This window comes from Niallia sp. HCP3S3_B10, assembly GCF_052064465.1.
In the GTDB taxonomy this organism is placed as follows: domain Bacteria; phylum Bacillota; class Bacilli; order Bacillales; family Cytobacillaceae; genus Niallia; species Niallia hominis.
This window is the reverse complement of the sequence record NZ_JBQHVO010000005.1, coordinates 57,672-115,342: the sequence shown is the minus strand read 5'-3', so window position 1 is coordinate 115,342 and position 57,671 is coordinate 57,672. Positions and strand designations below refer to the sequence as shown.

The following is a 57,671-nucleotide window of genomic DNA, read 5'->3' as shown; positions in this document are numbered from 1 at the left end:
TGTATCAGAAAAGATTTCCGTTAATACTTGCTGAAAGGGAAGCTGGGGGAGAGAAGGACATTACTCTATATGATAAAGAGGCTGAAATAGAAAGGATGGTGGAGAAGGAGGTCTTGCGAGCAAGTGTGGAGGAGTATATTGCAGATAAGATGATTTATTCAGCCATTCTTAGTTTGACCACTTCACAACGAGACATTCTAACCTATGCATATCTATATAAATTAACGGATACAGAAATTGCTCGAACAATTGGTACATCGCAACAATATGTTTCAAAAACACGAAAAGTAGCTTTACAACGAATTCTTTCATTTATGAACGGAAGGAGGAAGGTGGATGGAATTGATAGATATGACTCAATGGATGACAATGATCAGTAACTTTGGTTTTCCCTTAACATTATCATTATTTGTTCTGCTTCGATTAGACAAAAAAATAGATCAGCTTCTGAAGGAATGGAACGAAATGAAACCAAATCAACGAAAGGAAAATGGCAAATGACAGATATGTATACAATCGTAAAAAGAGCAAAAGTAGATCCTGAAATGTTAATGGAATTAATTAAGCTGTTTGAGCCAAAGGTCAATAAACTAATGAATAGGACAAATCCGAATGACAGGACGGATCTCTCACAAGAACTGAAAATCATGCTAATAGAGTCTGCTTATCAATATGATTTAGAAAGTATTCCGGGATTTTGGGAATTTAAAGATAAGTATACAAGCTAATAGTGGCTATTTAACAGAAAAAATCCGAGTCCAATCTATAATCAACTTGGATAGAAAGGCTCGGATTTTTTAGAAAGATTACACTTTCCGTTTCAATAAACTATTTGTAATGGCATAAAGATGCTGTTTATAATCTCCATCAGGTAATTTATTAAGTTGTTTGATTGCTTTTTCAGTATATTTTTTAGCAAGGAGTTCTGCTTTTTCTACCCCTTTATATTTAGAAATAAGTTCAGAAATCTGTTGCATATCCTCATCAGTCAACGCGTCTTTTTTATCTAAAATAGGAATCAGTTCTTTAGGATTCGCTTGAATTGCATAAATGAGCGGCAAATTATAATGACCTTGTTTAATATCTGCCAACACAGGCTTGCCTAATGTTAAGCTATCTCCTTTATAATCTAGAATATCATCCATAATTTGAAAGGCCATGCCGATATAATGTCCCATATTCCAAGCGTTCATAGCGAGTGGTCGGCTAGCTTCACTTTCTATAGCACCGGAATAGCAGCTTACAGCAAAAAGCTGGGCAGTTTTTCCAGAGATTCTTGTTAAGTAATTTTTAACCGTCACTTTAGATTGATATCGAGCATTTAATTGATCTAATTCTCCGCTTAAAATTTTTTCCATGCTACGAGCATTAAATTCTAAATGAGATAGAGACGTTGCGTGTTTAGATAAGATCGTAAAACAAACGCAGAATAGATAATCACCTGCATAGATGGCAAACTTATTTCCATTATGAGCATGGATTGTGGGAATATTATGCCGTGTAGGTGATTCATCAATAACGTCATCATGGATTAATGTAGCCATATGCAATGTTTCCAATGCAGCTGCAACTGCTATCGCGCGGTTTTTGTCTTTAGAAGGACCTACTTGTGAACAAAGCAGGGAGTAAGCAGGTCTAAGTAATTTGCCACCTGAATAGATTAAATCTTTAATCGTTTTTTCTACTACTTTGTCACGAACACGAATATTGCTTTCAATTAATTGAAGTACTTTTGACAAATCATTCTTTAATTCCGGATACGTATCCCACATTTGATGTACACGCATACTCTAACCTCTTTCATTACTAGATTCGTTTATTTCCGATAAATCTCTATAATATTGTAGTTTTTCTACATGTGTGATTAGATAGTTGGCAAGTATTCCTATGGCTATTCCTGATAAGATGCCGATAAAGGATAAAATAGGCAAATATAAAAATACAGTCCATGTTTGTGCAACAAAGCTTGCAACAGCTAATTGACCAATATTATGGAGAATAGCCCCGGTGGTACTTACTCCTATTAAGCTAATTCGTTTGGTGCCAAGCTGCTTTACACTCCACATGCCAATAAAGCTTAACAGAGCCCCGCTTGCACTATACATAAAGGTAGAAAGCGTTCCTCCTAATAGTGTCGCTAAGCAAAGGCGAATCGCAATTACTTTAAATGCATCTCTTGTAGGAAGTGTGTAAAGAGCTAAGCATGTAATAATATTTGCTAATCCAAGCTTTGCTCCAGGTGCAAAGGCAAATGGAAATGGAATAGCCCGTTCTAGTAAGCTTATTATTACAGCTTGTGACGCAAGCAGTGCTATATATACAAGGCGTTGATTTTTCGTCATATTCTCAACTTCCATTCTTGCGGATGTTATTTTTCCTATAAATAAGTTGATTGTAGGTTAAATAAATACTGATACCTATTAATCAGTATAGGACAAAAAAGAATAGAGTGAATTTTGATCTTCCTCTTCATTCAAAGGAATAAACCCTATAGTCAAATAAAGAGCTTGGAGCAAAAAGCAACCAACTAATTTCAAAGCTTAGCTTTTAGACATGATCAAGGAATAAATTCAATTAGCTTCTTTTTTCTCCTTTACTGATTCAGGAGGATTGCTAGAAACATGGAAAATAATGCATTCTCTATGTTTCTAGCATATTATTTCATTACTTATAATCCTTATAAATCGCTCGTTCTTTTCCGTACCACCAGTCACCTAATTTTCTTTGAAGGAACGGAATAACCCAATAATCTAATCCAAATGTACGACCAGATCCGTTCATCAAGGCGATTGATGCTGGCAATGCCCAAACTTTATCCCATCCAAGCATTGCAGTTAGTGTAAACATTACTAAGAAAGCAGCACTCGCAGCATTTGCTAACCATGTGAATAAACCAGCTAGAATTGCTAATCCAATTGCTAATTCAATAAAGATCATCATTTTTTGCATAAATAGTGCAACTTCTGGTGTTGGCAGCATGATTTTCATAATCCATTCAAACCAGAATGGCATTTTGCTTAAAATCGGTGTCGCAAAGTCAGTAGAAGTAGCGGCTTCACTCGCACCGCTTGTTGCAGTTTGTAGCCATTCAAACGGCATTTTTACACTAGTAGCTGTTAGCCAAGAATCTTCTCCTAGACCATTGAATAGGTTTGGAACCTTAGACCAGCTAGAGATAGAATCTTTCCATGTAGATTCACCCCAAAGTTTTGCACAAGCTTCTATTATCCAGAAACCTGCAACAAAGACACGTAAAGGTAAACTCCAAAGAACATTTCCATAGCGTGTTAAGAAGTCACGGAATATATTACGTTTATCTTTTGTATGGAAAAACTCATGCATCACATATTGGTACATATAATAGCCGCTTCCGATGCCAAAGAAATAATATAGATTAACCATATGTTTCATGAAGTTTGCAAACCAGCCACTTAAATGCATACCACTTAAATTCGCAACACCGTATCTAGCTCCGATTGATACCATTACCCCGTGGTATTTCCCTTTATATGCTTCTTTTTCGCCGCCGCTAATCTCTGCAATGATATTCTTTGCAGCTGTTAGAGCAGTTTGTTCAGCAGCTTCAACAATTTGAGGAGTAGGCTTTCCAGGCTCTTCTTCAAAATATGCTAAGTCACCAACTACATATACATCTTTATAATCTTCTGATTCCATATGAGCATTTACTTTTAAACGTCCTGCTCTTCCTGCAGACATACCATAATCTTTTGTATCAGAATTTGCGCGAACCCCTGCAGTCCAAATAAGCGTATAGGTTGGAAGCTCTTCGCCGGATTTTAAAACAATAGCATCTTCTTTTACTTCAACGATTGGAGAGCTTTTTAGGATCTTAACGCCTTGTTTCACCATATAGCTTTCTGCTTTATCAGCATCTCTGCGCTCAAGCATATTTAATATAGTAGGAGCAGCTTCGACCACATATAAAGTAATATCTTCTGCGTCTAATTTATAGTCTTTCGCCAATCTCTCTTTCCATTCAATAAGTTCCCCAACCATTTCAATTCCTGTGAACCCAGAACCACAGACAGTAAAGGTTAGCATTGCTTTTCTAGTAGCTTCGTCATGAACGTTAGCTGCTTTACGAACGATTTTCTCAATATGCTCTCTTAATCTAACAGCATCTTCCCAAGACCAAAGGGTAAATCCGTTTTCTTGTACTCCAGGTGTGCCAAAATCATTTGGTTCGCCACCCATTCCCAAGATTAAATAATCGAAGGAAAATTGTCCGTGTTCTGTCGTTACTAATTTACTTTGATAATCAACATGTTTAACATTGTCTGTAACTAATTTCACCTTTGTGCGATTAAATAAACGACGTAAATCAAATTGAATAGCATCTGGTTCTACTCTGTGTGCAGCAACCTCATGTAATTCAGTCATCATTGTATGATAGGAATGTCTATCTATAAGTGTAATGGAAACTGAATCATCTTTTTTATACTTTTTAGCAAGCTTTTTTGCGGCATGAACGCCTGCATAACCTGCTCCGATTATGACAATATTTTTTTTGTCCATTCTTCCTATTCACTCCCTTAATTGGTTAATTTCTTTCTTGTGAAGTTTTGAACAATACTAATATAACAATGTGGTTTTTATCTGTCTATGGACTTCATAGAATGTATACATTTAAAAATTACGGTTGTTCACATTTTTGCAACAATTACGAATGAATGATTTTTGTCATAAATTCTCCATATTTTAAAAGGTCACTGATAAACACTATTACGACAATGATTAATCCGGAAATGAGCTGTTTTACAGGGTTTTGTACACTAAAAAGTCGATAGACAGTAAGAGAATGCAATGATAAAATGACGATGTTATAAATGTGAAAAAGTTCACATTGTGAAATAAATGGCGGCTTTTAGGTAATCAACAAAAAATAGTAAATAACTATAATGTGATATTCATAGAAGGGAATGGGTTTAATGAAAAAATTAAAAAAGGCGGCGATTTTGTTACTTTCCCTCTTTTTATTAGTAGGCTGTGGCAAGCAAAAGGATACAGACACAGGGGTAACGAGTACCCCCTATAAAAAAACGGAATTCTTAATGGGAACAGTAGTAACCATTAAAATCTTTGATAAAGATAAAGAAGAAGTATTGAACCAAGTATTCGATCGAATAGAGCTGCTTGCAAGTCAAATTACAGTCAATGAAGAAGGATCGATTATTGACGAAATCAATGAAAATGCTGGTTTAAAACCAGTACAGGTACCAGATGATATCTATCGTTTGGTGAAAGCAGGAAAAGATTATAGTGGATACTCAGGAGGCGATTTTGATATCACAATTGGTCCCCTTACTAATTTGTGGCATATCGGATTTCCAGATGAAAAAAAGCCGACTCAAGCAGAGATAGATGAAATCCTCCCTTTTATTAATTATAGAAAGATAGAATTAAATGAAGAGAAGCAAACCGTCTATTTGCCAGAACAAGGAATGATGTTGGACTTAGGAGGAATTGCAAAAGGGTTTATTACAGACGAAGTTGTGAAGGTATTAGAGGATAATGGGGTGAAATCTGCCATTATCGATTTAGGCGGAAACATTTATGTAAAAGGAAAGAATGCATCAGGAAAGCCTTGGGAAGTTGGTGTTCAGGATCCATTTTCAGACAGAGGAGAAATGGTAGGGAAAATGGAAGAAACGGATACATCCATTGTAACATCAGGAATATATGAACGTTATTTGGAAGTTGATGGTGTCAAATATCATCATATTCTTAGCCCTAAAACAGGTTATTCTGTAAATAATGATGTTGCGGGAATAACCATTGTTTCTGATAAGTCGTTTGATGGGGATGGATATTCGACAACGATATTTATAAAAGGAGTAGATGAAGGATTAAAAGCAGTAGAACAAATGGATGGAATGGAAGCTATTTTTGTAACAAAAGATAAGAAGGTTTACTTAACATCGGGACTAAAAGATAAATTTACTTTAACGAATGATAAATTTGAAATAGCGAACTAATAAGGAAGAGGGAGGCGTAAGGCATGTCGATTCGTTCATTTTTAAAGTTAGTAGAAATCCAAACAAAAATAGCTAGTGTTTTTCCGTTTTTCATCGGGATATTATTTGTATTATACCGATACGATGCATTTCATTTGAAAAATACGCTTATATTCTTTAGCTCTATGCTCATCTTTGATTTAACAACAACAGCAATAAATAACTATATGGATTATCGAAAAGCGAAAAGTGATGAATATAGGAAAGAAAAAAACGTGATTGGGCAGGAAGGGATAAAAGAAAGCACGGTTATCGCAACGATACTTACGCTCTTTTTAATGGCAACAGGGTTGGGAATCTGGCTTAGTATCGAGACAGACTTACTTGTACTTTTAATTGGATTTATATGCTTTTGCATTGGAATTTTGTATACCTTTGGGCCAATTCCCTTATCAAGAATGCCTTTAGGAGAAGTGTTTTCTGGAGTTACGATGGGGTTTGGTATCGTTTTTCTAACGGTATATGTAAATGCCTTTGATGTTGGAATTGCCGCTTTGACTTGGGAAAAGGAAATGATATTTCTCCAAGTTAACCTGATAAAAATAATAGAAATCATTATTGTGTCTTTACCATGTATGTTTACGATAGCAAACCTTATGCTTGCAAATAATATTTGTGACGTAGAAGAAGATATTAAGAATCATCGCTTTACCTTGCCGTTTTATCTAGGCAAAAAATATTCCTTATGGCTGTATAACGGGCTTTATGTAGGATCTTTTGTTGCTATTTTGATTTCAGTCTTTCTACATTTACTACCAATAATAGCGTTATTAAGCTTAGTTGCTATTTTACCAGTATATAAGCATATGCGGATTTTTAATGAACTCCAAGTTAAATCAAAAACATTTAGTTTAGCTGTGAAAAACTTGATTATTGTTAATGGATTTCTAGTAGTGTCTTTAGCAATGTCTTTCATTATTAGATAAGAAATTTACTGATCACTAAGAGACTTGCACTTTTCTATTTAGGGATAGGGGGGATTAGTTTGGGTGTTGTTTTGGAAGTGGAAGGATTAAGCTTTCGATATGATAAAAAACAGGACAGGAGCAATATATCAGATGTTTCCTTTCAATTAAGAGAAGGGGAATGGACCGCACTTATTGGTCATAATGGAAGTGGTAAATCCACGTTAGCTCATTTGCTTGTTGGATTGCTTCAACCTGATGCAGGACAACTGAAAATAAACGGAACAGTTTTAAGGAAAGAATCAGTATCTTGGGATATCGGCATCGTTTTTCAAAATCCTGAAAATCAGTTCATTGGAACAACGGTAGAGGATGATGTTGCTTTCGGACTGGAAAATATAAATATGCCATATAAACAAATGAGAGAAAGAGTGGATAAGGCATTAGAAGATGTTGGAATGACCGAGTATCGGATGGCAGATCCTTCTCAATTATCAGGTGGTCAAAAACAAAGAGTTGCAATCGCAGGAATGCTTGCATTGCAGCCAAAGGTGCTCATTTTGGATGAAGCTTTTGTTATGTTGGATCCGAGAAGCAGAAAGGAATTAATGGACACAATACGTAAGTTAACAAACAAAGGAATGACAATCCTATCGATTACTCATGATATGGAGGAAGCAGCCCATGCAGATAAAGTTATGGTCATAAAGCAAGGGAAAGTAGCGAAAATAGAAAGTCCTTCCCAGCTATTTTTCACCGATTCATCACTTGAAAAGCCCTTTGCAGAAAAACTAAGAAATGCATTGAAAAATAGAAAGTGTAATGTTCCAGAAAAATATATGACAGAAGCAGAAATGGTGTTATGGATATGCAAATCGAATTAAAGGATGTGTCAGCAAATTATCAGCTCGGACCAATCCGTAAATCCAACGTATTAAATACCGTAAATCTTACAATTGAATCAGGGACTTTTACAGCGCTCATTGGAAGAACTGGTGCTGGGAAATCTAGCTTGTTAAAGATATTAAATGGCTTGCTTCTACCGACAAAAGGCAGTGTACGTATTGGAGAAACAGTCATTAAGCAACCGTATCCTAAAAAGGATATCCGGAACATTCGTAAACAAGTGGGAATGGTCTTTCAATTTCCAGAGTCCCAATTATTTGCTGAAACAGTGGAAAAAGATATTTGCTTCGGGCCCATGAATTTTGGCGTGCCTTTAGAAGAAGCGAAAAAAACTGCTAAAAAGATGATTGAGTTAGTGGGGCTAGAGCCATCCATTTTATCAAAATCCCCGTTTTCCTTATCGGGGGGGCAGAAAAGACGAGTTGCAATTGCAGGGATTTTAGCAATGGAACCTGCTGTGCTTGTTCTAGACGAACCTGGTGCTGGATTAGATCCACAGGGAAAAAAAGAAATTATGTCTCTCATTTCTAGTTGGCATCAACAAGAAGGCTTAACTACCATTTTGGTTACGCATGACATGGAGGATGTAGCTTTATACGCTGATCGTGTTATTTTAATGGATCAAGGAAAAATAATAAAATACGAAAAAACAAAAACGATTTTTACAGATTCAGATTTACTAGAGAGTTGGGGACTTGAATTGCCACAGGCTCGGCGCTATCAAATAAAAATTGAACAGGAAACAGGAATGAAATTACCAAAGATATGCCTAACGTTAGATGAGCTAGCAGATGCTTTGGTTATGGTGGGATTGGTATGAATAAATTAATTTTAGGGAGATATTTTCCTGGAGGATCATGGCTTCATCGGTTAGATGCTCAGGCAAAAATGATTTCAGTCATTTTACTTATAGTGATGCTATTTATAGCAGATAGTTGGCAAGCCTACTTATTTTTATGGCTCATCACATTTTCTATCATGCATTTATCACAAGTTCCATTTCGTACTTATGTACGGGGAGTAAGACCAATGATTTGGCTTATCTTATTCACAGTGGTATTACAAGTGCTATTTACTTCTGGAAGCAACGTATATGTAACTATGGGACCAATTACCATTTCAGAGTACGGCTTAATAAATGGAATTTTTATCTTTAGCCGTTTTGTCATGATGGTATTTTTATCAACGGTCTTAACATTAACAACGAAACCAATCGATTTGACAGATGGGATAAATAAATTATTATCACCATTACGCTTTGTAAAAGTTCCGATTGATGATATAAGCATCATGCTATCTATCTCCTTACGTTTCATTCCTAATTTACTAGATGAAACCCAAAAGGTAATGGATGCCCAAAGAGCAAGAGGTACAGTGTTTGGCGAAGGTTCATTATTTCAGCAAATGAAAACACTAGTGCCAATTTTTCTTCCTTTATTTGTTAGTTCGATAAATAGAGCAGAGGATATGGCTAATATGATGGATGTAAAAGGATATCGATCTGGAATAAAAAGATCTACTTTTCGGAGAATCAACTGGAAAAAACAAGATTCATGGTGTTTATGCAGTGTACTGTTCATTGGAATAGTCACATTATTATTAAATTGATTTTTGATTTTGAGTAAGGATTGTCTGTCAACCGATGTCGGTTGATGGGCAGTCCTATTTTATTTTGGAAAGGGACAGAGTGGGACTTCTGAGCCCGGGGAGTGAGAAAAATAGGAGGAGACGGTAATAGAGAAGCTTTATCTAAGCCCGGGAGCCAGAAAAACAGGAGAAGAAGGTAACAGAGAAGCGCTCTCTGAGTCTGGTAACAAGAAAAACAGGAAGAAAAGGTAACAGAGAGCCGTTCTCTGAGCCCATTAACAAGAAAAACAGGAAGAAAAGGTAACAGAGAGCCGTTCTCTGAGCCCATTAACAAGAAAAACAGGAAGAAAAGGTAACAGAGAAGCGTTCTCTGAGCCCATTAACAAGAAAAACAGGAAGAGAAGGTAACAGAGAAGCGTTCTCTGAGCCCATAAGCAAGAAAAACAGGAAGAGAAGGTAACAGAGAAGCGTTCTCTGAGCCCGTAAACAAGAAAAACAGCAAGGGACCGTAACAGACAGAATTAGCTTCCTCTGCAAAAGACTACCACACAAAATATACAGTCAAATTCCATTAATGGATCACCACCTCATTCCATAAAAATCATCCATGTATATCGAAAAATAACTGGAAATTTACAATCATTTACCATTCTTTAAAATAGATTCAACGATTTATTAACAAAAGAACCATATACTAAATTTGTAAATAGCCCAGATAGATAAAACTTTGAGGTGAAAAAAATGCAGGCTAACAGGAGTATCCATATTTTAAAAGAGATATCAATTGTACAAGCAAATAAACTTACGTCATCAAAAAAAGTTTCCTCTTATCCATTTTTTAAAAGAATGATGGATCTCTTTATAGCAAGTATAGGTATTGTGATTTCACTCCCATTCATTCTATTGTTTGCTATTCTTATTCGAGTAGATTCCCCAGGTTCACCCTTCTATATTCAAAAAAGGGTCGGAAAGAATGGGAAATGCTTTCGTTTAATTAAATTGCGCTCGATGAGAAATGATGCAGAAAAAGATGGCGAAAAATGGGCGGAAGTAAATGATCCAAGAATTACAAAAGTCGGGACCTTTATAAGAAAAACGCGAATTGATGAATTACCCCAACTATTTTCAGTATTAAAAGGCGATATGTCCATAATTGGACCAAGACCAGAAAGACCGTCTTTTACAGCGAAATTTAGTGAAGAGATTGATGGGTTTTCCAATAGGCTTCTTGTGAAACCTGGGTTGACAGGTCTTGCACAAGTGAATGGCGGATATGATATTTCGCCAGAGGAAAAGCTCAAGTACGATCTTCAATATATTAATAATGTGACGTTTACTTTAGAGATGATCATTTTGTTAAAAACAATAAAGGTTGTCTTAACAGGAGAAGGTGCTAGGTAATTGGACTCCATTAAAAGCAAAATTAACAGTGGAGCAAAATGGACTAGTATAGCGACGTTAGTCATTACTCTATTACAGATGGGGCAGTTTGTAATACTAGGTAATGCAATGAGTGCAAGGGAATTTGGCATGATAGGCATGTTGACAACCATCATTATTTTTGCACAGATTTTTGTCGAACTTGGACTAGGGGCAGCTGTTATTCAAAAGCATCATGCAACAAATAGACAGTTGTCCACTTTATTTTGGATCAATATTCTTTTGGGGATTTTAATCTGTATTGTTATGCAGGCTGCTAGTCCTATTATTGCAGATTACTTTCAAACAAACGAGCTAGAGGGAAAAATACGCCTGTTATCTATTGTTTTCTTGATTGCTCCAATCGGCCAGCAATCCCAGTATCTAATGCAGCGCGACTTATCCTTTCAGCTATTAGGAAAAATAGAGACGATAGCAACTATTTTAAGCTTTGGGCTCTTAATTGGTTTGATTGTTTTCACGAAACAAGACCCAATAAATGCGTATGTAATATCGCAGATTTGTCTCTATTCCTTGAAAGGAGTTCTTTTTTTTATTTGTTATCTTCCAAAGTGGAAACCAAGCTTTGTTTTAGATATGAAAGACTGTAAAGAATTCTTTTCTTTTGGGATATATCAGCTTTTATCTCGTCTCGTAAATCGTCTAGGTAGCAATGTAGATATGATTTTAATTGGGAGATTTATTGGAATGGAGGCATTAGGAATATATAGCTTGGTCTATCAAATAGTGACCATTCCTGTTCTTAAATTAAATCCCATCATAACAAGAGTTGCATTTCCAGTGTTTTCGAAAGATAAAAATAATAATCAGACATTAGAAACTGGTTATCTGTACATGACCAAATTATTGGCGCTTGTTTCTTTTCCGCTGCTACTCGGGCTTTATTCTGTTGCAGATATAGTTATTCCTCTATTTTTTGGTAAGCAATGGGGAGAAGCCATTCCAATTTTGCAAATTATGATTATTGTCGGGATCCTAAGAGTCCTTATGAACCCAAATGGCAGCATCATTTTAGCCAAGGGAAAGGCGAATATTTCATTTTATTGGGATTCAGGAGTATTAGTTTGCTACAGTTTAGCATTGCTAGCAGCAGTTCAAAGTGAGCAGCTGGAAATGGTGGCATGGACATATGTAGCTGTAAGCATACTGAATTTTATAGGTGGAAGAATTTTATTAACTAGAATGATTGGCCTTCAACTAAAAAGATATATCAAAGTGTTGCTGTTGCCATTTATTCTTGCAGGAGTAAGTAGTGTGATCGCATTTGTATTGAAAAATCAAATGATTTCGCTCCACAATAATTTGGTTTGGACGCTAATATGGTCTGTGTTGATAAGTGGGATCAGCTACTTCTTGTTATTCCTTGTAACAAAAAAGCTAGAGCTTAGAGGAGAGTATCAATAATCGCAGATAAACCTATAGAAAGAGGGTTACGTATCATGAAGGTATTGTGGATAACCAGTGTTTACCCAAGTGAGGAGAACCCTGGAATTGGAGTGTTTCATGAAACACAGGTAAGAGCACTAACTTCTTTAGGAGTAGAAGTAACGGTTATTAATCCTATTCCCTTAAATACATCCATTATTAGAGTATGGAAGAAAAAGTATCGAAAAAAGAATCTCCCCTATTTAGAAAAGCGGAATGGCGTGAAGGTATACAGACCAGTGTATAGAGCAACTCCGGGTCAACTTCGCTGGTTTCAGCCGGACAAACGGATTGCAAGAAGTATTCTTAACACCTTGAAGAAAGAAAATCTCCATTTCGATTTTATCCATGCTCATTTTGCAATGCCCTCTGGAGGTGCTGCCAGAATAATTGCTGCTGAATGTCAGAAGCCATGGCTTTTAACACTGCATGGAAGTGATGTTCATATTTATCCTTCTTTCAGTCGAAGCGCAGAACGGATTTTTCAAAAAACGGTTAAATCTGCAGATGAAGTAATCGCCGTAGGGAAGCACCTTGCGATAGCAGCAGAGCGAAAAACAGGTAGGGAATGTACCCCGTTGCCAATAGGGATTGATTTAACGACATTCAAGATAACGGACGCCTCGATATGGAAAGCAAAGCGTAAAGGGGAGTTAACATTACCGAAGAGTAAAAAAATCATTCTGTATATTGGACGCCTGGTGAAAGAAAAGGGGATTTTTGAATTAGCAAACGCATTGCCTTTTCTTCCAGCAGAATATGTAGTTGTTTATGTGGGCGATGGACCGGAAAAGAAAAGGCTACAAAGGCAGGAAATGTACAATGAACGATTGTTTTTAGTGGGGCAAATTCCTAATGATAAAGTGCGAGAATATATACTTGCAAGCGATATTTTTATTTTACCGTCCTATTCGGAGGGGGTGCCAACCGTTGTAATAGAGGCGATGGCTTTAAAAATCCCAATTATTTGTACGAATGTAGGTGGGATACCAGATTTATTTGGTAAATATTCTAATCTATTAATCCAACCTAAATCGGTACAAGATATCGTAACAAGAGTAAAAGAGTTAATGGCTAATCCAATTTTCTATGAAGAGGTAATAGAAGAATTATCCAGGCACGTCCATGCAAATTACTCTGTAGTTGATAATGCTAAAAAACTAATAGAGAAATATGAAGGATTAACAAATAAGTCGACAAATTCTACTTATGAAATAAATCACATTTGGGAGGAAGCAAAATGACCAAGGTTCTAGTTACAGGTGGAGCAGGTTTTATTGGATCACATATTGTAGAAGCTCTATTAGAAGAAGGATATGAAGTAGTCGTTATCGATAATTTTTCATCAGGGAAGTTTGATCATATTAAAGATTTGCCTGTTAAAATTTGTCCCTTTGATATAACCGATCCAAGAGTAATCGATGTTATTGTCGACTTACATCCTTCCTTTATTATTCACCAGGCTGCCCAAGTAAGTGTGGCAGAATCGGTTCATGATATATTGCATGATGAAAATGTAAATGTAAAAGGATCTTTGCATGTGATTCAAGCAGCTATTCGTGCCTCTGTGGAGAAAATATTATTTGCTTCCTCTGCAGCTGTATACGGAAACCCTATGGCGCTTCCTGTTACGATAGATCATCCAACCTTACCAGAATCACCTTACGGATTGACTAAATTAACTGTCGAAAAATATCTAAAGCTAGCACATAAATTTTATGGCTTATCCTATGGGATTCTAAGATATAGCAATGTTTTTGGACCAAGGCAGGATGGCAAAGGAGAAGGCGGAGTTATTTCTATTTTTGCTGATCGTATTCTTGAAAATGAGACGCCGATCATTTACGGTTCTGGAGAACAGACTCGAGACTTTATCTTTGTAAAAGATGTAGCATATGCAAATGTACTGGCATTAAAGCAACAAGAAAATGTTTGTTTAAATATTTCCTCAAATAATCGAATTTCTATCAATCAGCTTTGGGAAAAGATGGGGAAAATTAGCGGTTTTTCCTTTAATCCAATATATAAAGCAGAAAGAGCTGGAGATATTTTACATAGCATTCTTTGTAATGAGGAGACAATGGCACAATTGGAATGGATGCCTCGAACCAATTTAGAAAATGGATTGAGAGAAACCCTTTTCTCATCAAAAAAAGTTTTACAAAAGTAAGCGTAGAATAGGGAGGAAGGATTGTAGAAGTTTGGGAAATAATCGTACAGTAAGCAAAACAATAGGATTTACAGTCTTATTTATCGGTTGTCTTACCGTTTTATATGTGACAACGATGTATAAATTAACCTGGATACTTCCTATTGTAAGCATATGGATTTCTATACAATTAGGCGTTTATTTAAAATCAGTCATGACACTTGACCAATTATTCCGAAAGGTTATGTATGCCTTGCTGCTTTCTACCTTTTTGAACCAGTCTGTCATTAGTGTAAATGTCGGTGCCTTTTCTCTTTTTTTGTACAGAATATTGCTATTATTGGCAATTATTTTGTACGTGTGCACTGCTTTATACGATAAAAGGTTGGTGGTGGACTTTACTCGTAGTGGTCTATCATTTATTTGGTTGTTTTTTGGTGGGTGGATACTTTATGGAATGATATCTGTTCTTTGGTCCATCTCCATTATTGCATCCATTAAATATCTGTCCTTATTGATGATGGGGATAGCATTCGTTTATTTAGCAAGTATGACATTTAAAACAAGGCAGCAATTGAAGTTCTTTTTGGCGGGCTGGCTTGGAATGACTGTTTTATTAGTGGGAATAGGTTTTGTAAATTATTTCTTCTCGATTCAATTGCCAAGTTCAGGGTTGTATGGAGCTTCTGTTCATAAACTAACCTACCCTACAGCTGTTTTTTTTAACCAGAATGATTTTGCTGTTTATCTGGGAATTTCCTTTTTCTTCTTCTTAGCTGTTGCAAAAAATGCTAAAAAAACCATGCTGAAAGGATCAACATTTCTTCTAAGTGTAATGGTACTTATTCTTCTATATTTAACGGAATCACGTGCTGCCATGCTTGCGGTAATAGGAGGAGGATTAGTCTATCTATTCTTATTGATACCGAAAAGGTGGAAAAAGTTAATGCTGCTAACTCTTTTTGGATTATTTGTATTAGGGAGTCTCTTGTTTGCAAACAGAGGGATTGCCAAAGTTCATTTACTTATGGACTCAGCAGGAGAATATGGATTCGATGAAGTGCTGCCATCAAACCTGGCAAGAATCAATCTTTTAAGGAACACCTTCTATTATTTACTAGATTCATATGGATTTGGTATCGGAGCGGGAAATATTCCTTATTATTTGGAGCATGAAAGCTACTTTCCAACTGGAAATGTCTATCAAGTGCATAATTGGTTTGCAGAAATTGCTGGGAATTTTGGTTTAGTCATTCTGCTTGGTTATTTATTTGTGTGGATCTATACATTTATAAGATTCTATCGAATCTATCAAAGGAGTAATAGCAGGACAGATAAAATGCTGTTAGAAGCATCCATGATTGGAATGGTCTCTTTCCTCATTTCTAGTATTAGTCCAAGTTCAGTGATGAATTTATATTTCCATTGGGTGTTTCTAGGGTTTATTTTATCTACATTGTCTGTTTATAAAAATAGAAAGCTAGAATCTTAACTTTCATAGCGGAAAGGGAGAGTTCGTGCGTGAAGTTCGGTTTATCACTTATTACAGCTAGATTAAAAAGATATATTTTGTTCTTATTAATACTCAGCATCCTTCTCGGAGCAATTGGATGGTTCGCACCAGCAGGGAAAGAAATTACAGATGTAAAAGCAGAGGCAACGATTTTACTTGGAAATTATGAAAATGAGTATTTGAATAATAGTGAAGTAATCGCGTCCTTATTAAGAAATGAAACGACTTTTAAAGAATATTTACCAGATGTGGAAATCGATAGGGAGCATCTCCTTATTTCTACTGATACACCTAAAAAAATAAGCTTTGCCTTGACTGCATCAAATGAACAAGAAGCATTGAATTCGTTATCAGAATTAGTAACTGCTTTTTTAGAAATGGATCAGCGCTATTATCAAGAAAAGGATGAAATTATTTCAGAAAGCATTAATCAGCTTCAGGAAAAGACCGTTTCAGAAGACTTGGTAGTAGATCAAGAGCGATTTTTATACGAGCTAAAAACGAAACAGTTAACACTTCAGCCAGCGATGCTAGTGAAGGATGTTATGGCAATTAAGGCAGATAACAGAGTAGTTTCTCAACAAGATCGGGCGCTTTTAGGAGTTATGATTGGAATCATGCTCAGTTGTTTATGGATAATCTATCCGGTGTTTATAAAATCTGAAACGGATTTAAAGAGGTGAATGTAGAATGGCTCCATCTGTATCCATTATTATGCCTTCATATAATTGTAAAGAATATATATCTTATAGCATCGAATCAGTCAGAGAACAAACTTACACGGATTGGGAACTATTAATTGTTGATGATTATTCAACGGACGGAACGGTCGATTTATTAAAGGAATGGGAAAAGGGAGATGGACGCATTCGTATTTTTTACCAGACGGTGAATGAAGGAGCTGCTGTTGCCAGAAACATAGCACTAGCTCATGCCCGTGGAAGATACATCGCTTTTTTAGACAGTGATGATAGATGGAAAAAAGACAAGCTTGAAGCACAGTTAGCTTATATGATGGATAACAAATATGCTTTTACCTTTACTGCCTATGAGTGGATTGATCAAAAAGGAGAGTATTTAAATAAATATATTCGTGCTCCTAAGCGAGTTGACTATCAAACGATGCTAAAAAATACAATTGTCGGTTGCCTTACTGTATTAATTGATCGTGACCAAGTGGGAGATTTCCGTATGCCTAATATCCGTACTCGGCAAGACTTGGCAACCTGGCTAATGATTTTAAAAAGAGGATTCCGTGCGTTTGGCTTAAATGAAATACTAGCAGAATACAGGGTGGGAAATGAATCTATCTCCAAAAACAAATGGAAGGCAGCAAAAAATAATTGGCATGTGTATCGCCAAATAGAGCAGTTGAATTTCTTGCAGTCGTCTTGGTATTTTTCTCATTATGCCTATAATGCTATCCGGAAAAGACTGTAAAAGGTAAGGAGATATTAAAATGAGAACAATCCATGTTATTGTGGCGACTGGTATTTGGAATCTAGATCATTTAACATACCGTAGACATCGATTTGCAGAGTTCCTACAAAAACAGCAAGATACAGAGGAAGTAATTTGGCTTTGTCCAGGGCAAAAGCAAATGCCGGAAGTAACGAAATTAGAAAATGGCATTTATCAATGGATAATTGGTGATTTGGGAAATCATAAAATACAACGATTCGCTCGATTTATTCCCTGTTTTTATCAAAAGAAGCTTCGCAGCTTGAGCAACTATTTAGCAGAGAAGAAAGGGCGGTACTTGGTGAAATTATGGTATACTTACCCAGCATTGCCGACCCTCTATAAGATATATGATTGGGATCAGATCGTTTATGATTGTAGTGATCTATGGGCAGAACAGTTAAGTGGAAAATTTTCTATTCTTGCCTATTTAAAACAAAGAGTCATTTTGAAAAGTGAACAAAGAATTGTAGAGAAAGCGAGTTATATTACTTGTACTTCTAGTTTTTTAAAAGAGGAATTAATCAACCGAATGCCTGTCTATCACAACAAAATTTACACGTTTGAAAATGGTGTGGAATATGGGCTTTTTCAAAAACAGGCGAAAAATGTTCCTCTAATAGATAAAGAGCAACTAACGATTGGGTATATTGGAGGAATCAAGCCAAAGCTTGATTTTAATCTTATTCAGCAAATAGCACAAAGAAGGAAGGATTGGCGGATATTATTGGTGGGACCTGATGGCACTAATTCTAGCCAAGAATTTATGCAATTATTGGAGGAGTCAAATGTTCATTGGGCTGGAAGTGTACCGAGAGAGCAGGTTTCGGAATATATGCATACATTAGACATTGGGATAATGCCATATAAGGATACCCAATACAATAAAGCTATTTTTCCATTAAAGCTGTTTGAGTTTCTTGCTGCTGGAAAGCCAGTGATAGGGATGAACCTCCCCTCAACAAAGGAATATGTAGAAGAAGGTGTTTATGAACTTCTGCAGGGTGGGCTGGAAGTGGATACATATATTCAAGCATGTGACAAGATGATGAACATAGCTAGAAATCAAGAGTGGGAAAAAAGAAGAAAGCAAATTGCTAAGACAAAAGATTGGGAGACGATTTTCCAAGAAATTATTCATATAAATAAAGATAGAGAGAGTCTGGGTCAAAACAAAATAACTAATCTTTAAAGACGAACAATTTCTAATGTAGTCTTAAATAAAGCTACTTCCTCATGATGGTTATCTATGTTTTCAAATAAAATTATGCGTAAAAACTAAGTCGTTCCATTGCGCTACAGACGCACGATGCGCCGGGGAGGAATGAGCCTCCTCGCATGCGCTGTGTGGGGTCTAAAGCGTCTCTATTTCCCGCAGGAGTCGAGCGTCCTCCGCTCCATTTCACTTCGTTTTTAAACTTTTTTCCAACTGATAAACACGAATTTTTATGTATATTAAGTATATAAAAGTTCGTGTTTATTTTTAGTTGAAATACTTATGTTCCAGCCTCTTCTTTGTGTTCTATTTTAAAATATTCAATTGATGTTATATCTTACTGTATAAATCCATTTCTTCCATTACATCCAGTAAGGTAATTTGTGTTAATTCCTTTTCCATTGATTTCTGGATAGTAGAAAAAGTCTTCTCTAGTGTAGGATAAATTTTACAGCCGATTGGACAATCGTGATTTGGGTGATCGTGTAGCGCAAACCATTCACTTTTTGATTGAACAGCTAAATAAATGTCCAAAAGAGAGATGTCAGCAGGAGATTTTAATAGAATAGCCCCTGAAATTCCTGCTCTACTCGTTAATATTCCACCTTTTTTCAAAAGACCACACATTCTTCTTATCACTACAGGGTTTGTATTAACACTTTCTGCAATAGAATCAGAGGTTATTTGTTCATAAGGTTTCGAGGCAATTAAAGATAGGATATGGATAGCAACAGATAGTCGACTGTTAGCCATATAGATAGACACCACCGATCAAATTTTTTGTCATTCATCAGGAATACGTTATAATTGTTGCGTTGTAAAAAAAGAATAGTGATTCTTTCAATAAGCGCTTACATTTCGTGGTTAACATTATTATACAATGGATTTTACTACCATATGCAGTTAAATTTCTGCTAAATTGTGAACAAATAGACACAAAAAATATGTTGATAAATAGAAAGAAAATGGTAAACCTGTTTTATAATAAAAACAGCTAAGAAATCGTAGAGAAAACAAGTTTTTAGATATTGTCATTAGTAAATGAGGTGTAGGAATTGTGAAAACAGTTTTAGTCGTTGGTGGTGGAATAACGGGGTTAACTGCCATGTATTATTTACAAAAACAAAACAGGAAAAGAAACTTAGGGCTCCGTTTAGTGCTAGTAGAATCAAATGAATATCTTGGTGGGAAAATTCATACCGTAAAAAAAGATGATTTTATTATGGAAACTGGAGCGGATTCTATTGTCGCGCGGAATAAAAATGTTCTCCCCTATGTAAAGGAACTGAACTTAGAAGAGGAACTTGTTTTTAATGCAACAGGAACATCCTATATTCATACTCAAAATAAGTTGTTAGAAATTCCTAAGGATTCTATATTCGGCATTCCGATGACGCTAGAAGCACTTTTTACAAGTGAGCTTCTATCTACGCGAGGGAAGATAGAGGCTTTAAAGGATCTTTTTCGAACAAATATATGCTTTACGAAAGAATCGTCTATTGGTGAGTTTTTAGAGTATTATCTCGGAAAAGAAATTGTGGAAAAACAGATTGCACCAGTTCTTGCAGGTGTATATTCAGGTAATATTTATTCGTTAACAATGGGATCTACCTTACCTTATCTATTGGATTATAAAGAAAAGTATGGGAGCATTATCCGTGGCCTTGGAAGGAATAAAGAAACATTTCAGTCTGCTGCGGATAAGAAATTTATCTCTTTTAAAAAAGGGTTATCTACTATTATTAATCGATTGGAAGAAGTACTAACAGATGTAACGATTTTAAAGGGAATTGCAGTTACTGGCATGAAAAAAATAGATGATCAATATGAAATTAAGTTATCAAATGGGGAACAGCAAATAGTGGATACTGTAGTGTTATCGACACCTCAAGATATAACGCAAAGAATTTTGAACAAGGAAGAGTTAAACACGATATTCGGCAAATTAAAGAATTCATCGAATATTACCTTGTATTTATCCTATGATATACCAGATGAAGAGCTGCCTAAAGACGGAACGGGATTTATTGTTGCAGAAGATAGTGATATTGTTTGTAATGCATGTACGTGGACAAGCAGAAAGTGGAAACATACATCAAAGAATAATCAGCTATTATTGCGGCTTTTTTATAAAAAAACGAATCCGGCCTTTGCACGATTGAATAGTCTGACAGAAGAAGAGCTGATAAAAGAGGCAAAAAAGGATATTGAGAAGAGTTTAGGAATTACCTCGAATCCAAAAAGCTATGAAGTGACAAAGTGGGATAATGCGATGCCGGTTTACTCTTTAGATCATAAGCAAGCGGTAGAAGCACTTACTCAAAACTTAGCTGACTTATATCCAAATGTGTATCTTGCAGGATGTTCATACTTCGGGGTAGGGATTGCTGCATGTATGGCAAATGGGGAAGAAATAGCGGTGAAATTATTAAATTCAATAGAATAGCCAAAAAAAGCAGAGCTGTTTCACGATGGAAAGGTTCTGTTTTTTTCTGTGTAACCTATAAATCTGGTGGTTATTATACTTTCATTAATAGCAAAATAGAGTTTTTTTTGTTCTTATCTAGTATCAACTTTTAACAAGAATTATAATAGAATGAAAGAATATAAAGAATTGAGGGCCCAAAATGAAAATGAGACAGATGATCACGGTACTACAGGAGTAAATTTAATGGATCATACAGTAATGATATATATTGTTTTCATAACAATGTCTGGTGCATTGCATGTCATATTAGGAATTATTGCCTATATGAATAGACATGCGTTTGAGGGAATGAGGACCTTTTTATGGTTTTCATGTTTTATAGCTATTTATGCATTTGGATATGCATTAAGTCTTGCGAGTACAACGATAGAAGGAATGAAGTTTTGGACAGCCATTCAGTATTTAGGGATGCCGTTTTCAGCACCTGCTACCTTAATTCTTGTTTTGCAGTATATTGGCTATGATCGACATTTGAATAAAAAGACGTATTTTTTCTATTATTTAATACCGGCGATATCCTTTTTACTACTTGCGACAAATGATTTTCACCATTTATTCTACCAATCTGTCTATTTAGAATATCGCAATGCAACTCCTATTATGCAAATCACAATAGGGCAATGGTATTTAATACATGGAGCATACACATTCGGTACGCTTGCGATTGCTTTTGTATTACTAGCAATCTATTGGTTTAGAAAGAAATCTAGACAAACGAAACAAGTGATCATTCTGTTAATAGGAGTCTTTGTTCCGATTGCTGCTGCTTTTTCGTATTTAATAGGAATTACTCCTGGTGGTCTTGATCCTGTTCCAGTTGCCATGCTATTTTCTAGTTCTCTTTATTTATACTCCATCATATCCACAAAGTTTTTATTGGTTCCGCCCATCGAAAAGGATTATATATTTGAAAGCATGGGAGATGCTGTTCTTGTATTAGATCAAACCTATCACATTAAAGATTTTAATAAGGCAGCCTTTCCTATATTTTCACATGTAAAAATAGGGGAGCATATAGCAGCTGTATTAGGAGTGGATAATCAAATCCTTCCCTTATTGAAAAATGTCCATACAGAATCAATAATACTGGAAGTAGAGATGAGTAATAATTCTATAAAAGAATATTATCAAGCAAAGATATCCCCAATAAAAAGAGGGGAGTCGACGATTGTTGGCACTACTATTATTTTTACTAATATTACCGAGCAAAAAATGGAACAGATGAATTTAACGAAACTGGCATACACGGATGGATTAACGCAAATATATAATCGGGCGTATGTTCTATCTATAGCTGAAAAGATGTTTGCCTCACATGAAAAGATGGCTGTTGTTTTGTTTGATATTGACCATTTTAAGAAAATAAATGATACATATGGTCATTTTGGAGGAGATGAAGGGCTGAAGCATGTTGCATCTTTAAGTAGAAATGTTATACCAGAAAGTGGCGTATTCGGCAGATACGGTGGAGAAGAGTTTATTCTCTTTTTATTTGGGAAAGAAGCAGAAGCAGCCAGTACCATTTCTAGTAAGTTGAGAAGATTAATTGCAGAAACTCCCTTCCATTATGATGATATAGTGATTAATATTACTGCAAGCTTTGGTGTTGCGTTAAAGGAAAATTGTACAGCACTTCCCCTTTTGATTAAGGAAGCAGATGAAGCACTATATGCTTCCAAAAAAGAAGGGAGAAATACTGTTTGTGTCGCAATGGATGGAGAATATATTAAATTATCTTCTGAGATAATTGCAGGAAAATACGGATAATAGAAGGTTTAGGGCACATATTTCTACTTGTAGGACGTGTGTTTAATATAAAATTACTACTTATGTCATCTTTTCTTACGTTATTTGTTAAAATATTTAGAAAATACTTAAAAATATATTGCGTAAAAAAGGGTGGTGTATTACAATTTTTTATATAATCTAAATCTATCTTTTATAGTCAGAAAAGATTCTAACTATTTTGTGAAATGATAGGAAGAAAAGTATGTTAGTAGTCTTTTGCCAATCAAGGCAACCGCGCTTTTCTTAAGACATATGCATTGCTTCGAATGTTTATGATTTTCTCATAGATATCTCATGCAATATCCAGATGTTTGTAGGAGGAGTATCACATGTATCATGCTAATACCGTTTATATTATTGGAGAAAGTAAAACATCCTCTAATAATGCAATTATGCAGCAATACAATGGTTTTTTTATCGCATTGGTTGTGGATAGAGTTTCGCATACAATTGTGGATGCTGAATGTTCTTCAACTATTAATATTACCTCTTCCTTTATTAAGTCTATCGTTGTTGGAAAATCGATGTTAGATACAGACACTGTCTTAAAGGAAGTAGAAAGTCGTTATTTTGGATCTTCTCAAAAGGCAGTTATGGTTGCTTTTAAGAATGCCCATATTAAATATAAACAACTATTAAAAGAATTGGTATAAAACTGCTTTTTCTGTTATACGCAGAGGAAATCCAGTTGATAGAGACTTTATTTCTCTATTGGCTGGATTTTTTATTTTGTACGAATAAAGAGGGCTAATAAGAAAATAGGGGAGGTTTTTCTATTGGGGAAAATTTATATGTCTGTTGATATGGAAGGAATAACAGGATTAATTGATCACACACAGGTTGATTCAACTAAGTTAAATTACGAAAGAAGCCGGATTCTAATGACGGATGAGGCGAACTATGTTGTAACAAGCTTGTTTGACCAGGGCGTAGAAGAAGTAGTTGTGAATGATAGTCATAGTAAAATGAATAATTTATTGGTAGAAAGATTTCATCCGAAAACAAAGATAATAACAGGAGATGTCAAGCCGTACTCAATGGTACAGGGCCTTGATGCTACATATGATGGGGCAATCTTTGTTGGCTATCATGCACGAGCTTCCGTTCCTGGTGTTATGACACATAGCATGATCTTTGGAGTTCGTAATATGTACATAGATGATGTGGTAGTTGGCGAATTAGGGTTTAATGCCTATGTCGCAGGGTATTATGGAGTCCCCATTCTTCTTGTTGCAGGGGATGATCAAGCTGCAAAAGAAGCAGAGAAGCTTATTCCCAATGTAACAACAGCAATTGTGAAAAATAGTATTTCAAGATCAGCAGCTTTGAGCTTAACACCGGCTCAGGCAGGAGAATTATTGAAGGAAAAGACAAAGGAAGCACTAGAAAGAAAACATTTAATAAAGCCGCTAGTACCACCAACAAGTCCTTTACTCCGAATTGAGTTTGCTAATTATGGACAAGCAGAATGGGCCCATCTAATGCCAGGAACCGAAATAGAACCAGGTACTACAATAGTTCGGTTTCAAGCAAAAAGCATTTTAGAAGCTTATCAAGCCATGCTAGTTATGACTGAACTTGCGATGAGAACAACATTTTGTTAGGTGGTGAGGAGTGATGAAATCTTATTATATAAAGCGGTTTGTCTCGATGCTCGTAACTCTATGGGTTATTATTACGATTACTTTCTTCTTAATGCATTTCACACCAGGTTCTCCATTTAATGATGAAAGAACGACAAATGAGGCTATTCAGAAAAACTTAGAGGAGCAATATCATCTAGATAAACCTCTAATTGTCCAATATGGAATGTATTTAAAACAAATCGCTACCTTTGATTTTGGCATTTCGATAAAAAAATCATCTCAAACAGTGAATGAAATGATTGGAAGAGGATTTCCTGTTTCCTTTGAGCTCGGTATGGTTGCCTTAGTAGTTGCTGTCATTTCGGGGATAACACTTGGGGTAATTGCTTCCCTTAAACATAACGGGGTCATTGACTATATAGCGATGACAATAGCAGTAATAGGCATATCCATTCCTAACTTTGTTTTAGCAACCATGCTTATTCAACAGTTTGCTGTAAATTGGAAGATACTCCCGACAGCAACTTGGTCAAGCTGGAAGCATATGATTTTACCGACGATTGCACTTGCGACAAGTCCAACTGCCATTATTGCGCGATTAACAAGAACAAGCATGCTAGAGGTGTTAACACAGGATTATATAAAAACGGCAAAGGCGAAGGGGCTATCTCCATTCAAAATCATTGTAAAACACGCACTGCGCAATGCTCTTTTGCCAGTTGTGACATTATTAGGTGCTTTAGCAGCTAGTATTTTAACAGGAACATTCGTGATTGAAAAAATATTTGCGATACCTGGTATGGGAAAATACTTTGTAGATAGTATCAATAACCGTGATTACCCTGTCATTATGGGAACTACTATTTTTTACAGTACCATTTTGATTATCATGCTATTCCTCGTTGATTTAGCATATGGCATATTGGATCCTCGAATAAAACTTCAGAAGAAGGAGGGATAGCAATGGGTTTACCTCAGGAAACATTGTACGAAGAGAAGGAAGATATTGCTCTTGACGAATGGTTTGTGCCAATAGAGAAAAAGAAAGGAGAAGCAGAAGCGGTTGTTCGACCAAGTCTATCCTATTGGCAGGAAGCATGGCGAAATCTTGGGAAGAATAAATTAGCGTTGGGAGCATTAATTTTCTTAATTCTACTAATTATCATGGCTATTATAGGACCGATTCTTTCTCCCCATTCGATCTCAGAGCAAAAACTAATTAATCAAAATCAGCCACCATCTTCTGAATATTGGTTTGGGACAGATAGTTTAGGCAGAGATGTGTTTTCTAGAACTTGGTATGGAGCAAGAATATCGATATTTGTTGGGATTGCTGCTGCTGTCATTGATTTTTTGATAGGGGTAGCTTATGGAGGTCTATCGGGGTACAAGGGTGGCAGGGTAGATCATATCTTGATGAGAATAGTAGAAGTATTATATGGACTACCTTATCTATTAATTGTTATTTTAATGTCTGTAGTGATGGGGCCAGGATTAGGTTCCATTATTATCGCACTATCTATTACAGGATGGGTTGGGATGGCGCGTATCGTAAGAGGGCAAGTTCTGCAAATAAAAAACTATGAGTTTATCTTAGCATCGAAAACGTTTGGAGCAAAAACTTACAGAATAATTAGAAAAAACTTACTTCCCAATACTATGGGGCCAATTATTGTTCAGATGACTTTAACCGTTCCTTCCGCGATATTTGCGGAAGCATTCTTAAGCTTTTTAGGGCTTGGTATTCAAGCTCCTTTAACAAGTTGGGGGGTAATGGCAGATGAAGGACTATCTGCTATTTTAACAGGTCATTGGTGGAGACTATTTTTCCCAACATTATTTATTTCACTTACGATGTTTGCTTTTAATGTGTTGGGTGATGGACTCCAGGATGCATTAGATCCAAAGTTAAGGGGTGGGAAATAATGGGGAGTCTGTTAGAAGTTAATAATTTACATGTTTCTTTCGCTTCATATGGAGGAGAGGTACAAGCTGTCAGAGGAGTGAATTTTTCATTAAAAAAAGGGGAAACATTAGCAATTGTCGGCGAATCTGGTTGTGGAAAAAGTGTAACTTCCCAAACGATTATGCGATTAATCCCCAGTCCGCCGGGAAAAATCAAGGATGGTTCTATTTTATATAAAGGGAAAGATTTAACAAAGTTGAGAGAGGAAGAAATGAGAGGAATTCGAGGTTCTTCTATCTCCATGATCTTTCAAGATCCAATGACTGCCTTAAATCCTACGTTAACAATTGGTGATCAGATTATGGAAGGGATTAAGCAGCATAAGCAAATCTCAAAAGTGGAAGCAAAGAGTAAAGCTATTGAAATGCTTGAATTAGTTGGAATCCCTAATCCAGAAATGCGATTAAAACAATATCCCCATCAATTTAGTGGAGGGATGAGACAGAGAATTGTTATCGCGATGGCATTGATTTGCGAGCCAGAGATTTTGATTGCAGATGAGCCGACAACTGCTTTAGATGTAACCATTCAAGCGCAGATTTTGGACCTATTTAGAGAGATTCAGCAAAAAAGAGATGTATCGATCATTTTAATTACACATGATTTAGGCGTAGTTGCACAAGTAGCTGACCGTGTGGCAGTTATGTATGCTGGAAAAATAGTGGAGATGGGTAATAGACGAGACATTTTCTATTCTCCCCAGCATCCTTATACAAGAGGTCTATTAAACTCTGTACCTAGATTGGACCAAGAAGGAGAACTAGTACCGATAGACGGAACACCACCAGACTTATTTTCACCGCCAGAAGGATGTTCTTTTACTGCTAGATGCCCCTATGCTATGGAAGTTTGCAAGCGGGTGTATCCATTAGAAAGTAATTTGAACAATCACCATCAAATCAACTGCTGGCTCCAGGATGAGCGAGCAAAACGCATATTGCACACAATCTAATGATGTAAAAAGAAACTGTTTTTTAGCAGTGTAAGTTTATGCTATTTTTTGACTTTAAGGAAAAGTCATTTTATAGATTGCTAGATGAAAACGATGTGGGGGGAATACGATGAAAAAGATATGGATAAGTTTTTTGGCTATGGTTGTAATTTTTTCTCTTGCTGCATGTACAGCAAATAGTGATGCAGGGAAGGAAGAGTCATCTGGGGAGACGAAAGAAAAGATATTATATTTAAATAATGGACAAGAGCCTAGTTCTTTCGATCCGCCGATTGGTTTTGATAGTGTTTCCTGGACAGCTTTAAATAATTTAATGGAGGGCTTAACCCGATTGGATAACAACCATGAGCCTCAAGCTGCCATTGCTGAAAATTGGGATGTATCAGAAGATGGGAAAGTATATACTTTCCACTTAAGGGAGAATGCAAATTGGTCTAATGGAGATCCGGTTACTGCTGGGGATTTTGAATTTGCATGGAAGCGATTGTTAAATCCAGATACGAAATCGCCAGCTGCCTTTCTTGGTTATTTCATTGAGGGAGGAGAAGCATATGCAAACGGAGAGGGCTCAGCGGATGATGTAAAAGTTAAAGCGATTGATGAAAAGACGTTTGAGGTTATGTTAACAAGCCCACAGGCCTATTTCTTAAATGTCATCACCAATCCTGCCTTTTTCCCGATTAATGAAAAGGTAGCAACGGAGAATCCAGAATGGTTTTCAGAGGCAGATTCATTTGTAGGAAATGGTCCGTTTAAATTAACAAGATGGGAGCATGACAGCTATTTTGAAATGGAGAAAAACGAAACGTATTGGGATGCTGATACGGTTAAACTTAATAAAATACATTGGGCAATGGTAGATGATTCTAATACTGAATATCAAATGTTCCAAAATGGAGAATTGGATACTTCTGATGTTCCAGCAGAATTAAGTGAGCAATTATTTAATGAAGGAAAAGTAAAAGTAGAAGACCAGGCAGGAACATACTTCTATCGATTTAATGTAACAAAAGAACCTTTCACAAATAAAAATATCCGTAAAGCCTTTGCTTTAGCAGTTGATCAACAGCAAATTGTCGATTATGTAACAAAAAATCAGGAGAAACCTGCATATGGTTTTGTTTCTTATGGATACTTGGACAATAACGGAAATGATTTTCGTGAAACGAGTGGAGATTTAATAAAAACAGATGTAGAAGAAGCAAAGAAATTACTTGAACAAGGAATGAAGGAAGAAGGCTATAAAACATTACCAGAAGTGACGCTCACCTATAGCACAAATGATACACATAAGGCAATAGCGGAAGCTCTACAAGCAATGTTTAAGGATAATCTTGGGGTAGATGTAAAGCTTGCAAATATGGAATCAAGTGTCTTTACTCAAGAACAAACAGCATTGAAGCTGCAATTATCCAGAAGTTCCTTCCTAGCAGACTATGGTGATCCAATTAACTTTTTGGAAAACTTCCAAACAGGTTTAGCAATGAATAGAACGGGTTGGTCAAATGCTGAATATGATCAATTAATTAAAGATGCTAAGAGTGAATCTGATGAAGCAACACGTTATGAATTAATGTATAAAGCAGAAAAGTTATTGCTTGATGAGGCACCAATTTTCCCAATTCATTTCTATAACTATGTGTATTTACAAAATGATAGTGTGACGGGAATTGTTCGTCATCCAGTTGGATATCTTGAGTTAAAATGGGCAGATAAAAAATAAATGGAGGGGAGAAGGGATGAACGGAAGGCATCCCTTTTTTCCTTAAAGCATTCAAAAAACGAAACGAGAAAGGGATTAAAAAAGTGATAAAGCCGGAACGTTTAAAAAAAGGAGATACTGTTGCAGTAATCGCCCCAGCAAGTCCGCCATCGCCCAACTTTTTAAGGGAAGGTATTAGCTATCTGGAAGAGGAATTAGGTTTAAAAGTTAAAGTTGGACAACATGTTTACGACCATTACGGTTATTTAGCAGGAGAAGATGAATTTAGATTAATAGATTTAGAAAATGCATTTTTAGATAAAGAAGTAAAAGGAATTTTCTGTGCATGTGGAGGATATGGAACAGCAAGGTTGGCAAGTAAGATTAACTATTCAATAATTTCTCAAAATCCAAAAATATTTTGGGGTTATAGTGATATAACTTTTTTGCATACAGCTATCTCTAATAGCACTGGATTGGTTACTTTTCATGGTCCAATGCTTTCTTCTGATATTGGGAAGGAAGACTGTCATCCTTTATCGAAAGACCTATTCCAACAATTATTTGAACCAAAGGAAATGCTATATACCGAAGAATACTCACCGCTAGAGGTTTTAGTGGAAGGGAAGGCATCTGGAAGGATAACAGGAGGAAATCTTTCCCTTATCACAAGTTCAATTGGTACTCCTTTTGAAATAAATACAAAATCGAATATCTTATTGATAGAAGATATAAATGAAGAACCGCGCTCTGTAGATCGGATGCTTAATCAATTACTGCAAGCTGGGAAGCTAACCGATGCTGCCGGAATCGTTATCGGTGACTTCCATCAATGTCATTCTAAAAGAGATAAATCACTTGCATTAGAAGAAGTGATGGATCACTACATTCAAAAAGCTGGGAAACCAGCGATGAAGGGATTTAAAATAGGACATTGCTCTCCTCAAGTGTCAATCCCGCTAGGTGTGAATGCGGAAATAAACACGAATGAGAAAGTATTAATGATTGATAGTGGGGTGGAATAACGATAGAAGGAGATTGAAAGTTTTAGAACGAGTCAATAATTAATTAACACCATAAAACTAGAATTTTTTTAATAAGGATGGTACATAGTGAAGATAACAAGAATTGAAACATTCCGTGTCGCAGTTCCGTTAATCAAGCCTTTTAAGACTGCATTACGAACCGTAACTATTGCAGATTCTGTATATGTAAAAATTACATGTGAAAACGGAATTGTTGGTTGGGGAGAAGCACCACCGACTTTAGTGATAACTGGAGACAGCCTGAAAAGCATTGAAGCGTCTATTCATGAAGTGTTCAAACCATATTTATTGAGTAAAAGTGTTTTGCAACTCGAATTATTACTTCAAGGAATCCATCAAATACTTGTAGGAAATGTAAGTGCAAAAGCAGCAATTGATATGGCGCTTTATGATTGTTTTTCTCAATATTGTAAACTGCCGCTTTATCAATTATTAGGCGGATATAATAATACATTGGAAACAGATTATACAGTAAGTGTTAATGATCCGATTGAAATGGGAGAAGACGCAGCAAGCTATGTTAAGCAAGGGTTTACTGTATTAAAGATTAAAGTTGGAAAAGATGAAATTCAAACGGATATTAATAGAATGATAGAAATTAGACGAAGAGTAGGGAAGGAAATTAAATTAAGATTGGATGCTAATCAAGGCTGGAGCCCGAAAGAAGCAGTTACAGCAATACGAAAAATGGAGGATTTAGGACTAAACATCGAATTAGTTGAGCAGCCGGTTAAAGCAGCGGATATACAAGGGCTGAAGAAAGTAACCGATTCAGTAGATACTTTAATTATGGCTGATGAAGCTGTATTTACTCCGAATCAAGCCTTTGAGGTGCTAAAAACACGTAGTGCTGATTTGATTAATATTAAATTAATGAAATCGGGAGGGATCTACCGAGCTCAGATTATTAACCATCTGGCTGAAGTCTCTGGAGTAGAATGTATGGTCGGAAGTATGATTGAAACGAAATTAGGAATTACGGCAGCTGCACATTTTGCAGCAAGTAAAAAGAATATAACTCGTTATGATTTTGATGCACCACTGATGTTGGCTGAGGATATAGTGGGTGGAGGTATTCAATATAACGGAAGAAGCATCACTCTATCTGATCAATTTGGCTTAGGAATAAATCATATTCTTGGACAAGAAAAGGAGAATGTGGGATGAGTAAATATGATGTGAAAATAGTGGATGTTCCTGTTGCTACCCTTTGGACAAGTGAAGACTCGGCAAGGGAAATTGATTGTATGGCAATTGATAATCCATGTGATATGAAGAACTGGATAGATAGCCTTGATTATGAAAAAGGACTGGAGCTTTGTACCGGGAACTTAGTACAATCACAAGTATTGTATGGCCAAGAGGTATATGTCTTGGCAGAAAAAGAGGACTGGATGTTTGTTGCATTGCCCAATCAAGCGACTAAAAAAAATCAGCTAGGTTATCCGGGGTGGATACCGAAAAAACAATTAGTAGAAAAAGGGATTTACTCTTTACAAAGTGGACCGATTGCAGTTATTGAAGCATCTACAACAGATTTATGTGATGTCAATAAAGATGCTGTATTGCAATTAGCCTTCCAAACGAGGCTTCCACTAAAAAATCAAGAAGGGGAATGGGTACAAGTGACTACACCTACTGGAGAAGGGTGGATTAAAGCGGAGGATGTATCCAGTTATTCCTCCTCTCAAGATGTCCGTAAAGGAACGGGGAAGGATATAGTAAAGCAAGGAGAACGATTTTTGGGTCTTGATTATTTATGGGGTGGCATGAGTTCTTATGGTTATGATTGCTCAGGTTTCAGTTACTCCATGTGTTTAGCAAATGGTTATGTGATACCAAGAGATGCAAGTGAGCAGGCAGAGGCAGGGAAAAATGTTCCTTTAGATGAAATAGAGCCAGGAGATTTATTATTTTTTGCTTACGAGGAAGGGAAAGGAAAGATTCACCATGTAGGTATCTATTATGGAGAAAATAAATTGCTTCATTCTCCTAAGACAGGAAAAACAATCGAAATTATTCCTTTAAAAAATACAAACTATGAAAAAGAATTATGTATAGCAAGAAGATATTGGGAATAAGGAGAGAATGATATGGCACAGCAAGTTCTATTGAAGGTAGATAATCTATCAAAATATTTTGAATTAGAAAAAAATACGACATTACAAGCTGTATCAAATGTCTCCTTTCAAATTAAAAAAGGAGAAACATTTGGCATTGTTGGTGAATCAGGCTGTGGAAAATCGACATTGGGTAGGACGATTATTGGACTGTATAAAGCTTCAAATGGACAGATTCTGTATAATGATACCAATATGGAGAACATTTCTGAAAAGGATACTTTTTCGTTTCGTCGCAAAATGCAAATGATTTTTCAGGACCCTTATGCTTCGTTAAATCCTCGTTCTACTGTGCGAGAGATTTTGGCAGAACCTTTGGAAATTCATGGAGTGTATCATACAAAGGAAGAAAAAAATGCAAGGATAGATGAGTTATTGGAAAGTGTTGGTCTAAATAGAGAACATGGTAATCGATTTCCACATGAATTTAGTGGGGGGCAAAGACAAAGAATTGGCATAGCAAGAGCTTTGGCGTTAGAGCCTGAATTTATTATTGCTGACGAGCCGATTTCTGCATTAGATGTTTCTGTTCAAGCTCAAGTAGTAAATCTATTAAAACGATTACAAAGAGAAAAACAATTAACCTATCTATTTATAGCCCATGATTTATCGATGGTAAAGCAAATTAGTGATCGAATTGGCGTCATGTATTTAGGGAATTTAGTAGAATTAACAGATAGTAAAGAGTTGTATTCGAATCCACTTCATCCATATACACAGGCGCTCCTTTCTGCTATTCCGATTCCAGATCCTGATATAGAAGACAAAAGGGAACGAATCATCTTAAAAGGGGAGATACCAAGTCCGGTAAACCCACCAAGTGGTTGTGTTTTTCGAACGCGCTGTCCTCATGCAATGGATATTTGTGCCAATGATAAGCCAACTTGGCAGCAACGAGAAAATGGTCATTTTGTAGCATGTCATCTTTATTAGGAGATAGCAGAATGGATATAGAGAGATTAAGCAAAAGTATAAACAAAATTGCACAGGAGCATAGGGGACAAGGTCATTTAGGGATAGCTATTGAGTGGAAGGGACAATTTTTTTTTCTAAACGAAAGGGATGTCTTTCCAAGTGCTAGTCTAATTAAATTACCAATTATGATAGAAGGATTTATGCAAAGCCTAAGTGGAACCTTAGAGTTGGACGAGTTAATAAGAGTTGATAATATTCGGAAAGCAGGAGGAGCGGGTATCGTTCAATACATCTCCCCACAAAGCTATTTATCAATCGGTGATTTACTTACTTCGATGATTATTGTTTCAGATAATATGGCAACCAACTATTTGATTGAACGACTTGGACTGGAAAGTATTAATAGCAGATGCCAACAGCTTGGAATGTCCAATACAGTTCTTCAACGAAAAATGATGGATCAACAAGCAAGAGAAAGAAAATTGGATAACTATACTTCCCCTCTAGACATTATTCGGTGTTTAAAGGCTATTCAGAACGATAAGAATCAAAGTGCTAAGAGAATCCTAAGCAATCAGCAACTTCTTGATAAACTGCCCTATTATCTTGGAGAGAATCGCTCTATTAGGATTGCCAATAAAACAGGAGAGTTAGATAAGGTCGAACACGATTGTGCTATTATCGAGTACGAGGATGAAATTATCTATGTTGCGGTTTTAACAGATCAATTACCAACTAATCAAAAAGGAAAAGAGATCATCCAATTAATTGGGGCCAGTATTTTTGAATGTATATCCGACAAAAAAGTCTGAACTTGTTAAGCAGGCTTTTTTGTATGAATGAAATCATCTAAAGCTACAAGAAATAAATCTTGTTAAATTTGTTTAAATAGTCTTGAATGAAAGCTTTGTTCAAATTATAATAAATAATGAAAATCATTATCATTTAGTATTTCATTTATATGTAGGGAATAAAGAAATGAATAAATGAGAAAATAAGAAAAGTGTAAATAGAGGATTATTTTAACAGCTGTTTAATTCTACAGAAAAAATATAATAGATAAATTTATGAGAGAAATAAAGGAGGGGAGAATAAGTGGATATACTATCAACAGACAAACTTAAAATTGGATACGAAGACAAAATTATCGTCCATGATTTAAATTTACGTGTCCAAGAGGGAAAAATCACTACTATTATTGGACCAAATGGTTGCGGAAAATCAACGATATTAAAAACACTTGCGCGGATCCATAAGGCAAAAGCAGGATATGTTTATCTTGATGGAGAAATGATTCACAAAATACCAACAAAAAAAATTGCGCAAAGAATGGCAGTTCTTCCTCAATCTCCAGAAGCTCCTAATGGATTAACGATATTTGATTTAGTATCCTATGGGCGATCACCTCATCAAAGAGGCTTTGGACGCTTAGGGGAGAAAGACAAAGAAGTAATAAATTGGGCGTTGGATGTCACTGGGTTAACGGAATTGAAAAACCAGGAAGTCGATACGTTATCAGGTGGACAGCGACAAAGAGCATGGATTGCCATGGCGATTGCACAGGAAACAAATCTTCTTCTCCTAGATGAACCAACAACCTATTTGGATATGGCTCATCAATTGGAAGTTTTGAAATTATTAAAGAAATTAAATGAAGAAGAAAATCGAACGATTGTGATGGTTATTCATGACCTTAATCACGCAGCAAGATTTTCGGATCATATGGTTGCAATGAGAAATGGTCAATTAATGAAAGAAGGAACGGCAGAAGAAGTAATGACAGAAGAGGTATTAAGAGAAGTTTTTCAAATAGATGCTGTCGTAGTAAAAGATCCGAGAACCAATAAACCAGCATGCCTTTCCTATGATTTATTGCATCAAAAGGAAAAAGAATTAGTAATGGCGGCTAAGTAATCAATAAAAAGAGATTGCTTAGCTTTTTTTGTATTTTTCAACCTGTTAAATGCTGTTTTACCATCCAGCATGAATAAGCAAACTGGTCTTCCCCCTTTTATTAGCATGAAGAGAAGGGGAGTTTCATATAATGGGATTGAGTATGATTTCACATAAATTTGCTTAATAGCGTCGTACCATTTTATAATTTTGGTATACTATTAGAATAGTGTAGTCAGAAATACGTACAGAAGGTTGAGATTAATGGATAAAAACATATTAATTAAAAAATTTCTAGAAATATTGCCTAATGAAAGTGTAATGATTGATGAGGCGTTAAATAAATATACGTATACGAAAATTGGTGGGAAGGCTGATTTCTTGCTTTTTCCTCTTACGTACGAGCAATTACAGTCTGGGTATAAATTGGCATTAAGCGAAAATATGCCAATCACTATTTTAGGAAATGGTTCAAATGTGCTAATTAGAGATGGCGGAATTCGTGGAGTTGTATTTAATTTAACAAAGCTTGATGCTATTTCCCTTGATGGTAATAAAGTGATTGCTCAAAGTGGTGCTCCAATTATTGAGACATCTAGATTTGCCCTAGAGCATTCTTTAACAGGACTCGAGTTTGCTTGTGGCATTCCAGGTTCTGTAGGAGGAGCGTTGTATATGAACGCTGGTGCTTATGGGGGGGAAGTTTCTGACGTATTGGAAGCCGCAAAAGTTTTAACTAGAACTGGGGATATTCGCACAGTAACAAAAGCAGAATTAGAGCTTGGCTACCGTACAAGTAGTATTGGAAAAAATGGCTGGGTAGCATTAGAGGGAACTTTTTCCCTTGGAAAAGGAACATATGCAGATATCAAAGCAAAAATGGATGAACTTACTTTCTTAAGAGAGTCAAAACAACCATTAGAATATCCTTCATGTGGAAGTGTGTTTAAAAGACCGCCTAACCACTTTGCGGGAAAGCTTATTCAAGACAGCGGACTTCAAGGAACGAAAATTGGCGGTGCGCAAGTATCTACAAAACATGCTGGTTTTATTGTAAACGTAGAAGATGCAACAGCAAATGACTATCTATCTTTAATAAAGCATGTGCAAAAGACGGTAAAAGAAAATTTTAACGTAGACCTTGAAACAGAAGTAAGAATCATCGGGGAAGAATAGAAAATCTACCCGTAAAAAAGGTTATTGTTATAGGATGAGGCTGGGACAAAAGTATTTCAACTAATAATAAACACGAACTTTTGTATAGTTAGTATACATAAAAGTTCGTGTTTTTCAATTTGAAAAAAAGTTTAAAAACGAAGTGGAATGGAGCGGAGGACGCTTGACTCCTGCGGGAAATAGAGACGCTTAAGGCCCCGCAGCGCATGCGAGAAGGCTCAGCTTCCTCCCCCGGCGCATCGTGCGTCTGTAGCGCAATGGAACTACTTAGTTTTTACACTTAACTATATTTAAAAACATAGATAACCATCATGAGAAAGTAGCTTTATTTAAGAGCTAAATTAGATATTGTTCGTCTTTAAAGATTGGTTATTTAGTTTTGTCCAGCCTCTTTCTATATAAAGCTAGCATCTTAAAAAGATTAATGTTTAGCACTTATGTAATAATCGTCGCGCGAATAGCCCCATAAATAAAAAGAGAAAATAGCCAACCATTGCTCCAAAGATATTTAGAATGAAATCATCTATATCTGCAGCTCTATCTACAGTAAAGAAAAATTGAATAGTCTCAATAGAAAGGGAGCAGAGAATAGCAAGTCCTAGTATAACGAATGCTCTAAATCGCTTTTTATACAAAAAAGGAAGTAGAAGACCAAATGGGATAAATAAAAGGATGTTTCCGAGCGTATATAGCATCCAAAAAAAAGGCGGTTTATATTTGTATTGATATAGAATTTGAACATAAGGAATTAGATTCATTTTTCCGTCATTTAGACTAGGTGGAGTAAAGTGAAAAGGCTCCAATGTTACATAGATAACTGTCAGCATATATACGAAAAATAGATTAATTGGAAATTCTTTTGAAAGTAGTACCGCTTTTCGCTGATTGTTTTGTTGGATTCGAAAATATATCCATAAGGGAACGATAAGAATAAGTAGAAAAGGAAAATTTAATAGCAGTGAAACTCCCCTCATCGACCAAAGTGTAAGGAATAGAAGGAGAATAAGGAGAAAAAAGATTCCGTTTTTTAATACATGCACAGATAATCGAAGTCCTTTCTTTATTTGTTCTTCTAAAAAGTATATGATACTTGTTCAAAAATAGAATATAAAGCGAATTACTTTACTCTTATTACAGAAATACGCATACTAGGAGTGAATAGATAGTTGTCTATATACTAATGAAGGAGATGAATCTTTTTGAGTAGTAAAGTTCAAATAGGTCAAACGGCTATGCATGTTACGAAGCTGGGATATGGTGCGAACTCTGTCGGTGGTCATAATTTATTTCCGAATTTAAATGATAAAACAGGAAAAAATGTAGTAAGAAATGCATTAGATGCTGGAATTGATTTTCTTGATACTGCTTATGTATACGGATTAGGAAGATCAGAGGAATTAATTGGAGAGGTGCTAAAGGAAAGAGGTAACCGCCAAGATATCGTCATTGCAAGCAAGGCTGCTCATAAATTAGTGGATGGCAAAATACAACTTGATAATAGTAGAGAGTTTTTACGGAAATCTGTAGAAGACAGTCTAAAGCGACTGCAAACAGATTATATTGATTTATTCTATGTTCATTTTCCAGATGATGTCACTCCAATGGCTGAAGTTGCAGGGACGTTACAAGAGTTAAAGGATGAAGGGAAGATCCTTGCAGTTGGAGCTTCTAATTTGGATGCTGAACAACTAAAGGCATTTAATCAGGATGGCTATTTAGAAGTATTCCAAGCAGAATATTCATTATTTAAAAGACAAGCAGAGGAAATGTACTTACCGTATTGTGTTGAACATAACATTAGCTTTGTTCCATATTTTCCTTTAGCTTCTGGTCTATTGACTGGAAAGTATTCAAAGGATTCCACAATTAGTGATGGCAGACAAAATAATCCTCTATTTCAAGGAGAGGCATTTATTCAAAATGTTGAAAAAGTCGACAAATTAAAGCAAATGGCTGAAGAAAAAGGCTTTGATGCAACACATTTTGCATTAGCATGGCTATTAGAACAGCCTGCAGTTGATGTGATTATTCCAGGAGCGAAATCAACTAGTCAGCTTAAGAATAATCTGAGAACCTTAGAAGTGGCGTTAACAGAAGAAGAAGTGAAACAAATTAGTGAAATATTTGCTTAGGAGAACGGATAGGATAGACGGAGATTAACTGTCCATTAATATCCGAAATGGTTCTACTAATTCTCAGTGGGAGCAAGGAAACACACTAAAGTGATGATTCACTTTATTAAATAGAGAATAATGAAATCAATAAAAAGCAATGAAGGGATAATAGGAACTTCATTGCTTTTGTTTATCTATAGAGCTTTATTTACAGCCGTATTTAATGAAATTACTAACAGAAAAATTATTTTTATATAATATTAAGTTGGCTGAGAATGGATTAAGAAGGACAGGAGAATTAGAATACATAAGGTTATTATGTGAGAACTTCTAACATTGTCCGTTAGAAAAAACCTAATTTAACAATGTTTTTGTTTTTTGGTAAAAAGGATTGTCGATATCGATTTCTATTTATAATCTCAAGAAGAAATTATACCAATTTTGCTTTTATAGTGTTACAATAAGTAAAAGTTTAAATATACAGATTTTTCGCTTTAATCGGATAATTGGAGGGGTAGAAGTGACACAATTGAGAAGTAATATGATAAAGAAGGGATTCGATCGTGCGCCACATCGAAGCTTACTGCGAGCTGCTGGGGTAAAAGAGGAGGATTTTGATAAACCATTTATTGCTGTAGTCAATTCATATATTGATATTGTTCCAGGACATGTTCATTTACAGGAATTTGGAAAGATTGTAAAGGATGCAATAAGAGAAGCAGGCGGCGTTCCATTTGAAATGAATACAATTGGTGTGGATGATGGAATTGCGATGGGGCATATTGGAATGCGCTATTCTTTGCCAAGCCGTGAAATTATTGCAGATTCCATTGAAACGGTAGTTGCTGCACATTGGTTTGATGGAATGGTTTGTATCCCAAACTGTGACAAAATTACACCAGGAATGATGATGGCCTCCCTACGATTAAATATTCCTACTATCTTTGTAAGTGGTGGACCAATGAAGGCTGGTGTTACTAGTGATGGGAGGAAGATTTCTTTATCATCTGTGTTTGAGGGAGTAGGGGCTTTCCAGTCAGGCAAAATTGATGAAGGTGGTCTAAGAGAATTAGAGCAATTTGGTTGTCCGACCTGTGGTTCTTGTTCCGGAATGTTCACAGCAAATTCAATGAACTGTCTTGCTGAAGCATTAGGTCTTGCTTTGCCTGGAAATGGGACAATTCTTGCTGTCGCACCTGAGAGAAAAGAATTTGTAAAGAAATCTGCTAAACAGCTGATGCATTTAATAGATGAGGATATTAAACCAAGAGATATTGTGACAGAAAAGGCAATTGATAATGCCTTTGCATTGGACATGGCATTAGGAGGATCAACGAATACTGTTCTTCATACATTGGCTTTAGCACATGAAGCGGGCGTAGAATATCCACTTGAAAGAATCAATCAAGTTGCATCAAGAGTACCTCATTTATCGAAGCTTGCTCCTTCTTCTGATGTACATATTGAAGATTTACATGAAGCTGGAGGAGTTTCAGCGGCTCTTTATGAACTATCCAAAAAGGAAGGGGCTCTTCATCTGGATACATTAACTGTTACTGGGAAAACACTTGGAGAGAATATTGCTGGATGTAAAGTGAAGGATTATCAAGTGATTCGTCCAATCGATGATCCTCATACCTCAACAGGAGGATTAGCAGTCTTGTTTGGTAATCTTGCTCCTCAAGGTGCTATCATTAAAACAGGTGGTGTTCAAAACGGAATTCAACGTCATGAAGGGCCAGCTATTGTGTTTGACTCACAGGATGATGTATTAGAGGGATTAGTGAAAGGCAAAGTGAAGGAAGGGCATGTTGTTATCATTCGCTATGAAGGACCAAAAGGAGGACCGGGTATGCCGGAAATGCTAGCACCTACTTCACAAATTGTTGGAATGGGTCTTGGTCCCAAAGTTGCGCTTGTAACAGATGGGCGTTTTTCAGGTGCTTCTCGCGGTATATCTATCGGCCATGCTTCACCAGAGGCGGCAGAAGGAGGACCGTTGGCATTTGTTAAAGATGGCGATCATATTGTGATTGACATTGAAAATCGTACAATGGATGTTGTAGTACCTGAGGAAGAATGGCAACAAAGGAAAGCAGAATGGAAAGGGTTTGAATCAAAAGTAAAAAGTGGCTATTTAGCACGATATTCTAAGCTTGTGACATCTGCGAATACAGGAGCAGTATTGAAGTATTAATTCGGTAATGTTTATTTAATGAAAAAGCAGGTTAGATACACGGTACAAAGTGTATTCAACCTGCTTTTCTATTTATGTGTATAAAAAGGTAGACGGGTTTATTCCTTTATCATGTCTTTTTCTCTATTGGGATCCATACTTTGTACCTGTAAGATATCTAAAAGGAAAACAAACACAGGTATTCCAATGATTAAGCCCCATACTCCAAAGAAATGTTCAGAGAAGATAAGCACAATAAAAGTAAAAAATACAGGTAAATTTGTTTTCGATGACATTAGCTTCGGATTAAGAATATAAGCTTCAATAGCATGGATAACACAAATAAAGATAATCAATATAATAATATAGGTGTATCCACCAATTGTGTACCCAATTGTCAGCAACGGTATGAGGGAAATAATAACCCCTGCAACTGGGATAAGCCCAAAGACAAATATCATCAGAGATAAGCCTAGTAATTGAGGAAAACCAAGGATCCATAATCCGATAGTCGTTAAGATACAATTTACTAAAGCTATGATAACTTGAGCTTCTAATACTTTTCCAAATGTTAACACAAATTTTTTGCCAAAGAATTCAATTTCATTATAAAAAGGTGCAATTTTACTTTTACGAAAGTTTTCTTTATATTTTATTAATCGCGGCTTCTCTAAAAGGAAGAAGAAGCTTAGAATCATAGCGAGTATGAATTGTATGCTTATGGAACTGATACTTGAGAAATATTTGACAACAATGCCAAGTCCTTGTTCCAAATAGCTGTTGATTTGTCTTTCTTGAATGATGGAAACAATATAATTTAAGACCTCATTATCATGTGGACGGGAATAAAAATCCATTACTTGTCTAACTAATGCCGTTATTTCTTCTACAAGCATTGGCAAATATTTAATAAAGCTATAGGAAAGAATTCCGATGGTTACCAGATAGAGGAGGCTAACTATAACGTTTCGTTTAACGTGAATTCGCTTGGAGATAATTTTTTCCATGCGATCCATTAAAAAAGAAAGGATAAAAGTAAATAGCATTAAATTAATCATGCTTCTAAGCGCATAGATGCCCAGAATGATTAATGCAAAAATAAAAAACCTTTTTACCCCTTTATTCATAAGAAAATTGATAATTGTTTCCACTCCATTTCCCCTTCTTAAATATATTTTTCTTTTCTATTTATCTTCTTATATTTTAACCTAAATTGTATTTTAATAATATAAAAAGCCTACATTTTGTGAAAATTTAGTCAGCGTAAGGAAAAGCTATTATATATAGGAAGTTTTTTGCTTGAATCTTTTCTCATTCCCCTTATATAATAAAAAAGTAAAACTAAAACGTTATGGTTAGGAGGAGAAGCGATGGGGATGTGAAATTAAGAATTGGTGATTTGGCAAAAGTTACTGGTGTAACGAAAAGAACCATAGATTATTATACAAACCTTGGCCTTCTTCAAGCAGAACGTTCTCAAACAAATTATCGTTATTATAGAGAAGAACAAATAGAACAAATTAAAGTTATTGAAGAATTTAAAAAGAGAAAGCTAACGCTAGAGGAAATTAAGGGGAAATTAAATAATCACAAAATGAATACTTTGGATGTAGAGGAACTGAAAGAAAATATGAGGGATTTGAATGAAAAGATTCATCAAATGCTTCTATCAGTAGATATTCAGGACCATCATAAAAAGAAAGAAGTAAGAAATACTATATCTCATGAAAGTATATCTTTAATACAAGCATTGTTGCTTTTGCTAAATTAAACTGTTTTTTTAAGGTTTGCATAAAAAATTTAACTAAAAGGAATGGGAATTATTATAAGCAACAGCGTCTCTCCTTTTATTGGAGAAATGCGGATGCGCTTTTATTATCAGGAGGTGTAAGCCCCTTTACGGGCTACTTATTGGAAATTTTTAATTTGATTTTATTTGTGATATTAATTGCTTTAACTGCTTTTTTCGTTGCAACCGAGTTTGCAATAGTAAAGGTCAGGAGTTCAAGAATCGATCAGTTAGTTGCTGAAGGAAAAAAAGGTGCATTAGCGGCAAAAAAGGTAACGACACATTTAGATGAATATCTTTCAGCTTGCCAATTAGGGATAACTGTTACAGCTTTAGGACTAGGTTGGATTGGAGAATCCACTTTCGCGGAAATTCTTGAGCCACTATTTATTAAGTTATCCATTGGGAATGCATTATCTCACGTGATTGCCTTTGTTATATCCTTTTTACTTGTAACCTTCTTGCATGTTGTTGTTGGAGAACTTGCTCCAAAGACGGTTGCTATTCAAAAGGCAGAACTTATAACATTAACCTTTGCAAATCCAATTATTTGGTTCTATCGAATATTATATCCTTTTATTTGGTTGTTGAATGGGTCTGCACGACTTTTGACAAGTATCTTTGGATTAAAACCAGCATCAGAACATGAACTTGCACACTCAGAAGAAGAGTTAAGAATTTTAATGTCAGAAAGCTATAAAAGCGGTGAAATCAATAAAAATGAACTAGCATATGTAAATAATATTTTTGAATTTGATGAACGAATTGCCAAAGAAATCATGGTGCCGAGAACCGAAATGGTTACGATTAGTGTAGATAATACCTTTGATGAAATAATGAATATATTGGAAGAGGAGAATTACACTCGTTATCCATTAGTAAATGGAGATAAGGATAATGTAATCGGATTAATTAATATTCGAGAATTTCTAACGGCAACTGTTCAAAACAAACAAGAGATTCGATTAGAGGACTATATGAAACCGATTATTCGTGTCATTGAAACCGTTCCTATAAGAGAATTATTAATTAAAATGCAGAAAGAACGTACACATATGGCGATTCTGCTTGATGAATATGGTGGTACTTCAGGTATTGTTACTGCAGAAGATATACTAGAGGAAATTGTAGGAGACATCAGAGATGAGTTTGATGAGGATGAAATTTCTGATATTCGCAGAATTAAAGACGATCATTATATACTTAATGGCAAAGTATTAATCAGCGAAGTAAACGATCTTTTAGGAACTCATTTATCTGAGGAGGAAGTGGATACGATTGGCGGATGGTTTTTGACTAAAAATTTTGAAGCGGTTGAAGGGGATATTTTGGAAGAAGAAGGATATATCTTTAAAATAAAAAATATTGAAGAACATCACATCCATTTTATTGAAGTGATGAAAGATACTAGTGCAGTGGAAGTTTGATTAAAAAAACGGATTTTATAGAAGGGGAAACCCTTCTTTTTTTGGTGTATAAATTGTTGGTTAAATAGAATCTTTTAAGAGAGTTAACGCGGAATGCTGATTTTATTGGATTTTATTAATTTAATTGTGTCAGCATTATGTCTGCCAAAAGTATATTTAGGCCGTTTTGCAAATGTTTATATCGTTGACGACGTAAAACGAGTTGGTCGATCACCATTAAGAAAATTAGGTGGCAATGATCGATTAGTCGCTCCTGCTTTAGCATATTATAGGGAGTTTAACGAAATTCCTTCTTACTTAGTTGAAGTGATGGCATCAGCACTTCGCTTTTATACACCGGAAGATCAAGAGTCTATTGAGTTAAAGAACTTAATAGATGAAAATGGAGTTCAAACAGCTTTCAGTAAAGTATCAGGTTTAAATGAAGACCATGCTTTAGTGAAAGAAGTAGTGCTTGCTTATAACAATATTAATGCATAAAAAAATCCAATGTAGCCTAAGGCGAATAGCCCTGGCTGCATTGGATTTTTTCTTTTAGCGTGTAGCAGTACTAGAGTTTACCTTGGACTGTTTCCGCTTGTCCCACATTTTTTTGGCGAAGGGATAAATGATAGGTCCCCACGTAATCAATCGTCTGAACATTTTTTTCATTATCTCTCACATCCTTTTTCTTCTATAATAGGTCTTTTCCCGAAACTGCGATAGAATAAACAACAGAGCTCGCTCCTTGATAAATTTGGTAATAATAGAGAGGGGAATACCTTCTTGTAATTTACAAAAAAAGAGAATATAGTTTTGATAGATAACTTGCAACAAAAGAATGGAAATTAACGTCTAATGTTTGATAGGAAAGAGAGAAAAGAAAATATATAGTATTTATTCTATTTAGTAAAAGTAAAGGATAGGTTATAGAATGGAAAGACTAAAACCGTATTGGGAAGGGTTTCGACGCTTTTGGAAGAAGAGACATCTTACCCAAATTATACTTTTGGGTGGGTTACTGTTTGTTTTGTTGGCAATATTATATTTTACGTATTTAGCGACACAGGCAAATGTTAGTACCTTGAAGGCTGGTTTAAGCCAGGCAACGATTATTTACGATAAAGATGGGGACGAAGCAACCCAAATAAGAACAGAAAGAACGGAAGGAATAGAATTGGAGGATGTACCTGAATATGTTCCGGCAGCTGTTGTTTCTATTGAAGATGAACGTTTTTATGAACATAATGGGTTTGATATAAAAGGAATTACTCGGGCCTTTTTTAAAAATATTTTTGCAGGAAGAATTACAGGTGGAGGCAGTACCATTACGCAACAATTAACAAAAAATGCCTTGTTAACTTCCGAACAGACGTATAAACGGAAAGCAGAGGAATTATTTTTAGCAGTAGAAATAGAGAAGCATTATAAAAAAGAAGAAATACTACAAATGTATTTAAACCATGTTTATTTTGGTAGTGGAGCATGGGGGATTAGCCAAGCTTCTTTAAAGTACTTTAATAAAGATATTAAAGAAGTATCAATAAGTGAAGCTGCTTTACTTGCAGGGATATTACAGGCTCCCTCTGCATTAGATCCCTATAATAATTATGATGGGGCAGTTTCCCGCCGTAATGTGGTTCTAAAGAAAATGCTAGATTTAAACGAAATAACAGAGAAAGAATATCAAAAGGCAGTAAAAGAAAAAATTGTTTTAGAAAATGGGGGAGGCTCCTTTATTGAAAGAGAATATCCTTACTTTGTAGATGCGGTTATCGATGAAGCAATCAATAAATATGGTCTTACTCAGGAAGAAATCTTGAAAAGAGGCTATAAAATTTATACAGAGATGGACCAAAATCTTCAATCAACATTAGAAAAGACCTTTGCTCGCGATTCTCTTTTCCCAAAAAGCGCTGATGGGACATTAGTGCAAGGTGGAGCAGTGCTGCTTGACCCAGAAACAGGTGGGGTAAGAGGATTAGTCGGAGGAAGAGGAGAGCAAGTTTTCAGAGGATTTAATCGAGCTACTCAAATTAAAGTACAACCAGGATCTACAATGAAGCCACTTGCGGTTTATACACCAGCTTTAGAAAAAGGATATAAGATAGATTCGATGCTTGAGGATAAACCTTTTAAGAAAGGGAAATATGAACCACAAAACTTTACAAAAACATTTAAGGGAGAAGTCCCAATGTATGAAGCTTTAGAAGAATCCTTAAATGTTCCAGCTGTCTGGCTATTAGACCAAATTGGATTAGAAACGGGACTTAAATCGCTTGATCGATTTGGAATTCCGTATGAAAAAGATGATGAGTATTTAGGGATTGCTTTAGGTGGAATGACTACAGGTGTTTCCCCTTTACAAATGGCCAGTGCTTATTCTACGTTCCCAAATGATGGTGTTCGAATGGAGAATCATTTGATTACAAAAATTATTGGACCAACAGGTAACGTTATTGCGGAATATGAACCTGAATCAACAAGAGTAACATCAAAATCAGTCACAGATGATATGACTTCGATGCTACTGGATGTTATAAAATCAGGAACAGGTCAAGGTGCAAAAGTGACTGGATTCCAAATTGCGGGAAAAACAGGATCTACTCAATTAGATAATGGTAATATTTCTGGTACAAAGGACCAATGGTTTGTGGGTTATACCCCAAATCTAGTTGGTGCCATGTGGCTCGGTTATGATAAAACAGATGATCAACATTATCTTCCAAGCAAAAGCTCGGGGGATGTAGTACCAATTTTTAAGACAATTATGGATCAGGCTGTACAATACGTAGAACCGGAAAATTTTAAAGTATTATCTGTTAGTGATAAACTAGCAAATAAGGATAATGGAAATGTAAATGAAAAAGTAGAAGAAACAAAAAAAGTAATTAAAGAAAAAGCAGAGGAATTAGAAACAACCATAAAAGAGAATTCTTCAAAATGGAGCCAAGTTGTAGATGAAATTAAAAAAGATGTGAAAAAAATAAATGACATGGTAAAAGGGAAATTACAAGAAATACTAGAAAATTAGTATTTGAACAAGGCAGAAATTTATACGGATACAAGAGCAGTTGCTACTGGTGGCGGTATATATTTCTGCCTTTTTTTATCTATCTAAAGGGTTTTTTTGAAAAGCATAACTAAATATGGATAATCTATAAAATAGGAAAGATAATCTAGTTTAATGAAGTATAGTCTGTGATAAATATAACAGAATAAACTAAATGAATAAAAGGGAATGAAGAGGAATAAATATTGGAAAAACCAACCAGAATATTCTATAATGTTTGTAAGCGTTTAAATGTCTTGTGAGAGAGGGGAACATAGAAATGCTATAGGTTGAAAAAGTATTTGTGACAAGAGTGTGGACATGGATTTTAATAATAGCATCTGATATAATAAAAAGGTTGATAAAATCTTGAATACACGGAAAACATAAGAATAGAAAATGTGAAAATTGGTAAAATTATACTTACGTTTTTTGTCACAAATAATAGGTTCGAGATATGATATCATCATACAGGTAGTAATAATCATTATTTTACCTATGTAATATGAATGTTCTATGTCTAAATATCGAACATTCTGTGAATAGTTTAACATTTGAACTTAAACGGAAGGAGCTGTACAAATGAAAAAGGGAATTTTAGTTTCACTTTTAGCAATTGTACCACTATTCATTTTAAGCGGTTGTGAATCGATGGTTGTATTTGATCCACAAGGTCCTGTTGCTAGAAGTATTACAGACTTGATTAACTGGTCTATTGTATTAATGGCTTTTGTTTGTCTAGTAGTTTTTGGACTATTTGGCTACATAGTTTGGAAATATCGCGCAACGAAAGACAATGCGGATTATGAACCAGAAGAACATGGAAGTACAAAGCTTGAGATTGTTTGGACTGTAATCCCATTTCTAATTATTATTGCATTAACGATTCCGACTGTAAAAACAATTTATGCATTAGAGGATATTCCAGAGGATTATAAAGATCAAGATCCTATTGTAATTAATGTAACTTCTGCTGACTGGAAGTGGATTTTTAGCTATCCAGAAGAAGGAATTGAAACAGTCAACTATGTAAATATCCCTGCTGGTGTACCAGTGGAGTTTAAATTAACTTCTGCTGGAACAATGCAATCATTCTGGATTCCTGCATTAGCTGGCCAGAAGTACACAATGTATGGGGCTGAAACAGATCTTTATGTTGTGGCTGATAACCCAGGTAGTTATGAAGGGCAAAATACAAGCTTTAACGGTAAAGGCTATGCGGAGATGAAATTTGAAGTTGAAGCAAAAACCTTAGCGGACTATGATGAATGGGTAGATGAAGTAAAAGAAACTGCCCCTGAATTAACTGAGGAAAAATATAAAGAAATTATTAAGCCGACACATTTAGGCCGTATGACTTTCTCTAATACTCATTTAGAGTGGATTGATCACGGGAAAGGTGGAGACTCAAACTATTATTTAAATCCTGAGCTATATCGAGTTCATGGATATCCAGGTAAAACTTTTGAAAAGAACGAAGAGTCAAACGGGGGTGAAGAGGATGCACATTAAGTGGGAACATATCGTTATTACTGGTGATCCCCTCATATTATCTGCTCAAATAGGTATTACGCTAACAATGCTTGCCATTGTAGTTGGTGTCACCTATTTTAAGAAATGGCAATATCTATGGGATGAATGGATAACAACGGTTGATCACAAAAAAATCGGTATTATGTATATTATCGTAGCCGTATTAATGTTCTTCCGTGGTGGAGTAGATGGTTTGATGATGAAATATCAAACCTCAGCACCTGAAATGGATTTTTTAGATGCACAGCATTACAATGAAGTATTTACAACACACGGTGTTATCATGATTCTTTTTATGGCGATGCCTGCGTTGATTGGACTAATGAACGTAGTAATTCCTTTACAAATTGGTGCACGTGATGTTGCATTCCCACAATTAAATGCATTAAGCTTCTGGCTAACATTTAGTGGTGCAATGTTATTCAATATTTCTTTCGTAATTGGTGGATCACCTGATGCAGGATGGACATCCTATTTCCCTCTTGCTGGGAAAGAATTTACGCCAGGGGTTGGAAATAACTTCTATGCCATTGCCTTGCAGATTGCAGGTATAGGTACGTTAATGACAGGTATCAACTTTGTTGTTACGATCCTAAAAATGCGTGCAAAAGGGATGACATTAATGAAAATGCCAATGTTCACTTGGACTTCATTAATTACAAACGTTATTATTGTATTTGCATTCCCAATCTTAACTGTTGCACTAGCATTAATGACATTTGACCGTTTATTCGGAACACATTTCTTCACGATTTCCGGTGGAGGAAATGCGATGTTATGGAATAACTTATTCTGGTTATGGGGACATCCTGAGGTTTATATCGTAATCTTGCCTGCTTTCGGTATGTTCTCAGAAGTAATTGCGACTTTCTCAAGAAAACGTCTATATGGTTATAATTCAATGATTATATCTATTGTAGGTATTGCTATCTTAAGTATGGTTGTATGGGTTCACCATTTCTACACGATGGGGTCTGGACCTGTTGTAAACTCTGTATTCTCGATTACGACAATGTTAATTGCAGTTCCGACTGGGGTTAAGATTTTCAACTGGTTATTTACAATGAGAAAAGGGCGAATTCAATTTACAACAGCTATGCTATGGTCGCTTGCATTTATTCCAACCTTTACAATTGGTGGGGTAACTGGAGTTATGCTTGCAATGGCTGCAGCAGACTATCAATATCATAATACATTATTCTTAGTAGCTCACTTCCACTATGTATTAATACCAGGTGTAGTGTATGCAGTATTTGCTGGTTTCTATTACTGGTGGCCAAAAATGTTCGGTTATGCTTTAAATGAGCGTTTAGGAAAATGGCATTTCTGGTTATTTAATATTGGTTTTAACGTAACATTTATGCCAATGTTCTTCTTAGGTTTACAAGGAGCAGTAAGACGTTCTTATACTTTCTCTGCAGAATCTGGATTTGCACCATTGTTCATGCTTTCCGCAATCGGATCTCTTATTCTTGCTGCGGGATTTGCAGTACTTGTTTATAACATTTACTATAGCACTCGTTATGCAGATAGAAAGATTTCAACAGATCCATGGGATGCAAGAACATTAGAATGGCATACAGCTTCTCCAGTTCAGCCATATAACTTCGCTATCACTCCAGAAGTAAAAGCATTAGATGCATTCTGGTATATGAAGAAAAATAAAGAAGGCTTAGTTTTAAAAGAAGAAGAGTTAGAAGAAATACACATGCCGAGCAACTCTTGGTTGCCATTCTATATGTGTGCAATATTTGGTGTAGTTGGTTTCTTACTAGTATTTGAATTGTTTATTCCAGCTGCAATCTGTAGTTTAGGTATTTTTGTTGGCTTAATAATTCGTTCTTTTGATTATGACGAAGGTTACCATATTAAACTGGATGTTATTAAGAAAACGGAACGTGCATGGAGAGGTGAGAAATAATGGCAAAAGTCGATAAGTCTTTACCACTAGAATATCAGACAGAGCAAAGCCGTTTAAATATTCTAGGCTTCTGGATCTTCCTTGGTGCGGAGGTTGTATTATTCGCTACCTTGTTTGCAGCCTATGGATCTTTAAAGGATAACTTTGCAGGCGGGCCTACTCCAGCTGAATTATTTAAATTAAAAGATGTCATGATTGAAACACTTTTACTATTAACAAGTAGTTTCACTTGTGGGATTGCCATATGGTATATGCGTCGCCAGAATTTAAAAGGATTATTAACTTGGTTAATTATCACTTTGGCATTAGGTGCAGGGTTCGTTTTTGTGGAAGTAAATGAGTTTATTCATTATGTACATGAAGGTGCAACAATGCAGACAAGTGCATTCCTTTCTTCGTTCTTTGTATTGCTTGGAACGCATGGATTGCACGTATCCATAGGTATTGGCTGGGCAATATTAATTATTATTCAATTAATGAAGCATGGTTTAACACCAACAACAGCTCGTAAGACATTTATTATAAGTTTATACTGGCACTTCTTAGACGTTGTGTGGATTTTCATCTTCACATTCGTTTATCTTGCTAGAATGGGAGGGTAATTAAAGATGGCAAAAAATCATGAAAATGAAAAATTTCCAATTGGTCATATTGCAGGTTTTATTGTTTCTTTATTACTTACCTTCGCAGCTGTAGGAGCTAAGTTATATACAGATCTTCCAATGATAACTGTTATGTGGATTATCGGTGCATTGGCTGTCATTCAAGCCATTCTTCAACTGTTTATGTTTATGCATCTTACAGAAGGAGAAGGACAAGTACAAACTATAAATATCGTTTATGCTTTCTTCTGCGCAATCGTAGTAGCAGGAGGAACTATTTGGGTAATGACATCAGGACATGTGCATTACTAATAAAGCGTTATGTGAAAGAGGTCTCCATTGGAGGTCTCTTTTTTTGCATTCGAGCGGAACGGAACGACAGCATGCTTAATTAAGTATTTTTATGGTGATGCTAAACCATGACAAAGTAACTAGGTAATCAGCATCATTCTTTTTTAAATTTTGTGATAAATCTATCAGGTCTTTGAAAAAGCATTGACGAGCTGGAAAAAGATGATAAAATAAAGAAAGAATCTAAATGATAATGAAAATCATTTACGACTAAGTAGGGGAGTGAGGAAAGAGAGTAGTATTACTCAATAGCGTGATGAAAATAAAGTATTTATTTATATTGTTAATAGTCTTATCTATCATCTCCCTATTTGTTGGAGTCATTGATATTCACCCAAAAAATATTTTTCATTTAACAGCAGATCAAAAAGAAATTCTTTTGATTAGCAGATTTCCACGCCTAATCAGCATTATCATTGCCGGCGTTAGCCTAAGCATTTGTGGCCTCATTATGCAGCAAATATCGAGAAATAAATTTGTTTCTCCTACGACAGCTGGTACGATGGATTGGGCAAGGTTGGGGATATTGGTCGCTCTAATGCTTTTTACAGGAGAGAGCCCGATTGTAAAAATGATAATAGCATTCGTATTTGCACTTTGTGGCACATTTTTGTTTATGCGAATACTGAATATGATTAAATTCAAAGATGCTATCTTTATTCCATTAATTGGTCTAATGCTTGGAAATATTGTAAGTTCCATTACCACTTTTTTTGCGATGAAATATGATTTAATACAAAATATGTCTTCATGGTTGCAAGGAGATTTTTCCTTAATCATGGCCGGGAGATACGAGCTTCTTTACATAAGTATTCCGGTAGTAATTATTGCCTATCTATATGCAAATAAATTTACGATTGCTGGAATGGGTGAAGACTTTTCCATTAATCTTGGACTAAATCACAAAAGAGTGGTGAATATAGGATTAATCATCGTTGCACTAGTATCTTCTGTTGTATTACTGACAGTAGGAATGATTCCATTTCTTGGCCTAATTATTCCAAATATTGTTTCTTTATACCGAGGAGATAATTTAAAAAACAGCTTAACGCATACAGCATTACTTGGCGCAGTATTTGTATTATTCTGTGATATTCTGGGAAGAGTGATTATTTATCCATATGAAATTTCGATTGGTGTGATGGTTGGAGTCATCGGAAGTGGTATCTTCCTGTATTTACTTTTAAGGAGAAAGACTTATGAAGCAGCCTAAGATAAAACTTATTGTACTGGCCGTTCTAGCGATTCTACTAATTGCTATATTTATGTTAATCAAAGTCAGTAGCAATAATTGGGAATACGTCATTCCCCGCCGAGCTATAAAAATTGTTGCCATTCTTTTAACTGGTGGCTGCATTGCCTTTACTTCAATGATATTCCAAACCATTACAAATAACCGAATATTAACGCCAAGTATTTTAGGGTTAGATTCCCTTTATCTATTTATTCAAACCGCTGTTGTTTTCCTTTTTGGCTCAAGCACGATGACGATGATGAATAGCAACATAAACTTCTTAGTGTCTGTTGTATTAATGGTTCTTTTTTCAAGTATCCTTTATAAGCTTTTCTTTAATAGAGAAGACCAAAACATTTTATTATTACTGTTAATTGGAATTGTAATGGGGAGCTTTTTCTCTAGTGTTTCATCCTTTATGCAAGTATTAATTGATCCAAATGAGTTTCTGATTATTCAAGATAAAATGTTTGCAAGTTTTAATAATATAAATACCAATATTTTAACGATCAGTCTTATTATCGTCGCAGTAGTGTCTATCTATGTTACAAGATATAGTCGCTTCTTTGACGTCATGTCTTTAGGAAGAGACCAGGCTATTAACTTAGGGATTGACTATGAGAAGGTAGTGCGCAATATGTTAATTGTAGTATCTATCCTTGTATCTGTTGCGACGGCATTAGTTGGTCCAATTACCTTTCTCGGGTTACTGGTTGTCAACTTAGCTCGTGAGTTTTTGAAAACATATAAGCACAGTACCTTGATTACTGGATCTATTCTATTGAGCATTATTTCTTTAGTTGGTGGGTTACTGATTGTAGAACGAGTATTTACATTTTCAACAACTATCAGTGTGATCATTAACTTTGTAGGTGGAGTGTATTTTATCTATTTATTACTAAAGGAGAGAAGAGCATGGTAGAGGTAAAGAACATTACGAAACAATATAGTGGGAAAAAAGTGCTTGATAATGTATCTCTTTCTGTAGAAAAAGGAAAAATCACTTCTTTTATTGGACCGAATGGCGCTGGGAAAAGTACATTGCTTTCTATTATTAGTCGCTTAATTAAAGCAGACAGTGGAGATGTCATAATAGATGGCCAGCATATTGATAAAGCAAAAAGCAATGACCTTGCAAAGAAAATTTCTATATTAAAACAAGCAAACAATATCAATCTTCGCTTAACAATAAGAGAGCTTGTAAGCTTTGGGAGATTTCCTTATTCACAAGGAAAACTGACAGATTTAGATGAAAAAATGGTAGATGAAGCCATTAAGTATATGGAATTAGAGGATATGCAGCATAAATACTTAGATCAGCTAAGCGGTGGACAAAAGCAAAGAGCTTATATCGCAATGGTAGTTGCCCAAGATACAGAATATATCCTTTTGGATGAACCGCTAAATAATTTAGATATGAAGCACTCTGTGCAAATTATGAAAGTGCTAAGAAGATTAGTAGAAGAGCTGGGAAAAACGGTAGTAATTGTTATCCATGATATTAATTTTGCATCTGTTTATTCAGATAATATCGTTGCATTAAAGAATGGCAAAATCGTCAATGATGGACCAGCTAAAAAGATAATCAATCGAAAAGTATTAAAAAACATTTATGAAATGGATATGCAAATTGAAGAAATTAATAATCAACGAATATGCGTTTATTTTGCATAGAAAAAGATTTTGACTATTGATAAATGATTGGTTCATTGTAGAAAAGAAGCTAATGGTGGAAGAAAAATAGAAAGGGGGCAGTGTAATTATGGCTGACTTAACTAAGTCCCTTCGCCAGAAGAAACCATAATAACACTACCATTAGAATTAGCAAAATCCCTAATCATTCTAGGAAAATGAGGAAGGAAAGATGCTAATAATACCTTATCATAGGTTATTCTGTCTTTAAATGCAATGTATTCAATTTAATTTATATATTAAATTTATAGAGGTGTTTATCGAATGAAGAAAAAGCTTTCCCTATTATTATTAACATTCGTTCTTGCAGTATTAGCTGCATGTGGCAATACAGAAAAATCAAATGCAGAAGCAGATTCAAGTAAGAATAGCGAAGAGCCGGCAGAAATTAAAGTAACCCATGAATTAGGGGAAGACACAGTTCCGGTCAATCCTAAGAAAGTTGTAGCTTTTGATTTTGGAGTTTTAGATACATTAGAAAAATTAGGAATAGAAGTAGCGGGTGTTCCACAAGCAAACATTCCCCCATATCTTTCTAAATATGAAGATTCAAAGTATGCAAATGTAGGAAGTTTAAAGGAACCAGATTTTGAAGCAATTAGTGAATTATCACCAGATGTTATTTTTATCTCTGGAAGACAGTCAGCTGCTTATGAAGAATTGAAAAAAATTGCTCCAACTGTATATGTCGGTGTTGATACAACAGACTATATGAATTCATTTAAGCATAATATGAATCTTATTGGCGATATTTTTGATAAGAAACAAGAAGTGGCAGATGAACTAGCAAAAATTGAGGAGGATATTGCTGCCATTAATGAAAAAGCAAAAACGATAGATGGTAAATCATTAATCGTATTAGTAAATGACGGAAGCTTAAGTGCTTATGGGAAAAACTCTCGGTTCGGGATTATTCATGATGTATTAGGCTTAGCTCCAGCAGATGAAAATATTGAGGCATCTACACATGGACAAAAGGTTACATTTGAATATCTAGCAGAAAAAAATCCAGCTTACTTATTTGTCATTGATAGAGGAGCAGTTGTTGGTGGAGAATCTTCAGGTGAGAAGACGCTTGATAATAAGTTAGTAAATGGCATTGATGCAGCTAAAAATGATCATATTATCTATCTAGATCCAAATTACTGGTACCTATCAGGCGGAGGACTGCTATCAACAAGTGAAATGGTAAAAGAAATTTCAGAAGCGATTTCAGAATAAAGAAGGAGAATCCAGTAAGTATGCTACTTGCTGGATTCTTTTTTGTGTAAGGATAAAACAATTTTGCAAGGATATAGAACCATTTTCAAAAGATAAAAATGCTAGCTGATAGTTGCTTTTTTAGCGACTTCCATCCAAAATAAAAGAAAGATGGGAAGATTTCATCGAATAGGAGGATCTACATTTTATGACGATTAGATTTGGAATCATCGGCACGAATTGGATTACAGAATCTTTTATTGAGGCGGCTAGTGAAATAGCAGACTTTCAATTAACAGCGGTATATTCTAGAACGGAAGATAAAGCAAAAACGTTTGCTGATAAGTATCGGGCAGATTATACATACACAGATTTAGAAGAAATGGCAAAAAGCGATACAATCGATGCTGTATATATTGCTAGTCCTAATGCCTATCATGCAGAACAGGCTATCGTTTTTTTGAAAAATAAAAAGCATGTTTTAACAGAGAAAGCGATGGCTTCTAATGCACGTGAAGTGAGACAGATGATGGAGGTTGCCAAGGAAAATAATGTCTTATTAATGGAAGCATTAAAAACAACTTTCCTTCCTAACTTTCAAGTTATTCAAAAGAATTTACATAAAGTCGGAAAAATCCGTCGTGCATTTGTAAGCTATTGTCAGTATTCTTCACGATATGATGCTTATAAAGAAGGAACGGTATTAAATGCATTTAAGCCAGAATTATCAAATGGATCACTAATGGACATTGGTGTTTATTGTCTTTATCCAATGGTAGCTCTGTTTGGAAGGCCAGAGGAAATTAAAGCAAATAGTTTCTTACTAGATTCAGGGGTAGATGGAGAAGGAAGCATCATTTTAAGCTATTCTGATATGGATGTACTATTGATGTATTCAAAAATCACCAATTCCTATATTCCATCCGAAATTCAAGGGGAAGAAGGAAACATATTAATTCAACAATTCAGCACACCTACAAAGGTAGAATTTATCCCGCGTAAAGGGGAAAAAGAGGATCTGACGGTTTCACAAAAGCCAGCTTCGATGTATTATGAGGCGAAGGAATTTATTGAATTGATTAAAGCGGGGAAAATAGAATCTTCTGTGAACACTTATGATGTTTCTTTAACGGTCATGGAAATTATGGACGAGGTAAGAAAGCAAACAGGAGTTGTTTTTCCAGCAGATAAACAGTAAATAAGCAAATAAATCTAGTCATTCATAAGGAGAGAAGATTCATGACATTATATGGTGCGATTGAAGCAGGCGGAACAAAATTTGTCTGTGCAGTAGGAGATGCAAAAGGGGAAATTAAAGAACGAATTTCCATTCCAACGACGACCCCTGAAGAAACAATGCCAGAGGTAATTGCCTTTTTTAAAAGGTTTCCTATTGAAGCAATTGGAATCGGGTCATTTGGTCCAATTGATGTGGATAAAAATAGTCCTACTTATGGAAATATCACAACTACGCCTAAACTAGCTTGGAAGGACTATTCATTATTAAAAGCAATAGAGGATGAATTTTCTGTTCCAACTGGTTTTAATACAGATGTAAATGTTGCTGCGCTAGGAGAGGCAAAGTTAGGTGCTGCTAAAGGAGTAGATAATTGTTTATATATTACCATTGGTACAGGCATTGGTGCTGGTGCGTATGTTAATGGCGAATTATTGCAAGGTTTGACACATCCAGAAATGGGACATATTTTAGTCAGAAGACATCCAGAAGATATGTACAAAGGGAGATGCCCATACCATGCAGATTGTTTAGAAGGGTTAGCTGCAGGACCAGCAATTGAAGAAAGATGGGGCGAGAAGGCTATTCATTTAAGTGACAAGGAAAGTGTATGGGAAATGGAGGGCTATTATATTGCACAGGCACTCATGCAATATATCCTTATTCTATCCCCTAAAAAAATCATCCTTGGCGGAGGTGTTATGAATCAGGAGCATGTGTTAACACATGTATATCGCCATTTGAGCGAACTTTTAAATGGGTATGTTTCCTATCCAGAAGTCCAAGACAAGATGAATGAATATATTGTTAGACCAGGATTAGGAGATAATGCCGGCATCACAGGAGGGCTACTTCTCGCAGAAAAAGTATTGGAAGAAAGTAAGGCAGAAGTTAACTAAATAAGTTAATTTAGTAGACCATTTAAAGGAGGAATCTTTTAGATGGTCTTTTTTGTGTCTATGTACAAATGTCTTTTTTAAAATATGAACGAACTATTTCCTAACCTTTAACAATCCATTAAATAGGAAGGTAAGCTATTGCTTCTATTAGTAAAAGCGGCTTTAATTAGTAAAAAGCAGATAAAATAGGAGAGTA

The 57,671-nt window shown here is 35.6% G+C and carries 53 protein-coding genes (1 of these 53 only partly in view); 47 read left to right on the top strand and 6 right to left on the bottom strand.

What is annotated here, in order from left to right; all coding sequences use genetic code 11:
* The 3 genes in view from ACTNDN_RS04860 to ACTNDN_RS04850 are tightly spaced (each overlapping or abutting the next) and all read left to right on the top strand, a layout consistent with a single transcriptional unit that may run on beyond the window.
* On the top strand, nt 1-380 hold the 3' portion of the coding sequence (locus ACTNDN_RS04860; protein ID WP_031535044.1) for a sigma factor-like helix-turn-helix DNA-binding protein. The gene continues 268 nt to the left of window position 1, outside the view; the window shows 380 of its 648 coding nt (coding positions 269-648); its start codon lies beyond the left edge, outside the window; the stop codon is at nt 378-380.
* A complete protein-coding gene (locus ACTNDN_RS04855; RefSeq protein WP_081836540.1) occupies nt 337-501 on the top strand; it encodes a YvrJ family protein in 165 nt (54 codons plus the stop codon). The genes ACTNDN_RS04860 and ACTNDN_RS04855 overlap by 44 nt, the downstream gene beginning before the upstream one ends.
* Nucleotides 498-728 (top strand): hypothetical protein, encoded by a 231-nt coding sequence (locus tag ACTNDN_RS04850; RefSeq protein ID WP_031535042.1) that lies wholly within the window; start codon nt 498-500, stop codon nt 726-728. Before ACTNDN_RS04855 ends, ACTNDN_RS04850 begins: the two co-directional genes overlap by 4 nt.
* Before the next feature lie 78 nt (nt 729-806).
* Here ACTNDN_RS04850 and ACTNDN_RS04845 read toward each other — a convergent pair whose 3' ends face one another.
* The 3 genes from ACTNDN_RS04845 to ACTNDN_RS04835 form a co-directional block, all read right to left on the bottom strand.
* Complete coding sequence (locus ACTNDN_RS04845) at nt 807-1,787, bottom strand: polyprenyl synthetase family protein (protein ID WP_031535040.1); 981 nt, start codon at nt 1,785-1,787, stop codon at nt 807-809.
* Nucleotides 1,788-1,790: 3 nt separating this feature from the next.
* Nucleotides 1,791-2,342 (bottom strand): Gx transporter family protein, encoded by a 552-nt coding sequence (locus tag ACTNDN_RS04840; protein ID WP_031535038.1) that lies wholly within the window; start codon nt 2,340-2,342, stop codon nt 1,791-1,793.
* Between the two features lie 322 nt (nt 2,343-2,664).
* Nucleotides 2,665-4,536 (bottom strand): FAD-dependent oxidoreductase, encoded by a 1,872-nt coding sequence (locus tag ACTNDN_RS04835; RefSeq protein ID WP_031535036.1) that lies wholly within the window; start codon nt 4,534-4,536, stop codon nt 2,665-2,667.
* 413 nt (nt 4,537-4,949) lie between these two features.
* Here ACTNDN_RS04835 and ACTNDN_RS04830 point away from each other — a divergent pair, with 413 nt between their 5' ends.
* The 13 genes from ACTNDN_RS04830 to tuaH all read left to right on the top strand — a co-directional run bounded on the left by ACTNDN_RS04830 (nt 4,950) and on the right by tuaH (nt 18,613).
* Nucleotides 4,950-5,996, top strand: coding sequence for an FAD:protein FMN transferase (locus ACTNDN_RS04830; protein ID WP_031535034.1), 1,047 nt, complete (start codon nt 4,950-4,952; stop codon nt 5,994-5,996).
* Between the two features lie 23 nt (nt 5,997-6,019).
* A complete protein-coding gene (gene menA / locus ACTNDN_RS04825; protein ID WP_031535031.1) occupies nt 6,020-6,961 on the top strand; it encodes a 1,4-dihydroxy-2-naphthoate polyprenyltransferase in 942 nt (313 codons plus the stop codon).
* A 59-nt stretch (nt 6,962-7,020) separates the two neighbouring features.
* Nucleotides 7,021-7,824, top strand: coding sequence for an energy-coupling factor transporter ATPase (locus ACTNDN_RS04820; protein ID WP_035415984.1), 804 nt, complete (start codon nt 7,021-7,023; stop codon nt 7,822-7,824).
* Nucleotides 7,809-8,666, top strand: coding sequence for an energy-coupling factor transporter ATPase (locus ACTNDN_RS04815; RefSeq protein ID WP_031535028.1), 858 nt, complete (start codon nt 7,809-7,811; stop codon nt 8,664-8,666). The genes ACTNDN_RS04820 and ACTNDN_RS04815 overlap by 16 nt, the downstream gene beginning before the upstream one ends.
* A complete protein-coding gene (locus ACTNDN_RS04810; protein ID WP_251627868.1) occupies nt 8,663-9,454 on the top strand; it encodes an energy-coupling factor transporter transmembrane component T family protein in 792 nt (263 codons plus the stop codon). Before ACTNDN_RS04815 ends, ACTNDN_RS04810 begins: the two co-directional genes overlap by 4 nt.
* 720 nt (nt 9,455-10,174) lie before the next feature.
* Nucleotides 10,175-10,834: a sugar transferase gene (locus tag ACTNDN_RS04805; RefSeq protein WP_031535024.1), complete on the top strand. Its 660-nt coding sequence runs from the start codon at nt 10,175-10,177 to the stop codon at nt 10,832-10,834.
* Nucleotides 10,835-12,277 carry a teichuronic acid biosynthesis protein TuaB gene (gene tuaB / locus ACTNDN_RS04800; RefSeq protein ID WP_031535022.1) on the top strand — a complete coding sequence of 481 codons (1,443 nt, stop codon included), beginning with the start codon at nt 10,835-10,837 and terminating at the stop codon, nt 12,275-12,277.
* A 35-nt stretch (nt 12,278-12,312) separates the two neighbouring features.
* Entirely contained in the window at nt 12,313-13,542 is a 1,230-nt protein-coding gene (tuaC, locus tag ACTNDN_RS04795; protein WP_109767889.1) for a teichuronic acid biosynthesis protein TuaC, read from the top strand.
* Nucleotides 13,539-14,468: an NAD-dependent epimerase/dehydratase family protein gene (locus ACTNDN_RS04790; protein ID WP_031535018.1), complete on the top strand. Its 930-nt coding sequence runs from the start codon at nt 13,539-13,541 to the stop codon at nt 14,466-14,468. The genes tuaC and ACTNDN_RS04790 overlap by 4 nt, the downstream gene beginning before the upstream one ends.
* Nucleotides 14,469-14,499: 31 nt before the next feature.
* A complete protein-coding gene (gene tuaE / locus ACTNDN_RS04785; protein ID WP_441130812.1) occupies nt 14,500-15,939 on the top strand; it encodes a teichuronic acid biosynthesis protein TuaE in 1,440 nt (479 codons plus the stop codon).
* Nucleotides 15,940-15,968: 29 nt separating this feature from the next.
* Nucleotides 15,969-16,643, top strand: a complete 675-nt coding sequence (locus ACTNDN_RS04780) for a hypothetical protein (RefSeq protein WP_251627866.1) — start codon at nt 15,969-15,971, stop codon at nt 16,641-16,643.
* 7 nt (nt 16,644-16,650) lie between these two features.
* A complete protein-coding gene (gene tuaG, locus ACTNDN_RS04775) occupies nt 16,651-17,400 on the top strand; it encodes a teichuronic acid biosynthesis protein TuaG (protein WP_251627865.1) in 750 nt (249 codons plus the stop codon).
* 19 nt (nt 17,401-17,419) lie between these two features.
* Nucleotides 17,420-18,613 (top strand): teichuronic acid biosynthesis protein TuaH, encoded by a 1,194-nt coding sequence (tuaH, locus tag ACTNDN_RS04770; RefSeq protein WP_048718169.1) that lies wholly within the window; start codon nt 17,420-17,422, stop codon nt 18,611-18,613.
* Between the two features lie 354 nt (nt 18,614-18,967).
* Here tuaH and ACTNDN_RS04765 read toward each other — a convergent pair whose 3' ends face one another.
* Complete coding sequence (locus ACTNDN_RS04765) at nt 18,968-19,390, bottom strand: Rrf2 family transcriptional regulator (protein WP_235248452.1); 423 nt, start codon at nt 19,388-19,390, stop codon at nt 18,968-18,970.
* A gap of 304 nt (nt 19,391-19,694) precedes the next feature.
* Here ACTNDN_RS04765 and ACTNDN_RS04760 point away from each other — a divergent pair, with 304 nt between their 5' ends.
* The 15 genes from ACTNDN_RS04760 to murB all read left to right on the top strand — a co-directional run bounded on the left by ACTNDN_RS04760 (nt 19,695) and on the right by murB (nt 36,269).
* Nucleotides 19,695-21,083, top strand: coding sequence for a protoporphyrinogen oxidase (locus ACTNDN_RS04760; protein WP_251627864.1), 1,389 nt, complete (start codon nt 19,695-19,697; stop codon nt 21,081-21,083).
* 150 nt (nt 21,084-21,233) lie between these two features.
* Nucleotides 21,234-22,892, top strand: a complete 1,659-nt coding sequence (locus tag ACTNDN_RS04755; protein WP_251627863.1) for a histidine kinase N-terminal 7TM domain-containing diguanylate cyclase — start codon at nt 21,234-21,236, stop codon at nt 22,890-22,892.
* Between the two features lie 350 nt (nt 22,893-23,242).
* On the top strand, nt 23,243-23,566 hold the full coding sequence (locus ACTNDN_RS04750) for a DUF3870 domain-containing protein (protein ID WP_031535002.1): 324 nt from the start codon (nt 23,243-23,245) through the stop codon (nt 23,564-23,566).
* A 138-nt stretch (nt 23,567-23,704) separates the two neighbouring features.
* Nucleotides 23,705-24,517 carry a M55 family metallopeptidase gene (locus ACTNDN_RS04745; protein WP_031535000.1) on the top strand — a complete coding sequence of 271 codons (813 nt, stop codon included), beginning with the start codon at nt 23,705-23,707 and terminating at the stop codon, nt 24,515-24,517.
* Between the two features lie 13 nt (nt 24,518-24,530).
* Nucleotides 24,531-25,460: an ABC transporter permease gene (locus ACTNDN_RS04740; RefSeq protein WP_031534998.1), complete on the top strand. Its 930-nt coding sequence runs from the start codon at nt 24,531-24,533 to the stop codon at nt 25,458-25,460.
* 2 nt (nt 25,461-25,462) lie between these two features.
* Complete coding sequence (locus tag ACTNDN_RS04735; protein WP_031534996.1) at nt 25,463-26,425, top strand: ABC transporter permease; 963 nt, start codon at nt 25,463-25,465, stop codon at nt 26,423-26,425.
* Nucleotides 26,425-27,417 (top strand): ABC transporter ATP-binding protein, encoded by a 993-nt coding sequence (locus ACTNDN_RS04730; protein WP_109767892.1) that lies wholly within the window; start codon nt 26,425-26,427, stop codon nt 27,415-27,417. The genes ACTNDN_RS04735 and ACTNDN_RS04730 overlap by 1 nt, the downstream gene beginning before the upstream one ends.
* 109 nt (nt 27,418-27,526) lie before the next feature.
* Nucleotides 27,527-29,140 (top strand): peptide ABC transporter substrate-binding protein, encoded by a 1,614-nt coding sequence (locus ACTNDN_RS04725; RefSeq protein WP_251627861.1) that lies wholly within the window; start codon nt 27,527-27,529, stop codon nt 29,138-29,140.
* A gap of 74 nt (nt 29,141-29,214) precedes the next feature.
* A complete protein-coding gene (locus ACTNDN_RS04720) occupies nt 29,215-30,144 on the top strand; it encodes an LD-carboxypeptidase (RefSeq protein ID WP_396953870.1) in 930 nt (309 codons plus the stop codon).
* Between the two features lie 87 nt (nt 30,145-30,231).
* Nucleotides 30,232-31,332, top strand: a complete 1,101-nt coding sequence (locus tag ACTNDN_RS04715) for a mandelate racemase/muconate lactonizing enzyme family protein (RefSeq protein ID WP_109767894.1) — start codon at nt 30,232-30,234, stop codon at nt 31,330-31,332.
* Nucleotides 31,329-32,246 carry a C40 family peptidase gene (locus tag ACTNDN_RS04710; RefSeq protein WP_109767895.1) on the top strand — a complete coding sequence of 306 codons (918 nt, stop codon included), beginning with the start codon at nt 31,329-31,331 and terminating at the stop codon, nt 32,244-32,246. The genes ACTNDN_RS04715 and ACTNDN_RS04710 overlap by 4 nt, the downstream gene beginning before the upstream one ends.
* Nucleotides 32,247-32,258: 12 nt before the next feature.
* Nucleotides 32,259-33,218: an ABC transporter ATP-binding protein gene (locus ACTNDN_RS04705; RefSeq protein WP_031534985.1), complete on the top strand. Its 960-nt coding sequence runs from the start codon at nt 32,259-32,261 to the stop codon at nt 33,216-33,218.
* A gap of 11 nt (nt 33,219-33,229) precedes the next feature.
* Complete coding sequence (locus tag ACTNDN_RS04700) at nt 33,230-34,012, top strand: serine hydrolase (protein WP_235248441.1); 783 nt, start codon at nt 33,230-33,232, stop codon at nt 34,010-34,012.
* A 283-nt stretch (nt 34,013-34,295) separates the two neighbouring features.
* Entirely contained in the window at nt 34,296-35,114 is an 819-nt protein-coding gene (locus tag ACTNDN_RS04695) for an ABC transporter ATP-binding protein (protein WP_109767897.1), read from the top strand.
* Between the two features lie 243 nt (nt 35,115-35,357).
* Nucleotides 35,358-36,269 (top strand): UDP-N-acetylmuramate dehydrogenase, encoded by a 912-nt coding sequence (gene murB, locus ACTNDN_RS04690; RefSeq protein WP_031536235.1) that lies wholly within the window; start codon nt 35,358-35,360, stop codon nt 36,267-36,269.
* A 428-nt stretch (nt 36,270-36,697) separates the two neighbouring features.
* On the opposite strand, the gene ACTNDN_RS04685 is transcribed toward murB, so the two are convergent.
* Nucleotides 36,698-37,309, bottom strand: coding sequence for a VanZ family protein (locus tag ACTNDN_RS04685; RefSeq protein ID WP_051640926.1), 612 nt, complete (start codon nt 37,307-37,309; stop codon nt 36,698-36,700).
* A 159-nt stretch (nt 37,310-37,468) separates the two neighbouring features.
* Here ACTNDN_RS04685 and ACTNDN_RS04680 point away from each other — a divergent pair, with 159 nt between their 5' ends.
* On the top strand, nt 37,469-38,401 hold the full coding sequence (locus ACTNDN_RS04680; RefSeq protein WP_396953869.1) for an aldo/keto reductase: 933 nt from the start codon (nt 37,469-37,471) through the stop codon (nt 38,399-38,401).
* 502 nt (nt 38,402-38,903) lie between these two features.
* The gene (gene ilvD / locus ACTNDN_RS04675; protein WP_031536239.1) at nt 38,904-40,580 is read left to right on the top strand and encodes a dihydroxy-acid dehydratase; all 1,677 of its coding nucleotides are present in this window, start codon (nt 38,904-38,906) and stop codon (nt 40,578-40,580) included.
* Nucleotides 40,581-40,678: 98 nt separating this feature from the next.
* On the opposite strand, the gene ACTNDN_RS04670 is transcribed toward ilvD, so the two are convergent.
* A complete protein-coding gene (locus tag ACTNDN_RS04670; protein ID WP_031536240.1) occupies nt 40,679-41,710 on the bottom strand; it encodes an AI-2E family transporter in 1,032 nt (343 codons plus the stop codon).
* Between the two features lie 227 nt (nt 41,711-41,937).
* Here ACTNDN_RS04670 and ACTNDN_RS04665 point away from each other — a divergent pair, with 227 nt between their 5' ends.
* The 14 genes from ACTNDN_RS04665 (at nt 41,938) to ACTNDN_RS04600 (ending at nt 57,475) form a co-directional block, all read left to right on the top strand.
* Nucleotides 41,938-42,330 (top strand): MerR family transcriptional regulator, encoded by a 393-nt coding sequence (locus tag ACTNDN_RS04665; RefSeq protein WP_231512521.1) that lies wholly within the window; start codon nt 41,938-41,940, stop codon nt 42,328-42,330.
* 140 nt (nt 42,331-42,470) lie between these two features.
* Complete coding sequence (locus ACTNDN_RS04660) at nt 42,471-43,775, top strand: hemolysin family protein (protein ID WP_048716901.1); 1,305 nt, start codon at nt 42,471-42,473, stop codon at nt 43,773-43,775.
* Nucleotides 43,776-43,868: 93 nt separating this feature from the next.
* Entirely contained in the window at nt 43,869-44,255 is a 387-nt protein-coding gene (locus tag ACTNDN_RS04655) for a hypothetical protein (RefSeq protein WP_031536243.1), read from the top strand.
* A 433-nt stretch (nt 44,256-44,688) separates the two neighbouring features.
* On the top strand, nt 44,689-46,788 hold the full coding sequence (locus ACTNDN_RS04650; RefSeq protein WP_251627857.1) for a transglycosylase domain-containing protein: 2,100 nt from the start codon (nt 44,689-44,691) through the stop codon (nt 46,786-46,788).
* 600 nt (nt 46,789-47,388) lie between these two features.
* Entirely contained in the window at nt 47,389-48,318 is a 930-nt protein-coding gene (qoxA, locus tag ACTNDN_RS04645) for a cytochrome aa3 quinol oxidase subunit II (RefSeq protein WP_031536245.1), read from the top strand.
* A complete protein-coding gene (gene qoxB / locus ACTNDN_RS04640; RefSeq protein ID WP_109767898.1) occupies nt 48,308-50,260 on the top strand; it encodes a cytochrome aa3 quinol oxidase subunit I in 1,953 nt (650 codons plus the stop codon). Before qoxA ends, qoxB begins: the two co-directional genes overlap by 11 nt.
* Entirely contained in the window at nt 50,260-50,862 is a 603-nt protein-coding gene (qoxC, locus tag ACTNDN_RS04635; RefSeq protein WP_035416157.1) for a cytochrome aa3 quinol oxidase subunit III, read from the top strand. The genes qoxB and qoxC overlap by 1 nt, the downstream gene beginning before the upstream one ends.
* Before the next feature lie 6 nt (nt 50,863-50,868).
* Nucleotides 50,869-51,174, top strand: a complete 306-nt coding sequence (qoxD, locus tag ACTNDN_RS04630) for a cytochrome aa3 quinol oxidase subunit IV (RefSeq protein WP_031536248.1) — start codon at nt 50,869-50,871, stop codon at nt 51,172-51,174.
* Nucleotides 51,175-51,469: 295 nt separating this feature from the next.
* The gene (locus tag ACTNDN_RS04625; RefSeq protein WP_109767905.1) at nt 51,470-52,426 is read left to right on the top strand and encodes an ABC transporter permease; all 957 of its coding nucleotides are present in this window, start codon (nt 51,470-51,472) and stop codon (nt 52,424-52,426) included.
* Nucleotides 52,413-53,369, top strand: coding sequence for an iron chelate uptake ABC transporter family permease subunit (locus tag ACTNDN_RS04620; protein WP_031536250.1), 957 nt, complete (start codon nt 52,413-52,415; stop codon nt 53,367-53,369). The genes ACTNDN_RS04625 and ACTNDN_RS04620 overlap by 14 nt, the downstream gene beginning before the upstream one ends.
* Complete coding sequence (locus tag ACTNDN_RS04615; RefSeq protein ID WP_109767899.1) at nt 53,363-54,121, top strand: iron ABC transporter ATP-binding protein; 759 nt, start codon at nt 53,363-53,365, stop codon at nt 54,119-54,121. Before ACTNDN_RS04620 ends, ACTNDN_RS04615 begins: the two co-directional genes overlap by 7 nt.
* Before the next feature lie 282 nt (nt 54,122-54,403).
* The gene (locus tag ACTNDN_RS04610; protein WP_031536252.1) at nt 54,404-55,360 is read left to right on the top strand and encodes a siderophore ABC transporter substrate-binding protein; all 957 of its coding nucleotides are present in this window, start codon (nt 54,404-54,406) and stop codon (nt 55,358-55,360) included.
* Nucleotides 55,361-55,547: 187 nt separating this feature from the next.
* Nucleotides 55,548-56,537, top strand: a complete 990-nt coding sequence (locus ACTNDN_RS04605; RefSeq protein WP_109767900.1) for a Gfo/Idh/MocA family protein — start codon at nt 55,548-55,550, stop codon at nt 56,535-56,537.
* A 41-nt stretch (nt 56,538-56,578) separates the two neighbouring features.
* Entirely contained in the window at nt 56,579-57,475 is an 897-nt protein-coding gene (locus tag ACTNDN_RS04600; protein ID WP_109767901.1) for an ROK family protein, read from the top strand.
* Nucleotides 57,476-57,671: the final 196 nt, after the last annotated feature.

Excerpts from the sequence above, each read along its gene's own strand:
- ACTNDN_RS04615 (WP_109767899.1), top strand. The coding sequence starts at position 53,363 with ATGGTAGAGGTAAAGAACATTACGAAACAATATAGTGGGAAAAAAGTG.
- menA (WP_031535031.1), top strand. The coding sequence starts at position 6,020 with ATGTCGATTCGTTCATTTTTAAAGTTAGTAGAAATCCAAACAAAAATA.
- ACTNDN_RS04815 (WP_031535028.1), top strand. The coding sequence starts at position 7,809 with ATGCAAATCGAATTAAAGGATGTGTCAGCAAATTATCAGCTCGGACCA.
- ACTNDN_RS04750 (WP_031535002.1), top strand. The coding sequence starts at position 23,243 with ATGTATCATGCTAATACCGTTTATATTATTGGAGAAAGTAAAACATCC.
- ACTNDN_RS04730 (WP_109767892.1), top strand. The coding sequence starts at position 26,425 with ATGGGGAGTCTGTTAGAAGTTAATAATTTACATGTTTCTTTCGCTTCA.
- ACTNDN_RS04600 (WP_109767901.1), top strand. The coding sequence starts at position 56,579 with ATGACATTATATGGTGCGATTGAAGCAGGCGGAACAAAATTTGTCTGT.
- ACTNDN_RS04765 (WP_235248452.1), bottom strand. The coding sequence starts at position 19,390 with ATGGCTAACAGTCGACTATCTGTTGCTATCCATATCCTATCTTTAATT.
- ACTNDN_RS04840 (WP_031535038.1), bottom strand. The coding sequence starts at position 2,342 with ATGACGAAAAATCAACGCCTTGTATATATAGCACTGCTTGCGTCACAA.
- ACTNDN_RS04705 (WP_031534985.1), top strand. The coding sequence starts at position 32,259 with ATGGCACAGCAAGTTCTATTGAAGGTAGATAATCTATCAAAATATTTT.
- ACTNDN_RS04835 (WP_031535036.1), bottom strand. The coding sequence starts at position 4,536 with ATGGACAAAAAAAATATTGTCATAATCGGAGCAGGTTATGCAGGCGTT.
- ACTNDN_RS04710 (WP_109767895.1), top strand. The coding sequence starts at position 31,329 with ATGAGTAAATATGATGTGAAAATAGTGGATGTTCCTGTTGCTACCCTT.
- ACTNDN_RS04850 (WP_031535042.1), top strand. The coding sequence starts at position 498 with ATGACAGATATGTATACAATCGTAAAAAGAGCAAAAGTAGATCCTGAA.
- ACTNDN_RS04740 (WP_031534998.1), top strand. The coding sequence starts at position 24,531 with ATGAAATCTTATTATATAAAGCGGTTTGTCTCGATGCTCGTAACTCTA.
- ACTNDN_RS04735 (WP_031534996.1), top strand. The coding sequence starts at position 25,463 with ATGGGTTTACCTCAGGAAACATTGTACGAAGAGAAGGAAGATATTGCT.
- ACTNDN_RS04655 (WP_031536243.1), top strand. The coding sequence starts at position 43,869 with ATGCTGATTTTATTGGATTTTATTAATTTAATTGTGTCAGCATTATGT.
- ACTNDN_RS04755 (WP_251627863.1), top strand. The coding sequence starts at position 21,234 with ATGAAAGAATATAAAGAATTGAGGGCCCAAAATGAAAATGAGACAGAT.
- ACTNDN_RS04625 (WP_109767905.1), top strand. The coding sequence starts at position 51,470 with ATGAAAATAAAGTATTTATTTATATTGTTAATAGTCTTATCTATCATC.
- ACTNDN_RS04745 (WP_031535000.1), top strand. The coding sequence starts at position 23,705 with ATGTCTGTTGATATGGAAGGAATAACAGGATTAATTGATCACACACAG.
- qoxC (WP_035416157.1), top strand. The coding sequence starts at position 50,260 with ATGGCAAAAGTCGATAAGTCTTTACCACTAGAATATCAGACAGAGCAA.
- ACTNDN_RS04610 (WP_031536252.1), top strand. The coding sequence starts at position 54,404 with ATGAAGAAAAAGCTTTCCCTATTATTATTAACATTCGTTCTTGCAGTA.
- ACTNDN_RS04790 (WP_031535018.1), top strand. The coding sequence starts at position 13,539 with ATGACCAAGGTTCTAGTTACAGGTGGAGCAGGTTTTATTGGATCACAT.
- ACTNDN_RS04810 (WP_251627868.1), top strand. The coding sequence starts at position 8,663 with ATGAATAAATTAATTTTAGGGAGATATTTTCCTGGAGGATCATGGCTT.
- ACTNDN_RS04725 (WP_251627861.1), top strand. The coding sequence starts at position 27,527 with ATGAAAAAGATATGGATAAGTTTTTTGGCTATGGTTGTAATTTTTTCT.
- tuaG (WP_251627865.1), top strand. The coding sequence starts at position 16,651 with ATGGCTCCATCTGTATCCATTATTATGCCTTCATATAATTGTAAAGAA.
- tuaC (WP_109767889.1), top strand. The coding sequence starts at position 12,313 with ATGAAGGTATTGTGGATAACCAGTGTTTACCCAAGTGAGGAGAACCCT.
- ACTNDN_RS04845 (WP_031535040.1), bottom strand. The coding sequence starts at position 1,787 with ATGCGTGTACATCAAATGTGGGATACGTATCCGGAATTAAAGAATGAT.
- ACTNDN_RS04855 (WP_081836540.1), top strand. The coding sequence starts at position 337 with ATGGAATTGATAGATATGACTCAATGGATGACAATGATCAGTAACTTT.
- ACTNDN_RS04605 (WP_109767900.1), top strand. The coding sequence starts at position 55,548 with ATGACGATTAGATTTGGAATCATCGGCACGAATTGGATTACAGAATCT.
- qoxB (WP_109767898.1), top strand. The coding sequence starts at position 48,308 with ATGCACATTAAGTGGGAACATATCGTTATTACTGGTGATCCCCTCATA.
- qoxA (WP_031536245.1), top strand. The coding sequence starts at position 47,389 with ATGAAAAAGGGAATTTTAGTTTCACTTTTAGCAATTGTACCACTATTC.
- tuaH (WP_048718169.1), top strand. The coding sequence starts at position 17,420 with ATGAGAACAATCCATGTTATTGTGGCGACTGGTATTTGGAATCTAGAT.
- murB (WP_031536235.1), top strand. The coding sequence starts at position 35,358 with ATGGATAAAAACATATTAATTAAAAAATTTCTAGAAATATTGCCTAAT.
- ACTNDN_RS04700 (WP_235248441.1), top strand. The coding sequence starts at position 33,230 with ATGGATATAGAGAGATTAAGCAAAAGTATAAACAAAATTGCACAGGAG.
- qoxD (WP_031536248.1), top strand. The coding sequence starts at position 50,869 with ATGGCAAAAAATCATGAAAATGAAAAATTTCCAATTGGTCATATTGCA.
- ACTNDN_RS04805 (WP_031535024.1), top strand. The coding sequence starts at position 10,175 with ATGCAGGCTAACAGGAGTATCCATATTTTAAAAGAGATATCAATTGTA.
- ACTNDN_RS04620 (WP_031536250.1), top strand. The coding sequence starts at position 52,413 with ATGAAGCAGCCTAAGATAAAACTTATTGTACTGGCCGTTCTAGCGATT.
- ACTNDN_RS04830 (WP_031535034.1), top strand. The coding sequence starts at position 4,950 with ATGAAAAAATTAAAAAAGGCGGCGATTTTGTTACTTTCCCTCTTTTTA.
- ACTNDN_RS04650 (WP_251627857.1), top strand. The coding sequence starts at position 44,689 with ATGGAAAGACTAAAACCGTATTGGGAAGGGTTTCGACGCTTTTGGAAG.